General features: G+C 52.6%; 55 protein-coding genes and 2 tRNA genes (1 of these 57 cut by a window edge). 17 read left to right on the top strand and 40 right to left on the bottom strand.

Annotated features, from left to right (window positions below):
• From BJJ97_RS11985 to BJJ97_RS11970, 4 genes are all read left to right on the top strand, one after another.
• On the top strand, positions 1–439 hold the 3' portion of the coding sequence (locus BJJ97_RS11985) for an MFS transporter (RefSeq protein ID WP_095994057.1). Its footprint begins 806 nt before the window's first position; 439 of the gene's 1245 nt are visible here — the last part of the coding sequence; its start codon lies beyond the left edge, outside the window; it ends in the stop codon at positions 437–439.
• A gap of 130 nt (positions 440–569) precedes the next feature.
• Positions 570–1640: a sugar phosphate isomerase/epimerase family protein gene (locus tag BJJ97_RS11980; protein ID WP_095994056.1), complete on the top strand. Its 1071-nt coding sequence runs from the start codon at positions 570–572 to the stop codon at positions 1638–1640.
• A complete protein-coding gene (locus BJJ97_RS11975) occupies positions 1637–2788 on the top strand; it encodes a Gfo/Idh/MocA family protein (protein ID WP_095994055.1) in 1152 nt (383 codons plus the stop codon). Before BJJ97_RS11980 ends, BJJ97_RS11975 begins: the two co-directional genes overlap by 4 nt.
• A 124-nt stretch (positions 2789–2912) precedes the next feature.
• On the top strand, positions 2913–3893 hold the full coding sequence (locus BJJ97_RS11970; protein WP_095994054.1) for a LacI family DNA-binding transcriptional regulator: 981 nt from the start codon (positions 2913–2915) through the stop codon (positions 3891–3893).
• Between the two features lie 72 nt (positions 3894–3965).
• Here BJJ97_RS11970 and BJJ97_RS11965 read toward each other — a convergent pair whose 3' ends face one another.
• The 5 genes from BJJ97_RS11965 to BJJ97_RS11945 form a co-directional block, all read right to left on the bottom strand.
• Entirely contained in the window at positions 3966–4829 is an 864-nt protein-coding gene (locus BJJ97_RS11965; RefSeq protein ID WP_193438332.1) for a sugar phosphate isomerase/epimerase family protein, read from the bottom strand.
• A gap of 237 nt (positions 4830–5066) precedes the next feature.
• Positions 5067–6125 carry a molybdenum ABC transporter ATP-binding protein ModC gene (modC, locus tag BJJ97_RS11960; protein WP_095994052.1) on the bottom strand — a complete coding sequence of 353 codons (1059 nt, stop codon included), beginning with the start codon at positions 6123–6125 and terminating at the stop codon, positions 5067–5069.
• Positions 6125–6814, bottom strand: a complete 690-nt coding sequence (gene modB / locus BJJ97_RS11955) for a molybdate ABC transporter permease subunit (protein ID WP_039473842.1) — start codon at positions 6812–6814, stop codon at positions 6125–6127. The genes modC and modB overlap by 1 nt, the downstream gene beginning before the upstream one ends.
• Complete coding sequence (gene modA, locus BJJ97_RS11950) at positions 6814–7584, bottom strand: molybdate ABC transporter substrate-binding protein (protein WP_095698904.1); 771 nt, start codon at positions 7582–7584, stop codon at positions 6814–6816. Before modA ends, modB begins: the two co-directional genes overlap by 1 nt.
• A 271-nt stretch (positions 7585–7855) precedes the next feature.
• Positions 7856–8011 carry an AcrZ family multidrug efflux pump-associated protein gene (locus BJJ97_RS11945; RefSeq protein ID WP_039482693.1) on the bottom strand — a complete coding sequence of 52 codons (156 nt, stop codon included), beginning with the start codon at positions 8009–8011 and terminating at the stop codon, positions 7856–7858.
• Positions 8012–8207: 196 nt separating this feature from the next.
• On the opposite strand from BJJ97_RS11945, the gene modE reads away from it, so the two are divergent.
• From modE to gpmA, 10 genes are all read left to right on the top strand, one after another.
• Positions 8208–8999: a molybdenum-dependent transcriptional regulator gene (modE, locus tag BJJ97_RS11940; protein WP_095994051.1), complete on the top strand. Its 792-nt coding sequence runs from the start codon at positions 8208–8210 to the stop codon at positions 8997–8999.
• Positions 9000–9039: 40 nt separating this feature from the next.
• On the top strand, positions 9040–10515 hold the full coding sequence (modF, locus tag BJJ97_RS11935; RefSeq protein ID WP_095994050.1) for a molybdate ABC transporter ATP-binding protein ModF: 1476 nt from the start codon (positions 9040–9042) through the stop codon (positions 10513–10515).
• Between the two features lie 198 nt (positions 10516–10713).
• A complete protein-coding gene (gene galE, locus BJJ97_RS11930) occupies positions 10714–11733 on the top strand; it encodes a UDP-glucose 4-epimerase GalE (protein WP_095994049.1) in 1020 nt (339 codons plus the stop codon).
• A gap of 97 nt (positions 11734–11830) precedes the next feature.
• Complete coding sequence (gene galM / locus BJJ97_RS11925; protein WP_095994048.1) at positions 11831–12877, top strand: galactose-1-epimerase; 1047 nt, start codon at positions 11831–11833, stop codon at positions 12875–12877.
• Positions 12878–13015: 138 nt separating this feature from the next.
• Positions 13016–13468, top strand: coding sequence for a hypothetical protein (locus BJJ97_RS11920; RefSeq protein ID WP_095994047.1), 453 nt, complete (start codon positions 13016–13018; stop codon positions 13466–13468).
• 75 nt (positions 13469–13543) lie between these two features.
• The gene (locus BJJ97_RS11915) at positions 13544–13897 is read left to right on the top strand and encodes a copper-binding protein (RefSeq protein WP_095994046.1); all 354 of its coding nucleotides are present in this window, start codon (positions 13544–13546) and stop codon (positions 13895–13897) included.
• Positions 13898–13909: 12 nt separating this feature from the next.
• Positions 13910–15169: a TolC family protein gene (locus BJJ97_RS11910; protein ID WP_095994045.1), complete on the top strand. Its 1260-nt coding sequence runs from the start codon at positions 13910–13912 to the stop codon at positions 15167–15169.
• On the top strand, positions 15166–16659 hold the full coding sequence (locus tag BJJ97_RS11905; RefSeq protein WP_095994044.1) for an efflux RND transporter periplasmic adaptor subunit: 1494 nt from the start codon (positions 15166–15168) through the stop codon (positions 16657–16659). Before BJJ97_RS11910 ends, BJJ97_RS11905 begins: the two co-directional genes overlap by 4 nt.
• Entirely contained in the window at positions 16656–19793 is a 3138-nt protein-coding gene (locus tag BJJ97_RS11900; protein ID WP_095994043.1) for an efflux RND transporter permease subunit, read from the top strand. Before BJJ97_RS11905 ends, BJJ97_RS11900 begins: the two co-directional genes overlap by 4 nt.
• Before the next feature lie 137 nt (positions 19794–19930).
• The gene (gene gpmA, locus BJJ97_RS11895) at positions 19931–20683 is read left to right on the top strand and encodes a 2,3-diphosphoglycerate-dependent phosphoglycerate mutase (protein WP_039482713.1); all 753 of its coding nucleotides are present in this window, start codon (positions 19931–19933) and stop codon (positions 20681–20683) included.
• Positions 20684–20745: 62 nt separating this feature from the next.
• Here the strand turns inward: gpmA and aroG are convergent, their stop codons facing one another.
• Positions 20746–21801: a 3-deoxy-7-phosphoheptulonate synthase AroG gene (gene aroG, locus BJJ97_RS11890; RefSeq protein WP_039482714.1), complete on the bottom strand. Its 1056-nt coding sequence runs from the start codon at positions 21799–21801 to the stop codon at positions 20746–20748.
• Positions 21802–22097: 296 nt separating this feature from the next.
• Here aroG and zitB point away from each other — a divergent pair, with 296 nt between their 5' ends.
• Positions 22098–23048: a CDF family zinc transporter ZitB gene (zitB, locus tag BJJ97_RS11885; protein ID WP_095994042.1), complete on the top strand. Its 951-nt coding sequence runs from the start codon at positions 22098–22100 to the stop codon at positions 23046–23048.
• Between the two features lie 7 nt (positions 23049–23055).
• On the opposite strand, the gene pnuC is transcribed toward zitB, so the two are convergent.
• Both pnuC and nadA read right to left on the bottom strand, forming a co-directional pair.
• Positions 23056–23781 carry a nicotinamide riboside transporter PnuC gene (gene pnuC / locus BJJ97_RS11880; protein WP_039482716.1) on the bottom strand — a complete coding sequence of 242 codons (726 nt, stop codon included), beginning with the start codon at positions 23779–23781 and terminating at the stop codon, positions 23056–23058.
• Positions 23782–23839: 58 nt separating this feature from the next.
• Positions 23840–24901 carry a quinolinate synthase NadA gene (gene nadA, locus BJJ97_RS11875; protein ID WP_095994041.1) on the bottom strand — a complete coding sequence of 354 codons (1062 nt, stop codon included), beginning with the start codon at positions 24899–24901 and terminating at the stop codon, positions 23840–23842.
• A gap of 222 nt (positions 24902–25123) precedes the next feature.
• Between nadA and BJJ97_RS11870 the strand changes: the two genes are divergently transcribed.
• Positions 25124–25522: a YjaA family stress response protein gene (locus BJJ97_RS11870; protein WP_095994040.1), complete on the top strand. Its 399-nt coding sequence runs from the start codon at positions 25124–25126 to the stop codon at positions 25520–25522.
• 14 nt (positions 25523–25536) lie between these two features.
• On the opposite strand, the gene BJJ97_RS11865 is transcribed toward BJJ97_RS11870, so the two are convergent.
• The 23 genes from BJJ97_RS11865 to sdhC all read right to left on the bottom strand — a co-directional run bounded on the left by BJJ97_RS11865 (position 25537) and on the right by sdhC (position 47713).
• Entirely contained in the window at positions 25537–26253 is a 717-nt protein-coding gene (locus BJJ97_RS11865; protein WP_010285311.1) for a DUF554 domain-containing protein, read from the bottom strand.
• A 363-nt stretch (positions 26254–26616) separates the two neighbouring features.
• A tRNA-Lys gene (locus tag BJJ97_RS11860) sits at positions 26617–26692 on the bottom strand.
• Positions 26693–26743: 51 nt separating this feature from the next.
• Positions 26744–26819, bottom strand: a tRNA-Lys gene (locus BJJ97_RS11855).
• A 175-nt stretch (positions 26820–26994) separates the two neighbouring features.
• On the bottom strand, positions 26995–27771 hold the full coding sequence (gene cpoB, locus BJJ97_RS11850; RefSeq protein WP_095994039.1) for a cell division protein CpoB: 777 nt from the start codon (positions 27769–27771) through the stop codon (positions 26995–26997).
• A 9-nt stretch (positions 27772–27780) separates the two neighbouring features.
• Positions 27781–28293, bottom strand: a complete 513-nt coding sequence (gene pal / locus BJJ97_RS11845) for a peptidoglycan-associated lipoprotein Pal (protein ID WP_039482724.1) — start codon at positions 28291–28293, stop codon at positions 27781–27783.
• Between the two features lie 40 nt (positions 28294–28333).
• Positions 28334–29626 carry a Tol-Pal system beta propeller repeat protein TolB gene (gene tolB, locus BJJ97_RS11840; RefSeq protein ID WP_039540547.1) on the bottom strand — a complete coding sequence of 431 codons (1293 nt, stop codon included), beginning with the start codon at positions 29624–29626 and terminating at the stop codon, positions 28334–28336.
• A gap of 138 nt (positions 29627–29764) precedes the next feature.
• Positions 29765–30940, bottom strand: coding sequence for a cell envelope integrity protein TolA (gene tolA, locus BJJ97_RS11835; RefSeq protein ID WP_039482729.1), 1176 nt, complete (start codon positions 30938–30940; stop codon positions 29765–29767).
• 64 nt (positions 30941–31004) lie between these two features.
• On the bottom strand, positions 31005–31430 hold the full coding sequence (tolR, locus tag BJJ97_RS11830) for a colicin uptake protein TolR (protein WP_010285025.1): 426 nt from the start codon (positions 31428–31430) through the stop codon (positions 31005–31007).
• 12 nt (positions 31431–31442) lie between these two features.
• Complete coding sequence (gene tolQ, locus BJJ97_RS11825) at positions 31443–32129, bottom strand: Tol-Pal system protein TolQ (protein WP_039482731.1); 687 nt, start codon at positions 32127–32129, stop codon at positions 31443–31445.
• Positions 32126–32530 carry a tol-pal system-associated acyl-CoA thioesterase gene (gene ybgC, locus BJJ97_RS11820; protein ID WP_039482732.1) on the bottom strand — a complete coding sequence of 135 codons (405 nt, stop codon included), beginning with the start codon at positions 32528–32530 and terminating at the stop codon, positions 32126–32128. The genes tolQ and ybgC overlap by 4 nt, the downstream gene beginning before the upstream one ends.
• A 133-nt stretch (positions 32531–32663) precedes the next feature.
• Entirely contained in the window at positions 32664–32957 is a 294-nt protein-coding gene (gene ybgE / locus BJJ97_RS11815) for a cyd operon protein YbgE (protein ID WP_010285015.1), read from the bottom strand.
• Entirely contained in the window at positions 32954–33070 is a 117-nt protein-coding gene (gene cydX, locus BJJ97_RS11810) for a cytochrome bd-I oxidase subunit CydX (RefSeq protein WP_011092952.1), read from the bottom strand. The genes ybgE and cydX overlap by 4 nt, the downstream gene beginning before the upstream one ends.
• 16 nt (positions 33071–33086) lie before the next feature.
• Positions 33087–34226 (bottom strand): cytochrome d ubiquinol oxidase subunit II, encoded by a 1140-nt coding sequence (cydB, locus tag BJJ97_RS11805; RefSeq protein WP_095994038.1) that lies wholly within the window; start codon positions 34224–34226, stop codon positions 33087–33089.
• 13 nt (positions 34227–34239) lie between these two features.
• Positions 34240–35808 (bottom strand): cytochrome ubiquinol oxidase subunit I, encoded by a 1569-nt coding sequence (cydA, locus tag BJJ97_RS11800; RefSeq protein ID WP_095698886.1) that lies wholly within the window; start codon positions 35806–35808, stop codon positions 34240–34242.
• Between the two features lie 711 nt (positions 35809–36519).
• Positions 36520–37689, bottom strand: coding sequence for a YfaP family protein (locus BJJ97_RS11795; protein WP_095994037.1), 1170 nt, complete (start codon positions 37687–37689; stop codon positions 36520–36522).
• Positions 37690–37917: 228 nt separating this feature from the next.
• Positions 37918–38790, bottom strand: coding sequence for a succinate--CoA ligase subunit alpha (sucD, locus tag BJJ97_RS11790; protein ID WP_039482739.1), 873 nt, complete (start codon positions 38788–38790; stop codon positions 37918–37920).
• Positions 38790–39956 (bottom strand): ADP-forming succinate--CoA ligase subunit beta, encoded by a 1167-nt coding sequence (gene sucC / locus BJJ97_RS11785; RefSeq protein WP_039512418.1) that lies wholly within the window; start codon positions 39954–39956, stop codon positions 38790–38792. The genes sucD and sucC overlap by 1 nt, the downstream gene beginning before the upstream one ends.
• A 202-nt stretch (positions 39957–40158) precedes the next feature.
• Positions 40159–41385: a 2-oxoglutarate dehydrogenase complex dihydrolipoyllysine-residue succinyltransferase gene (gene odhB / locus BJJ97_RS11780; RefSeq protein ID WP_095994036.1), complete on the bottom strand. Its 1227-nt coding sequence runs from the start codon at positions 41383–41385 to the stop codon at positions 40159–40161.
• Positions 41386–41400: 15 nt separating this feature from the next.
• A complete protein-coding gene (gene sucA, locus BJJ97_RS11775; RefSeq protein ID WP_095698883.1) occupies positions 41401–44208 on the bottom strand; it encodes a 2-oxoglutarate dehydrogenase E1 component in 2808 nt (935 codons plus the stop codon).
• 275 nt (positions 44209–44483) lie between these two features.
• Positions 44484–45200, bottom strand: coding sequence for a succinate dehydrogenase iron-sulfur subunit (locus BJJ97_RS11770; protein ID WP_095698882.1), 717 nt, complete (start codon positions 45198–45200; stop codon positions 44484–44486).
• A gap of 16 nt (positions 45201–45216) precedes the next feature.
• Positions 45217–46983 carry a succinate dehydrogenase flavoprotein subunit gene (gene sdhA, locus BJJ97_RS11765; RefSeq protein WP_095698881.1) on the bottom strand — a complete coding sequence of 589 codons (1767 nt, stop codon included), beginning with the start codon at positions 46981–46983 and terminating at the stop codon, positions 45217–45219.
• Positions 46983–47330: a succinate dehydrogenase membrane anchor subunit gene (gene sdhD / locus BJJ97_RS11760; RefSeq protein WP_010284997.1), complete on the bottom strand. Its 348-nt coding sequence runs from the start codon at positions 47328–47330 to the stop codon at positions 46983–46985. Before sdhD ends, sdhA begins: the two co-directional genes overlap by 1 nt.
• The gene (gene sdhC, locus BJJ97_RS11755; protein WP_039275597.1) at positions 47324–47713 is read right to left on the bottom strand and encodes a succinate dehydrogenase cytochrome b556 subunit; all 390 of its coding nucleotides are present in this window, start codon (positions 47711–47713) and stop codon (positions 47324–47326) included. Before sdhC ends, sdhD begins: the two co-directional genes overlap by 7 nt.
• A gap of 652 nt (positions 47714–48365) precedes the next feature.
• On the opposite strand from sdhC, the gene BJJ97_RS11750 reads away from it, so the two are divergent.
• Positions 48366–49652 (top strand): citrate synthase, encoded by a 1287-nt coding sequence (locus tag BJJ97_RS11750; protein ID WP_039482753.1) that lies wholly within the window; start codon positions 48366–48368, stop codon positions 49650–49652.
• A gap of 53 nt (positions 49653–49705) precedes the next feature.
• Here BJJ97_RS11750 and BJJ97_RS11745 read toward each other — a convergent pair whose 3' ends face one another.
• From BJJ97_RS11745 to BJJ97_RS11705, 9 genes are all read right to left on the bottom strand, one after another.
• Positions 49706–50101 carry a bleomycin resistance protein gene (locus BJJ97_RS11745; protein WP_227003600.1) on the bottom strand — a complete coding sequence of 132 codons (396 nt, stop codon included), beginning with the start codon at positions 50099–50101 and terminating at the stop codon, positions 49706–49708.
• A gap of 45 nt (positions 50102–50146) precedes the next feature.
• Positions 50147–50938 carry an endonuclease VIII gene (nei, locus tag BJJ97_RS11740; RefSeq protein WP_095994034.1) on the bottom strand — a complete coding sequence of 264 codons (792 nt, stop codon included), beginning with the start codon at positions 50936–50938 and terminating at the stop codon, positions 50147–50149.
• 43 nt (positions 50939–50981) lie between these two features.
• The gene (gene pcp, locus BJJ97_RS11735) at positions 50982–51629 is read right to left on the bottom strand and encodes a pyroglutamyl-peptidase I (protein WP_095994033.1); all 648 of its coding nucleotides are present in this window, start codon (positions 51627–51629) and stop codon (positions 50982–50984) included.
• A gap of 29 nt (positions 51630–51658) precedes the next feature.
• The gene (gene pxpA / locus BJJ97_RS11730; protein WP_095994032.1) at positions 51659–52396 is read right to left on the bottom strand and encodes a 5-oxoprolinase subunit PxpA; all 738 of its coding nucleotides are present in this window, start codon (positions 52394–52396) and stop codon (positions 51659–51661) included.
• Positions 52386–53330 carry a 5-oxoprolinase subunit PxpC gene (gene pxpC / locus BJJ97_RS11725; RefSeq protein WP_095994031.1) on the bottom strand — a complete coding sequence of 315 codons (945 nt, stop codon included), beginning with the start codon at positions 53328–53330 and terminating at the stop codon, positions 52386–52388. The genes pxpA and pxpC overlap by 11 nt, the downstream gene beginning before the upstream one ends.
• The gene (gene pxpB, locus BJJ97_RS11720; RefSeq protein ID WP_095994030.1) at positions 53324–53980 is read right to left on the bottom strand and encodes a 5-oxoprolinase subunit PxpB; all 657 of its coding nucleotides are present in this window, start codon (positions 53978–53980) and stop codon (positions 53324–53326) included. The genes pxpC and pxpB overlap by 7 nt, the downstream gene beginning before the upstream one ends.
• 157 nt (positions 53981–54137) lie before the next feature.
• Positions 54138–54881: a type 2 GTP cyclohydrolase I gene (locus BJJ97_RS11715; RefSeq protein WP_010284983.1), complete on the bottom strand. Its 744-nt coding sequence runs from the start codon at positions 54879–54881 to the stop codon at positions 54138–54140.
• The gene (gene phrB, locus BJJ97_RS11710) at positions 54874–56352 is read right to left on the bottom strand and encodes a deoxyribodipyrimidine photo-lyase (protein ID WP_095994029.1); all 1479 of its coding nucleotides are present in this window, start codon (positions 56350–56352) and stop codon (positions 54874–54876) included. The genes BJJ97_RS11715 and phrB overlap by 8 nt, the downstream gene beginning before the upstream one ends.
• 21 nt (positions 56353–56373) lie before the next feature.
• The gene (locus tag BJJ97_RS11705) at positions 56374–57333 is read right to left on the bottom strand and encodes a YbgA family protein (protein ID WP_095698875.1); all 960 of its coding nucleotides are present in this window, start codon (positions 57331–57333) and stop codon (positions 56374–56376) included.
• Positions 57334–57671: the final 338 nt, after the last annotated feature.

The raw sequence follows: 57671 nt of genomic DNA, 5'->3' as shown, positions 1-57671 counted from the left end.
CATGCTGATCATTCCGCTGCTGTTTAGAAAGCTGGGCGTGAAGTACATGCTGTTCATCGGCATGCTGGCGTGGTTCGTACGCTATGCCCTCTTCGCGATGGGCGTGAATGAAGAAACGCGCTGGTTGCTCTACATCGGTATCCTGCTGCACGGCATCTGCTATGACTTCTTCTTCGTCATTGGCTTCATCTATACCGACCGCATCGCGGGAGAGAAAATCAAAGGTCAGGCACAAAGTATGGTGGTCCTGTTCACCTACGGTATCGGTATGCTGCTGGGCTCGCAGGTTTCCGGTGCACTCTATAACCGTCTCTTCAACAACGGCACGTTAAACGCGCCTGAAATCTGGGCGACCTTCTGGTGGATCCCTGCGGTTGCCGCAGCCATCATCGCCGTCATTTTCCTCTTCTCCTTCAAATATAAAGAAGAGCGGGCTTAATCATTTGAGACGGATTAGTTAACGAGAAAATGGGATGAGGTCGCCTATGGCACCTCATCCCACTGCATTCTCCGCTATCGCAATCGTGCAACGGGATTCATGACCACACCCGTTGCCAAAGGAGGTAATAATGAAGACGTTAAAAGGACCGGGTATTTTTCTCGCCCAGTATATTGGCGATCAGGCTCCCTTTAACACGCTGGAAAATCTGGCGCAATGGGCAGCCGGATTAGGCTTTAAAGCGCTACAAATCCCCTGCAATCACCCGCACATTTTCGATCTGGCCACGGCCGCCGACAGCCAAACTTACTGTGATGATGTGAAAGGTCTGTTAGCGCAGCATGGGCTGACCATCAGCGAACTGTCGACCCATTTGGAAGGCCAGCTTGTTGCCGTCCACCCTGCGTATGACGACGCCTTTGACGATTTCGCGCCACCAGCTTACCGCCGCAATCCACAGGCTCGCCAAGCGTGGGCTATTGCGGCAATCAAGCAGGCAGCAAAGGCCTCTGCACGCTTAGGACTAAACGCCCACGCGACGTTTTCCGGTGCGCTGGCCTGGCCCTATTTTTACCCTTGGCCACCGCGTAAAGAGGTCCTGATTCAGGAAGCCTTTAAAGAACTCGGTCGCCTGTGGATGCCGATCCTCGACTGTTTTGACGAGCACGGCGTGGATGTGTGCTATGAGCTGCATCCGGGAGAAGATTTACACGACGGCGTGACCTTTGAACGCTTCCTTGATGTCGTCAATCATCACCCGCGCGCCAACATTCTTTACGATCCTAGCCATATGCATTTACAGCAGATGGACTACCTCGGCTTTATCGATCGCTACCATGCACGAATCAAAGCGTTCCATGTGAAAGATGCAGAATTTAACACGTCGAGCACAAGCGGCGTCTACGGCGGCTATCAGTCATGGGCTGAACGCGCCGGGCGCTTCCGCTCACCGGGAGATGGTCAGATCGATTTCGGCGGCATCTTCAGCAAGCTGGCCCAATATGACTACGATGGCTGGGCGGTGCTGGAGTGGGAATGCTGTCTGAAAGACAGCAATTGCGGTGCAAAAGAAGGGGCGGAGTTCATCAACCGCCACATTATTCCTGTCGCTGGACGCGCTTTTGACGACTTCGCTGCGACCAGCGACGATCGTCCGTTAGTCAGAAAAATGTTGGGATTAAAAGAGGAGAACGCAAGATGATTCGCGTTGGCATTATTGGTTCCGGTTTTATTGGCCCAGCACATATTGAAGCGATTCGTCGCCTTGGCTTCGTTGAAGTGGTGGCGCTGGCGGAAAATTCACTCGATCTGGCGCAGCAAAAAGCTCGTCAGCTCAATATTCCCCATGCCTACGGCAGCGTCGCTGATTTGCTCAATCATCCCGGTATTGATGCGATCCATAACTGCACGCCGAACCATCTCCATGCGGCGATCAATAAGCAGATTATTCAGGCAGGCAAGCACGTCTTTTCGGAAAAACCGCTGTGTATGACCAGCGAAGAAGCACGTGAGCTGGTGGCGCTGGCGGAAGAAAAAGGCGTTGTTCACGGCGTCAGCTTTGTCTATCGCCAGTTTGGCATGGTGCAGCAGGCTGCCAGCATGATTAAGCGTCAGGAAATCGGGCGTGTCTTTGCCGTACACGGCGGCTACCTGCAAGACTGGATGCTGCGTGAAACCGACTATAACTGGCGTGTTGAACCGGAGTACGGCGGCGTTTCCCGCGCGGTGGCCGACATCGGTTCGCACTGGTGTGACACGGTACAGTTTATTTCCGGCCGGAAAATTGTCGAAGTCTTCGCCGATTTAGCCATCGTCCATCCGATCCGCAAATCCAATCGGAATGGCACGGCCACATTCTCATCATCTGATGCTCCACCAGAGTACGACGACAAACCGGTCAAAACCGAAGACTACGCGACCGTTTTACTGCGCTTTGAAGACGGTAGCCGTGGATCCTTTACCGTTTCTCAAGTCAGCGCTGGCCGGAAAAATCGCCTGACGTTTGAAGTGAATGGCAGTGAACAGTCGCTGGCGTGGGATCAGGAAACCCCGCAGCAGCTGTGGATCGGTCATCGCGATAAAGCGAATCAGGTGCTGTCGGACGATCCTGGACTGCTGAACCCAGAAGCCGCCGCTGCGGTCCACTTCCCCGGTGGGCATATCGAAGGCTGGCCGGATGCGTTCAAGAACATGATGGCGAACTTTTATACCTATCTGCGCGACGGCAAACAGCCGGGCGTCGATCCTTTCAACTTCGCCACCTTCTACGACGGTGCGAACATCATGTTCATCATTGACGCTATCGTACAAAGCCATCAGCAACAAACGTGGGTGAAGGTCGCCAATTAAGGCATCTGACCGTTCATTCTCTCACGGTATTCATCCCGCAGGTGCGACGCCTGCGGGATGCAGCCAGAGATATTTATGGTAATCTGCTCAGCCAAGCATAAGTAGCGTGAGTGCCTTCTGAATTATGTCGATTCAAAAAATAGCACGGATAGCTGGAGTCTCGGTTGCCACCGTTTCACGGGTGTTGAACAACATTGGTACCGTGAAGCCGCAAAACCGGGAACGTGTTCTCAATGCGATAAAAAGCAGCAACTATCAGCCGAACTTATTGGCCCGGCAGCTACGTACCGCACGCAGCCAGATGCTATTGGTCATGGTGTCCAACATTGCCAACCCCTTCTGCGCCGATGTCGTGAAAGGCATTGAGGCGGAAGCGGAAGAAAACGGCTATCGCATTCTTCTGTGCAATTCCGGTGCCGATATCGTTCGCGCCCACTCCAGCCTGCAACTGCTATCCGGTAAAATGGTCGATGGCGTGATCACCATGGATGCCATTTCAACGCTTTCTGCACTTCAGGACATTATTGGCACAGCGCCTTGGGTGCAGTGCGCCGAGCATGACGATACGTCTGCCATTTCATCCGTTGGTATTGATAACGCCGAAGCATCCCGTTTCGTGATTAATCACTTTATTGGCAAAGGCCGCCGCCGTATCGCCATGATTAACCACGACATGAATTACCTCTACGCCCAGCAGCGGGAGAAAGGGTATCGCGACGTTATCGCGGAGAATGGGTTTGATTACGGCAAAGTCGAATACGCCAGCACCCTGAGCTACGCAGGCGGAAAAGCCGCCATGAACGCGCTACTTAACGATCCAGAGCGGCCAGATGCCGTCTTTGTGGTGTCCGATACGTTGGCTGCGGGTGCACTGTCGGCAATCTGTGAGGCGGGGCTGAGTGCGCCGCAGGATATTGCGGTGATCGGCTTCGATGGCTCGGAGCTGGGTTACATCACTTCACCTCAGCTCAGCACGATTCAACAGCCGTCCGCACATATCGGCAGAGAGGCCGTGAAGTTGTTATTACAACAGATCGACCAGCCTGCCAGCGAAACAGAAAAACGCTTACTGGAATGGACGTTTGTCGAACGGGCATCCAGCTAACCCAGATAGAATAAAACCAATCCTTTTTCATCTCTGACAACCTGCGGTCCGCTGACCGCAGGTTGATAGCTATTACTTACTTTTTATCTTACTCAGTTTTTCATACAGCGATTGGTAAGCTGCGGAAACAATGGCCTGTGGATCTTTCGGCAAGTCATGTTCAGCAACAAACCACTGCACACCCGCCTTAGAGGCAGCAGGGAGAATCTCTTCCCACGCCAAAATGCCCTCACCCGGTGGGGCAAAGTTCATTTCATCATCGCGGATGCCGATTGATGTATTGTCTTTCGCATGAATTGAATAAATACGCCCTTTGTACTGGCGCAGGAGACGCACAGGATCCTGTCCTCCACGAGATACCCAGGCAACATCCATTTCCAGCATCAGGTTCTCTGGCTCTGCAGCATCCATCATGATTTCCAGCGCTGTTTTACCGCGATACTTCTTCATCTCGAAATTATGGTTGTGATAAGCCAGCTTCATGCCCTGCTTCTTCAACTCACGCCCAAGATCGTTCATTTCCACACCAAAGCGCTTCCAGCCTTCTGCGCTATCAGGTCGGTCTTCAACATTTAGCCACGGCACGATAATCATGCTGTTGCCGATGGCTTTGTTAAAGGCTACAACCTCAGCCATATTGCTTTTCAGTTCACCAAACTGGACATGCGCAGCCATGGCTTTCAACTGATACTTTCCTAATAACCCCTTCATTTCTGACGCACTAATATCATGCGTCCCTACCAGCTCAACCGCCTTAAATCCAGCGTCTCGCGCCATGGAAAATTGCTCGTCGAGCGTATTCAGGCTGCGCAGCGTATACATCTGCAACGCTATTTTTTGGTTTTCTGCTGGACGCTCGGCAAGCGCCAACCCCGATGAAACCATCAACAATAGCGGTATAGCGAACGCACGGCGCAATAACGTCATACAAGGCATGTCCTTCTCCTATTTTTATCCCGTTGCACAGGTGAAAACAAAAAGTAATCGATTACTTTTTATGATGAAAAAATAATAACGCGGGGATAATTTATCTGACTACGTTGTTCACGCGGTAGAAAAAACGAATTGAAAATCACTCTCAATACTCATTTTGTTATCTTAGTCACAGAATATCGACTGATTCACGAGATAGACCGAGCGATATGAATGGCTGTTCCATCGCTCGGTCTGTGCTTACGCCGTAATCGACACGCTTTTAATTTGCGCGTAGATCGTTTGACCGGGATGAAGCGCGAGATCGTCCCGAGCCCACGGCGTGATACGGGACCACAGCGTCTGCTGGCCGACCGCAAGCTTCACTTCAACCTGTTCGTCGACATCAATGCACTCCTCCACGCTGGCACGCAGCACATTACGGATACTGCTTTTTTCCGGTGGCTGTAGCACCAGAGAGACATCGGCAGCATTCACGCGAATGCGTAACGCGGCGTCCTGCGGGAGTTCGACTTTTCCTACCCACACCTGCTGGTCGCCTAATGCCAGTGCCGTCATCGCGTAATGCTCATGTTGAGCTAACACGCGCGCACTCAGAATACTGCTCTGTTCGTCTTTCGGTAACCACGGGCGTAGCGCGCTGCTGGCCCACACCTCTTCCAGCAGCCCCTGCGCTTTCACTTTGCCTTTATCAAGCACCACGACATGATCGGCTAACCGGACAATCTCTTCCAGACTGTGGCTGACATACAGGATCGGGATATTGACTTCTTTCGCCAGACGCTCCAAATACGGTAACAGCTCGCGCTTTCTGGGTAAATCCAGCGACGCCAGCGGTTCATCCATGAGCAGCAGTTCCGGTGCGGTCAGTAATGCCCGACCAATCGCAACACGCTGTTTTTCGCCACCGGACAGCTTCCGTGGATAGCGATTCAGCAGCGGCTCGATACCCAGTAATTGGACGATGTCATCGAACTGCGATTCCATTGTCTCAGCCATGCCGTAACGCAGATTACCGCGCACGCGATAGTGCGGAAACAGGCGAGCATCCTGAAACACATAGCCGATTCGCCGCTTTTCCGGTGGAAGAAAAACACGCTGCTGCGTATCCACCAGTACATGCTCATTGAGCACAATCCGCCCGCCATCTGGGCGCGTCAGGCCAACAACGGCGTTGATCAGCGAGGTTTTCCCTGCCCCGGATACGCCGAAAATAGCGGTAATGCCGTTCGCAGGCAGTTCAGACTGAACGCGAAGTTCGAGACTACCCAGCTGTTGATGAAAATCGAGTTGCAGCATTATCCCCCCAACCGCTTGCGGCTCCAGTTTGTTAGCCATTCCGATGCTAACAGCGCAGCCAGCGACAAGACGATGGCAATAATACACAGCCTTGCTGCATCAGCCTCCGCGCCGGGCGTTTCAATCAGGGTATACATCGCCAGTGGAATGGTTCGGGTTTCGCCAGGGATATTAGAAACAAACGTAATGGTCGCGCCAAATTCGCCAAGCGAACGGGCAAACGCCAATACGGTTCCAACAACAATCCCAGGAAAAGAGAGAGGTAATGTGATGGTGAAAAACACGCGCCACGGCGAGGCACCCAGTGTTCGAGCAGCCTGTTCCAGATGCTTATCGACAGCATCCAGCGACAGCCGGATCGCCCGAACCATTAGCGGAAATGCGACAATCGCCGACGCTAATGCGGCACCGCGCCAGCTAAAACTAAAGCTGAAGCCGAACCAGTCATAGAGCCAGGAACCGATTACGCCGCGTCTTCCCATTGCCACCAGCAGCAGATAACCAATAACCACTGGCGGCAACACCAGTGGTAAATGGATAATGCTATCCAGCAGTGATTTGCCGGGGAACCGACAGCGCACTAAAATCCACGCCATCAGTATCCCAAACGGCAAGCTGCACGCCACAGCCACAACGGAAACTTTGAGGCTCAGCTCAACCGCCTGCCATTCGTAATCACTCAGCATCATTAACGCGGCGCGAAGCCATAGCGTTTAAATACCGCTGCTGCTTCTGGCGTTTTCAGGTAGTCATAAAAACCGGTAACCGCCGCGTTTTTATGCTCTTTAACTATAGCCATCGGATATTCGACAGGCTTGTGGCTCGTCGCTGGGAATGTACCGATGACCTTAACTTTGTCGCTGGCAACCGCGTCAGAACCGTAAACGATGCCCAGTGGGGCTTCTTCACGTTCCACCAGCGCCATGGCTGCACGTACGTTGTTGGCGCGCGCCATCAGTGGAGAGAGTTCATCCCAGGCTTTCAGATTCTGTAAGGCTTCTTTGGCATAGATCCCAGCAGGCACGTGATCCGGATCGCCAACGGCCAGACGTCCGCCTTTCAGCAGGCTTTTCCAGTCGGTTTTATCGTCAATCTTAATCTCTTTCTGCGCACTCGCCTTCGGCGCAATCACCACCAGCTCATTGCCCAACAGCGTGTGACGCGTAGCGGTATCCATCAGGTTTTTATCCTGCGCGTAGTCCATCCACTGTTGGTCAGCGGAGATGAACAGATCGGCAGGCGCACCTTGCTCAATCTGGCGCGCCAGCGTTGAGGATGATGCGTAAGACGCCACGACAGCGACGTTTTTCTCTTTCTGATATTGCGTAGCGATTTCCTGCAGCGCATTCGTTAGTGATGCCGCGGCGAACACGGTAACTTTATCTTCTGCCACTGCGGGCAACGCCATTCCTGCACTGAGGGTCAGTGCGGCAAACCATTTCAACCATTGCTGCTTCATTCTTGTCTCCTGACAATTATCGTTGTGTAAATAATAATATAACGAATTATGAAGCCGTGTCATGCGCTTTAAAGAGGTAGATTACCCGTCATACTTCAAGTTACATGTGCGTTGGCCGCGTTCAGTCACCCGAATCACTTACCTGAGTAAGCTCATCGGGATTCCTTCTCTTGCCGCCTGCCTGAAACTCGAATTATTTAGGGTAGATGTGGGAGGTAGAAAAGAAATGTCCGGCCAGAAGCCGGACATCAAAATAGGAAAGGATCGTGAATCAGTGCTGATTCTTTGCGCGCTGACCGTCGGAATGACCGATGCGGGACAACACGTTAAACACTTCGCCAAGGCAATAAATCGAACCCATGATAACCACCATCATCACAGGAACCATGGCAACTGCAAACAGCAGGCTCTTCAACAACTCCAACATGCTTACCTCACTTATTGCAACGGTTACCGCTACTTTAGCCCGTCTACTGCGCTATTTCACTGTAAGCCGAGATCGTCGTAATTGCCACGTAGTCTACCGCAGTAATAGAAATTAGTGCGTCTATTTGTGCGATTTGCCCCTGATGAAGAAAATAGCGACAATACAGAGAATTAAACTCACCGACGGTGCCCTCATTATGCAGGCTGAAATTCTTCTCACCCTGAAACTCCAACAGCGTTTATTCGCCGATCCGCGGCGCATTGAATTGCTTAAGCAAATTCGCCATACCGGTTCAATCAGTCAGGGAGCCAAGCTGGCGGGGATTAGCTATAAAAGCGCATGGGATGCCATCAATGAGATGAACCAGTTGGCCGAGCAGACCATTGTTGAACGCATGACTGGCGGCAAAGGCGGCGGCGGTGCTCAGATCACCCGCTACGGCGAACGCCTTCTCCAGCTGTACGATTTGCTCGCGCAGATTCAGCAAAAAGCCTTTGATATCTTGCAGGAAGACGGTCTGCCGTTAGATAGCCTGCTGGCAGCCATCGCGCGTTTCTCACTGCAAACCAGCGCCCGTAATCAGTTTTTTGGAACCGTGCTCGCACGCGGCGAAGAACAGGTGCAACAACATCTGGATATTTTACTCGCCGATGGTAAAACAACGATCAGCGCCCTGATTACGCAACAAAGCGCCGAGCGCCTGCAATTACAGAAAGGGAAAGAGGTGTTGGCACTGATTAAAGCACCGTGGATCGATGTGTACGCTGCCACATCCAACACGCCCGCCGTCGATAACGTCTTGCCTGGGCAAATTCAGGCCATTCAGCATGGTGTAGAAAACAGCGAGCTTCTGATTACGCTGGCGGGGGGAGAAACCCTGTGTGCCATGGTGCCGAATACCTTGCTTGAGCAGCAAAAGCTGCGACATGGATCGGATGTAAAGGCCTGCTTCAATGCCGACCGGGTTATCATCGCCACGCTTTGTTAATGTTGATTTAGCGCTATCGCCGTTTGACGAAGGATAGAAAATGTCATTGTTAAAAATCACTCAGGGGTTGTTTCGTCTCAGCGACACCCGCATGCTGCGTCTGGACGAACTGACGCTCGAACACAACCAGTGCTGGGCCTTTGTCGGGGCCAACGGAAGTGGTAAATCTGCACTGGCGCGGGCGCTATCCGGCGAACTACCAATATTGCGTGGTGAACGAACAACGGGATTCCAACGCCCCGTTCGACTGTCGTTTGAACAATTACAAAAACTGGTTTCTGACGAGTGGCAGCGCAATAACACCGATCTGCTCAGTGAAGGTGAAGACGATACTGGCCGCACCACAGCAGAAGTGATTCAGGATAGCCTCAACGATCCTGCGCGTTGCCAACAGCTGGCACATCAGTTTGGTATTGCGCATTTGCTGGAGCGTCGCTTCAAGTACCTCTCTACGGGGGAAACCCATAAGGCGATGCTGTGTCAGGCGCTGATGTCTCAGCCCGACCTGCTGATTCTTGATGAACCTTTCGATGGGTTGGACGTTGCCTCCCGCCAGCAGCTTGCCGATGAGCTGAGAAAACTGGCAGGTGCCGGTTATACGCTGGTGCTTATTCTGAACCGCTTTGATGACATCCCTGACTTTATCAACCATGTCGGTGTGCTGGCAGACTGTACGCTGACCCGCGTCGGCGAACGTGAAACGATCCTCTCTGAAGCGCTGGTGGCTCAGCTCGCGTTTAGCGAAAAACTGTCGGGAAGTTCGCTGCCAGAACCGGAAGATCCGCAGCGGTATATGACGCTTCCCGCTGACGAGGCTCGCATTCGGCTGCGTAACGGCGTGGTGCAATACAACGATCGCCCTATTCTGCACGAACTAACGTGGGAAGTGTTGCCCGGTCAGCATTGGCAGATTGTTGGGCCAAATGGCGCGGGGAAATCGACGTTGCTCAGCCTGATTACGGGCGATCATCCGCAAGGCTACAGTAACGACCTCACGCTGTTTGGCCGTAAACGCGGCAGCGGTGAAACCATCTGGGACATCAAGCGCCACATCGGCTACGTCAGCAGCAGCTTCCATCTGGATTACCGCGTCAGCACCAGCGTGCGCAACGTTATCCTGTCAGGCTTTTTTGACTCTATTGGGATTTATCAGGCCGTTTCCGACCGTCAGCGCCACCTGACCGAACAATGGCTCACTCTGCTTGGGCTCAATGGCGCTATCGCCGACACCCCGTTTCAGTCGCTCTCCTGGGGCCAGCAGCGTCTAACGCTGATTGCCCGCGCGTTAGTCAAACACCCCGCCCTGCTCATTCTTGATGAACCGCTACAGGGGCTTGATCCGCTCAATCGCCAACTGGTACGCCGCTGGCTGGATATCCTGATTGGCGAGGGCGAAACGCAGCTGCTCTTTGTCTCGCATCACGCAGAAGACGCGCCCACGTGCATCACGCATCGGCTCACTTTCGTCCCGCACAACGACATCTACCGCTACCAGATTGACGCGTTATGTAAATAACGCCTAAAAACAGGGATGATAACGCTACCACAAAATAAAATGTAGGGTAGAAAGCCAAGCTCATTTACACTGTAGATTATGCTTCACTCAGTTTATTCGTTAAGAAACCATCGATAACAGAGGCAGATTCTCGCTGTAGATCACCCTTTTCTGCCCCTCACCATGTTATTTTGCTGCATTGCGATAATAGAGGTCATTATGAACGTTCTTGTCACAGGTGGTAGCGGTTACATAGGAAGTCATACTTGCGTACAATTGCTGGCTGCCGGGCACACTCCCATCATTCTCGATAACTTGTGCAACAGCAAGGCTAGCGTCGTTAAAACCATTACGCGTTTAACCGATAAGACACCTGTTTTTTATCAGGGCGATATCCGCGACAGCGCACTGCTGGACGATATTTTCGCTGAGCATTCCATTGATTCCGTCATCCACTTTGCTGGCTTAAAAGCCGTGGGCGAATCAGTGCGTGAACCGCTGAGCTACTATGACAATAACGTCTACGGTACGCTCGTGCTGGTAGAGGCGATGAAGAAAGCAGGCGTGAAAAACCTGATTTTTAGCTCATCTGCTACCGTCTATGGCGATCAACCGCGTACGCCCTATCAGGAAAGTTTCCCCACAGGCCACCCTGCCAGCCCTTATGGCCGTAGCAAGCTGATGGTCGAGCAAATCCTGCAAGACTTACAGCATGCAGAACCGGAATGGAGTATTACGCTGTTGCGGTATTTCAACCCAGTTGGCGCCCATCCATCGGGTGAGATGGGTGAAGACCCGCAAGGTGTGCCCAATAACCTGATGCCTTACATCGCTCAGGTTGCTGTTGGGCGTCGCGATTCGCTGGCGATTTTCGGTAATGACTACCCTACCGCTGACGGCACTGGCGTGCGAGATTACATCCACGTCGTCGATCTGGCTGACGGTCATATCGCCGCCATGAACACCCTGCAAAATCGTGCTGGCGTGCATATCTATAATCTGGGCGCAGGCGTAGGCTACAGTGTATTGCAGGTCGTCGAAGCCTTTAGTCAGGCCTGTGGCAAACCGCTGGCTTACCATTTTGCCCCGCGTCGTCAGGGCGATCTGCCTGCTTATTGGGCAGATGCCGAGCGTGCGGCGAAAGATCTTAACTGGCGAGTCACACGCTCACTGCAAGAAATGGCGCAGGACACTTGGCGCTGGCAGTCCAATCACCCCAATGGGTACGACGAAGAATAACGGCGTTTTTTCACGCCGAGTGACAAATTAGGGGAGGCGCAGCAGAGCTGATTTCTGCAACCCTCTCTATCTTCTCAGGCCTCTACAGGAGCAAGTCATGTTGAATGAAAGTCTTAGCACGCTGGCACCAGATGGTCAGCCGTTTCAATTAACGACCTTGCAGAATCAGGCAGGCATGCGCGTGTGCTTGATGGACTGGGGTGCAACTTGGCTTTCCTGTGAGCTCCCGCTACCAGAGGGTGAGGTGAGAGAAGTCTTATTGGGCTGTGCCTCACCCGAGCAGTATCCGCGACAAAGCGCTTATCTCGGTGCATCGATTGGCCGTTATGCTAACCGCATAGCCAAAGCCACATTCAGTCGAGAGACCGAAACGTTCCATCTGGTTCCCAACCAGAACGAGCACCAGTTGCACGGTGGCCCGGAAGGCTTTCATGCCCGCCGCTGGCGAATTGCCAGTCAGGATGCAACCCAGGTGACGTACCAGTTGCACTCACCGGATGGCGATCAAGGATATCCAGGGCATCTCAACGTACAGGTGACCTACGCACTGACCGAACATAATTCTCTGGAAATCTCGTATCAGGCGACTGTAGAAAAAGCCTGCCCCGTTTGCCTGACTAACCACGCGTATTTCAACCTTGATGGCGATCTGACTGACGTCCGTAAGCACCAGTTGCAGCTGTTTGCCGACTATTATTTGCCAGTTAATAGCTCGGGCATTCCCAACGCCGATCTGACACCGGTAAACGCTACCGGAATGGATTTCCGCCAGCCAAAAACGCTGGAAGAAGATTTCCTGCGCGACAGCGATCAAATGGCCGTCGGCGGCTACGATCACGCATATTTATTGCATCGCACCTGCGGTTCCAGCGAAAGTCCAGCTGCCAATTTATGGTCATCCGACGGCCGCGTGCTGATGAGCGTTTTCACCAGCGCCCCCGCCTTACAGCTCTATAGCGGCAACTTTCTGGCCGGAACGCCCTCGCGAGACGGTGGTCAATATGAAAACTATGCTGGTGTCGCACTGGAAAGTGAATTCCTGCCAGACAGTCCGAATCACCCCGACTGGCCGCAGCCCGACTGCTGGCTGAAACCGGGAAAAGTCTATCGCTCGGATACCACGTACCAGTTTCTCGTACAGTAACCGAACGGTAAAACATAATTAACTCATTGATAACATTGGCAGATGACTTTCTGCCAATTTACAAAACTATGCTATTCCTCGCTTGCCCCCTTCCTGCTCAGACGCATACACTGCCAAAACGTCCAAAAAGGAAACGCCATGTCCGCATCATCACGGTCTCCATTATTCATTCATCATCTGCGCCATAAAAGCAGGTGGGGATGGCTATTGGCGCTGTGCTGGTTTTTCCTGAATGCACAACTGGCTATCGCAGGTCATCAATGCGATATGACGATCAGCCAGACATCCCCCGCACTCCAGCATCAAGCACATCTGCAACAGGCTGACGTTCAGCCGTTATCGTCTCATGCTCAGCATACGGCTAAAGCGTCTTACGTTGCCGATCAGCAAACGCCGCTGTGCGAAAAACACTGCGTGCCGGATAGCGTGAAACAGGATAATGGCTCGCTGGCATTATTAGCGTTGCCGGTCAGCGGTGAGCTGGTCTTAGCGGATAATCCTGTCCCCCTTAGCCCGGCATCTGATGTCTGGCTCTCGCCTCCTGCGGTCGGCCCTCCGGCTGAAATCCGCTTCTGCCGATTCAGAGAATAACCCAAGCGATTGATAACCCCTGCGCCAGTGGGCGCAACGTCTTGTTTATCAATTATTTTTATTGGGATTATTTTTATGCGTATCACTTATATCGCTATGATCAGCGGCCTGATTTTTTCTGTTTCTTCCTTCATCTTCCCCGTGTGGGCAAACGACCACCAGCATCACGCGATGCCGCCGACCACGCCCCCAGCGGCCACGACAGCCATTTATCAGACTACCGGGATTGTTAAGCAGTGGAATGCCGATAGCGTCACGCTCTCTCACGCGCCGATTGCCGACCTCAAATGGCCTGCCATGACGATGGCCTTCACGCTACCATCCAGCAGCGAAATAGCGCCATTGCCGGCCAACACCACGGTCACATTCAGCTTTATCCAGAACGATAGCGGCTACATCCTGACCGCGATTACACCACAGCAGCCTTAACCGGAGCACAACATGAACTTATCCAAACACGACGCCGCGCGCGCGTGTCTGGCGATGTTGCTGTGGCTGCCTGCCGCCGTCTTTGCGGCAGATCTGAGTCTTGAACGAGCTTTACAGGCGGCGGAGCGTTACTCCGCTGACCTGTCAGCCAATCAGCACCAGATTAACGCGCTCCAGAACATGGCCGACTCTGCCACGCAGCTTCCCGATCCAAAGTTGAAATTTGGCGTCGAAAATTTGCCATTGGGCGGTAACAACGGTAGCCGACTCACGCGTGAAGGGATGACGATGCAGCGTATCGGCGTCATGCAAACCTATGTCAGCAGCCGTAAACGCGATAGCAAGGCGCAGGCCATTCGGGTTGAAGCCGATGCGTTGCAAAGTAACAGCGAAAGTATTCGTGCACGCCTGCAACGGGAAACAGCACAAGCATGGCTGGATCTGGCGCTCTCCCAGAAAGCATTGGCCGAAGTGACCGCGCTGGTCAACGAAAGCCAACGGCAGATCGCATCGCAAAAAGCGAGTGTGGCAGCGGGCAGTGAAGCCAGTAGCGTTCTGGATGCCCGTCTGACGCTGGCGGCCATGCAGGACAGACTGGCCGATGCCGAGCGGGATACCCGCATCGCGCACGCCCGACTGGTGCAGCTTACCGGCATGGCGGATATCAATGTGAACGGCGAACTGCCTCGCTTTGAGCGGCTGCCTGCCTCACCCGAGGTGCTGGGCAACACCATTCACCAGCATCCAGAAATGCAACAGGCGCAGCGTGAAGCCGAGCTGGCTCAGGCTCGCTCCGCACAGTCAGCTGTTGCTGCCATCCCCAATGTCGATGTTGAAGTCTATTACGCGAAGCGCGGAGATGACTACGACGACATGGCGGGCATGATGGTAACGGTCGATCTGCCACTGTTCACATCCAAACGTCAGGATAAGGACTACGCCGCAGACGTCTCACGCAGTATGGAAGCACGCGACAGAGTCTTGCTCACCGAACGAGAACATCAGGCGCAGCTCGATACGCTGATAGCCCAATATCAAGCCGCACAGTCACGCTGGCAGCGTCAGAGCAACGATGTTCTTCCGCTACAACAGCAGCGTATCAAACTGATTCAGGCTCAGTACCAGTCCGGCAGCAGTAATCTTTCTGCCGTATTGGATGCCCGAAGGGCGCTGCTCGAAAGCCGGATCGCTGTTCAGGATACCGCACGGGAGATGGCTCAATATTGGGCCGCCATCCGTTATCTGACGCCACAAGGAAGCCCTACGCGATGAGCAAAACAGTCACAAACAAATCCCTGATGCTTAGCCTGATGACGCTGGCTATTCTGAGTGCGGGCTATCTGGTGGGTAAACAGCAAACGCCGCTTTCCCTCTCTGCCGCAGAGCCAGAACGTGCCGTTCTCTATTGGTATGACCCGATGGTGCCGGATAAACGCTTCGATAAACCGGGGAAATCGCCCTTTATGGATATGGAGCTGGTGCCCCGCTACGCCGATGAAGCGCAGGATGACGGCGGCATTACGGTCAGCGCTCGCCAGCAGCAAAACCTCGGCGTTCGCACGGCACGCGCGGAAATGCGCGAACTTGCCGACCGCAGCACGAGTTATGGCACCGTCACGCTCAACGAACGCGGATTACACACGCTGGTGGCACCCAGCGGCGGCATTGTCGAGAAACTCACGGTCAGTGCGCTACAGCAGCAGGTGAAGAAAGGCGAAACGCTGGCGACGTTGTGGAACCCGACCTGGGCGGCGGCACAGCGCGAATATCTGGCGGTACGCCAGTTGGACGACGACATGCTGACTCAATCGGCTCGCCAGCGGCTGGCGCTGCTCTTCATGCCGGAAGCGATTATTCGGCAGGTCGAGCGTAGCGGAAAACCGCAGGACAGAATCGCGATTACCGCACCGGAAAACGGCTACGTGAATAAGCTGGAGGTACGGCAAGGCATGCAGTTAAGCCCTGCTCAGCCGCTATTCGAGCTTGCCAGCCTGAACCCGGTTTGGGTAGATGTGGATTATCCCGAAGCGCAGGCGGCGCAGCTAACGATCGGCAGCAACATCAGCGCCGCCAGCAGCGCCTGGCCGGGTAAAACGTTCCACGGCAAAGTCAGCGAGCTGCTGCCCGTGCTGGATAGCACTACGCGCACGCTAAAAGCGCGCGTGGTACTGGATAACCCACAACAGCAGCTTAAACCCGGTATGTACCTGACCGTGCAGCTTTCGCACACGCAGGCACAGCCGCGTCTGGCGATCCCTCAGGAAGCGTTATTGGTCAGCGGTAGCCAAAACCGGGTCTTACTGAGTGATGGCACTGGTCATTTTACCCCGCGTAACGTCACGGTGGGTGCGTCGCTGGGCGACTGGGTCGAAATCCTCGATGGGCTGAAGGCAGGTGACAACGTGGTCACTTCCGGTCAGTTCCTCATTGATTCCGAAGCCAGCCTGCGCAGCGCCTTACCGCAGTTTGATGCGGATACATCGGGAAACCCAGCAACGCCGGCTGCACCCGTTGGCTATCACACTCAGGGAGTTATCAGGGCGATAAACGGCAATCAGGCCACCATCGAACACGAAGCGGTTCCGGCACTCAACTGGTCGCCGATGACGATGGACTTCACGCTTCCCTCATCAGGGCTACCCCAGGGGGTGGGAATTGGCAGCACCGTGCGTTTCCAATTCAACATGGACGACAGCGGGATTCACGTCCTGAATTTTTCCACCACTGACGATCCGCATGCCGGGCACGGAGGCCATCTATGATTGCCTACGTGATTCGCTGGTCGCTCAAAAATCGCCTGTTGGTTTTACTGGCGGCGCTGTTCATGGCGGCATGGGGAGTGCTGTCGCTACAAAAAACGCCGCTTGATGCTCTCCCCGATCTGTCTGACGTACAAGTCATCATTCGTGTCAGCTATCCGGGGAAAGCGCCGCAGGTGGTGGAAAATCAGGTGACCTACCCGCTGACGACCACCATGCTTTCCGTGCCGGGAGCCAAGACAGTAAGGGGCTTCTCCATGTTCGGCGATGCCTACGTTTATGTGCTGTTTGAAGATGGCACAGATCCTTACTGGGCGCGTTCTCGCGTGCTGGAGTACCTCAGTCAGGTGCAATCCAGCCTGCCAGCCGACGCCAAAACCTCACTCGGCCCGGATGCCACCGGCGTCGGCTGGATTTACGAATACGCACTGGTTGATCGCAGCGGCAAATACAGTCTGGCCGACCTGCGCGGCTTTCAGGACTGGCTGCTGAAATATGAGCTAAAAACGGTTCCTGATGTAGCAGAAGTCGCCAGCGTGGGCGGCATGGTCAAACAGTATCAGATCGTCGTCGACCCGGAGCGCATGCGGACGCAAGGCATCACCCACCAGCAGATCGTCAGTGCCGTACAGGCTGCCAATCAGGAAAACGGCGGTTCCGTGCTGGAGCTGGGTGAAGCAGAGTACATGGTGCGCACCACGGGTTACCTGAAAAGCACGCAGGATTTTAACCACGTGGTGATTACCACCCGCAACGGCATTCCCGTGCTGTTGCAGGATGTGGCTACGCTCAGAGAAGGGCCGGAGATGCGGCGCGGTATCGCCGAGTTGAATGGCGAAGGCGAAGTGGCGGGCGGCATCATCGTCCTGCGCTATGGAAAGAATGCGCTAAATACGCTGCATGCCGTTAAAGCGCGGTTACAGGAAATACAGAAAAGCCTGCCCGCAGGTGTAGAAATTGTCCCAACCTACGATCGTTCGCAGTTGATTGAGCATGCTATCGATACACTCAGCTTCAAGCTGCTGGAAGAGTTTGTCGTCGTCGCGATCATCTGCGCCTTGTTTCTGTTTCACTTCCGCTCGGCGCTGGTGGCGATCATCAGCCTGCCGCTGGGGATTCTGGGCGCGTTTATCATCATGCGTTATCAGGGGGTGAACGCCAATATCATGTCGCTAGGCGGAATTGCGATTGCCATCGGCGCGATGGTGGATGCCGCGATTGTGATGATAGAAAACATGCATAAAGTCATTGAGCAATGGCGGCATGAGAATCCCGGAAAACAGCCGCAGAATAACGAGTGGTGGCAGTTAGCGGAACGGGCTGCGGTGGAGGTTGGGCCCGCGCTGTTTTGCAGCCTGCTGATCATTACACTGTCGTTTGTGCCCGTGTTCTCACTGGAAGCGCAGGAAGGCCGCATGTTTTCACCGCTGGCCTTCACCAAAACCTATGCCATGGCCGTCGCCGCCGGATTAGGGATTACGCTGGTGCCGGTATTAATGGGGTATTTCGTTCGCGGCAAGATACCGGACGAGCAGGCGAACCCGATTAACCGCTGGCTGATTGCAGCCTATCACCCGGTGCTGCAAAAGGTGTTGAGCTACCCGAAAACCACGCTGCTGATCTCCGGCCTGCTGTTGCTACTGACGCTCTTTCCACTCAGCCGTCTGGGAAGCGAATTCATGCCGCCGCTGGATGAAGGCGACCTGCTGTATATGCCTTCCACCCTGCCCGGTATCTCTGCACGTGAAGCAGGCCGTCTGCTGCAACAAACGGACCGACTGATTAAAACCGTGCCCGAAGTCGAATCGGTTTTCGGCAAAGTAGGCCGTGCAGAAACGGCGACTGACCCCGCTCCGCTCACCATGCTGGAAAGCACGATCAGGCTGAAACCGCGCGACCAATGGCGTGAGGGCATGACCATGGACAAGCTGGTGGCCGAGCTGGATCGCACCGTCAGCCTGCCGGGTATCGCCAACGTGTGGGTGCCGCCGATTCGCAACCGGCTGGACATGCTGGCCACCGGCATCAAAAGCCCAGTGGGCATCAAGGTTAACGGCAATAATCTGGCAGATATCGAACGTACCGCCGCGCAAATCGAGCAGGTGGTGAAGCAAGTTCCGGGCGTGACATCGGCACTGGCGGAACGGCTGGCGGGTGGGCGCTATATCGATATTGATATCGACCGTCAACGCGCCGCGCGCTACGGCGTGTCCGTCGAGGAACTTCAGTCGGTGGTTTCCACACTCATCGGCGGGCAAAACATCGGCGAAACCATTGAAGGTCGCCAACGTTATCCCATCAATATCCGCTACCCGCGTGAGTTACGCGATTCGCTGCAAAAATTGCGCGACTTGCCCATTGTGACAGCCAACGGCAGCAGAGTGACGCTGGCAGAGCTGGCTGATATTCGCGTCAGCGAAGGGCCACCGATGCTGAAAAGTGAAAACAGCCGCCTGTCGGACTGGATTTATGTCGATCTACGCGGTCGCGATCTGAAATCCGCCGTTGAAGACATGCAGCAGGCCGTTGCCAAACAGGTCACGCTGCCGGAAGGCGTTTCACTGAGCTGGTCCGGTCAGTTTGAGTATCTGGAACGCGCTACGGAGAAAATGAAAGTCGTCGTGCCCTTTACGCTGCTGATCATTTTTGTGCTGCTGTATGTCACTTTCAACCGCATCAAAGATGCACTGCTGATCATGGCAACCTTACCCTTTGCGCTGATTGGCGGCGTCTGGCTGCTCTATATCCTCGGCTATAATCTTTCTGTAGCCGGTGCCGTGGGCTTTATTGCACTGGCGGGCGTGTCGGCGGAATTCGGTGTCATCATGCTGCTCTACCTCAACCATGCGGTAGAGAAACACCGCGTGGCAGGTCAGGCGCTGTCACGCCAGCAGTTGATGGATGCCATCCACGAAGGAGCGGTTCTGCGCGTACGGCCAAAAATGATGACCGTCGCGACAATTATGGCAGGGCTGCTTCCCATCATGTGGGGTGGCGGCAGCGGATCAGAAATCATGCAGCGGATTGCCGCGCCGATGATCGGCGGGATGGTGAGTGCCCCTCTGCTGTCGATGCTGGTGATCCCTGCGGTCTATCTGTTATTGCACAAAGGGGATTCCGGTTTGCTGAAACGGTAAAGCCAGAGCGTGATTTTACGCAAATAACCTGCGGATAAATCACGCTTGCCATCGACTATCGATTGCCGATAACCGTTCTCCACCCCTATAATGAAATCAGTTATCACAGAAATCTTAGGATAGGAAGGAGTTTAGCTATGGCTGTAACTAAGCTGGTACTGGTAAGACACGGTGAGAGCCAGTGGAACAACGAAAACCGCTTCACAGGCTGGTACGATGTCGATCTATCCGACAAAGGCCGTTCAGAAGCCAAAGCCGCAGGTCAGCTGCTGAAAGACGAAGGTTTTGCCTTTGATTTCGCTTATACCTCCGTGCTGAAACGTGCCATTCACACACTGTGGAATATACTGGACGAGCTGGATCAAGCCTGGTTGCCAGTTGAGAAATGCTGGAAACTGAATGAGCGTCACTACGGTGCGTTGCAGGGCCTGAACAAAGCCGAAACCGCTGAGAAATACGGTGACGAGCAGGTTAAACAATGGCGTCGTGGTTTTGCAATTACGCCTCCAGAGTTAACGCGTGATGACGAACGTTTCCCGGGCAAAGATCCGCGTTACGCTTCTCTGAGCGAGAAAGAGCTGCCACTGACTGAAAGCCTGGCGCTGACCATCGACCGTGTTGTGCCTTACTGGAACGAAACTATCCTGCCACGCGTCAAAAGCGGTGAGCGTGTGATCGTTGCGGCTCACGGTAACTCACTGCGTGCGCTGGTGAAATACCTGGACAACCTGGGCGAAGACGAAATTCTGGAACTGAATATCCCAACTGGCGTGCCGTTGGTTTATGAGTTCGACGAGAACTTCAAGCCGATCAAACGTTACTACCTGGGCAACGCAGACGAAATCGCTGCAAAAGCTGCCGCAGTAGCGAATCAGGGTAAAGCGAAGTAATTTACCCCTGAATGAGAAAAACCCGGCCTGCGCCGGGTTTTTTTATAGCACGCTATTCGATATTACTTGTTACGGCGTTCACGTACAGCAGACGCTAACTGGCGCAGCAGGGATTCAGTGTCTTCCCAGCCAATGCAGGCATCGGTCACACTGCGGCCATAAACCAGCGGTTCACCACTTTCCAGATTCTGGTTGCCTTCGACCAGATGGCTTTCCACCATCACGCCCATAATGGCTTTCTCGCCCTGTACGATCTGCCCACAGACATCAGTACAGACATCCATCTGCTTTTTGAACTGCTTGCTGCTGTTCGCGTGGCTGAAATCGATCATGACCTGCGGTGTCAGACCCGCTTTTTCCAGACCGATCTTCACGTCTTTCACATGCTCAGCGCTGTAGTTCGGCGTTTTACCGCCACGCAGAATGATGTGGCAATCGTTGTTACCGCTGGTATTCACGATAGCAGAATGACCCCATTTGGTCACAGACAGGAAGCAGTGTGGCGCGCTGGCAGCATTGATCGCATCAATCGCGACCTTGATCGTACCATCGGTGCCATTTTTAAAGCCGACAGGGCATGACAGGCCGGATGCCAGTTCACGGTGTACCTGAGATTCCGTTGTACGTGCGCCGATAGCACCCCAGCTCATCAAATCCGCCATGTATTGCGGCGTGATCATGTCCAGAAACTCACCCGCAGCCGGTAAACCGATGTCGTTAATTTCCAGCAGCAGCTGGCGTGCAATGCGCAAGCCGTCATTGATCTGGAAGCTGTTATCCATGTGCGGATCGTTGATCAACCCTTTCCAGCCAATCGTGGTACGGGGTTTTTCAAAGTAAACCCGCATCACTACTTCCAGATCGTCGCTCAGCTCGTTACGCAGCGTCAGCAGACGCGCGGCATACTCTTTTGCTGCTTTCGTGTCATGGATCGAGCAAGGACCAATCACCACCAGCAGGCGATCGTCATTGCCGTTAAGAATTTTATGGATGGCAGTACGCGCGAACGATACCGTTTCCGCTGCCTTCTCCGTGGCTGGAAACTTTTCTAGCAAAGCAACCGGCGGCAAAAGTTCATTAATCTCTTTAATTCTTAAATCATCATTTTGGTAATTCATAAATAAATCCATCGGTTCCGAAACGGTATGTTAGCCCCATCCAATACGCGCCATCCCGCCTATACGGGTAGCCTGAGAAACGGGATGTTTCATATTGAAGATTGATTATTATATGTCAAGCTGGTGTTGTCAGGGCGCTGAAATCAGCGGGATTTACGCGATCAAATGCTCTCAGATGCCGCATCCGTCCTATTTTCATCAGAAAATAGCTCAACGGACAGATCGGGTGAATTACAGAATAGGTTTTCTCTGTGGGTTTCAGTAAAGTGGGATAAAACCGCAACTCAGGGTGATCTATGGCACATAACCACAGCCACACGGAATCCGGCAACAGTAAACGTCTGCTGGCCGCGTTTATCATTACCGCCACGTTTATGGTGGCAGAAGTCATTGGCGGCCTGCTGTCCGGCTCCCTCGCCCTGCTTGCGGATGCAGGCCATATGTTGACGGACGCCGCCGCGCTGTTCGTCGCGCTGGTCGCCGTACGTTTCGCACAGCGTAAACCCAATGCGCGCCATACCTTTGGCTATTTGCGGCTCACGACCCTCGCCGCCTTTGTGAACGCACTGACGCTCATGCTCATTACCGCCTTCATATTCTGGGAAGCCATCCAACGCTTCTATGATCCCCAGCCCGTTGCGGGCGTGCCTATGCTGCTTGTCGCCGTTGCCGGATTGCTAGCAAATATCGTGGCATTTTGGCTGCTACATCATGGCAGCGAAGAGAAAAATATTAACGTCCGCGCGGCGGCTCTGCATGTGCTGGGCGATCTGCTCGGATCCGTTGGCGCGATTGCCGCTGCCATTATCATTCTTTATACCAACTGGACGCCTATCGACCCGATTCTCTCTATTTTGGTGTCGTGTCTGGTGCTGCGTAGTGCGTGGGCGCTATTGAAAGAGAGTCTTCACGAGTTGCTGGAAGGTACGCCCAGCCAACTTAGCGTTGAGGTTCTACAGAAAGATCTGACGCTGAATATTCCCGAAGTCAGGAACATTCACCATGTTCATTTATGGCAGGTGGGCGAAAAACCGATGATGACGCTGCATGCGCAGGTGATTCCACCTCACGATCACGATGCGTTGTTAAGACGTATTCAGGAATATTTACTGAAGCATTACCAGATTGAACACGCGACGGTTCAGATGGAATATCAACGCTGTGATGATGACCACTGCACTTTCCACTATCAGGAAAGTCATCACCATGAAAGCCATGATGCAGACGGCCACCACCACAAGCATTAAGTTTGGATTACACGCCGTGTGAAACCGTGCTGACGCGATTTTCCTGCGCGCTCTTAATCCACAGCCAAGAGCCGTTCAGGGCAATCAGCGTCAGGATGGCGTACTCTACCGCCATCGCATACACGCCTTGATAAGCAAAAATCACCACGCTTATCACATCAATCACCACCCACAGCAGCCAGTTCTCGACATATTTACGCGTCATCAAAATCATCGCCACGATCGACAGCACCATCATGGTGGAATCCCAGAATGGGAATGCATCCGGCTGAAGGTTTGGCATCTGCACCGACAACCCTAGTCCCTGCATGCCGGAAACGGCAATGCGCGTCAGTACAGCAAACACCGCGTCAATGTAGAACGTCATCAAGCCAATCGCGACAATACTCGCCACCGACCAGCCAATCAGTTTCTGCACTGGCAGCCAGCGGATGCGTAACTCCACTTCCTGCGCATCCGTCTTGCGCGTCCAGGCATACCAGCCATAAATATTGGCGGCAAAGAAGAAAATTTGCAGCAACAGGCTGGCGTAAAGCTGAATCTGGAAAAAGATCACGGCAAACAACGTGACGTTAATCAACCCAAACAGATAGTTGATGGTTTTTTCCTGACTCGCGAACCAGATACACAGCAGGCCAAACAGCGTGCCAATCGCCTCAATCCAGGAAAGATCGTATCCCCCATCCCCCAAAGGAATATGAATTAAAATATTGCTGGTACTAAAAAAATCCATCTCACCACCCTGCCTCAATTATTGTAAAAAATACCTATCAAGATGCCCAAGATCTCCGTCAGGCATTCCCTTTCACACGCAATTTTAGCGAAGCTGCAAAATCCAGCATGCGATTCAGCGGGATTAACGCGCCTTCTCGCAGGGCTGCATCAACATGAATCTCATGGGCGTCACCACCTTGTTCCAGACCGTTAGCAATCGCCTCCAGCCCATTCATCGCCATCCATGGGCAGTGGGCGCAGCTACGGCAGGTCGCGCCTTCACCCGCGGTCGGCGCTTCCAGCAATGTCTTCTCTGGGCAAGCCTGCTGCATCTTGTAGAAAATGCCGCGATCGGTCGCCACAATCAGTTCGCGCTGTGGCAGCGTTTTAGCCGCCTGAATCAGCTGGCTGGTTGACCCAACGGCGTCAGCCATCTCTACCACACTCTGTGGCGATTCTGGATGGACCAAAATTGCCGCGTCGGGGTACAGAATCTTCATGCGCTGCAGCGCCTGCGTTTTAAATTCGTCGTGCACAATGCACGCGCCCTGCCAACACAGTACATCCGCCCCTGTCTGCTTTTGTACATAGCTGCCCAGGTGACGGTCCGGTGCCCAGATAATCTTTTCTCCCAGGCTATCCAGATGCTCGATCAACTCCACCGCAATGCTGGATGTCACCACCCAATCCGCACGTGCTTTCACTGCCGCGGAGGTATTGGCATACACCACCACCGTTCGGTCCGGATGCGCATCGCAAAAACGGCTGAACTCATCGACGGGACAACCGAGATCGAGCGAGCATTCTGCTTCCAGCGTGGGCATCAGAATCGTCTTCTCCGGGTTGAGTATCTTGGCGGTCTCTCCCATAAAGCGGACACCCGCCACCAGCAGCGTTGATGCCGAATGGGTGCTGCCGAAGCGCGCCATTTCCAGCGAGTCTGCCACGCAGCCGCCAGTTTCTTCCGCCAGCGCCTGAATTTCAGGATCGGTATAATAGTGCGCGACCATGACAGCATTTCTTTCCCGCAGCAGCGTTTTTATCCTGCTACGATAGTGCTGTTTTGCATCAGCCGATAAGGGTTTGGGCTTCGGCGGAAAGGGATAGATGGTCTCATTGCTATCAAAAAGGATACTCATTATAAATTTCCACGATGACAACTCGGGTTGTAACACCTGATACTAATTCATCACTAGCACCGACGTTTTTTATCCTAAACAAAATACCGAAAACCCGCCCTAAAGTCGCGGTGTATTTTCCATAGTACCGGCCATTTTGTTTAATATGCTTAAAATCGTGAGATGGAATGCGTAAGTGGGATGACTCGTAGAAAGTAGAAAAGAGACAAGGAGAGAAACGGCATGGCCAGCCTCTATATCAGAATCTATCGCAATACCCTGATCGTCAGAAACGTGAACACGAAACAAGAGGTGACAGAGCAATCAGACGCGCCTTTTACCACCACGCGTTTACTACTCGGGCAGATGATCCCGGCGATGAAGTTATTGGCTCGACTCACACGTAAAGTGGCGTCCAAACGATTAATCGATCTGTTCGCCTCGCACAAGGTCATCATCCATGCCATGGAGATGAATGAAGGCGGGCACAGCCAGGTCGAGTTTGCCAGCTACATAGAGCTAGCCAAGAGCATCAGCCCGCAAGGAAAGCAGATTTATGTTTGTAGCAAAAGCGTGCCGCTTACCGTTCAGGAAGTGACACAAATCTTTAGCGGCGACATGCCTTCGATCGTCAGCCGCTAATTAGACGCTGAGCGTTAGGCGAAGAAGCGATGCCAGTACAGAGAGATAGGAATAACCAGAACCAATGCAGGCAGGAAATTAACCACCGCAAATGATTTGATCTGCGCGATCCTCAGCCCTACTGCAATCATGATAATCCCGCCACAGGCAGAAAAATCGCCCATCGTGATGTCTGTCATAAAGGGCATAATCAATTTGGCGGAGAAGAACAACAGTGTCTGGACAATAATCTGCGGTATCGCAATCGACATCACGGCAAGGCCAAGCGTGATGGAAAAAATCAGCGCGGTGAAAATATCCAAAGCAGATTTGATGATCAGCAGTTGATAATCGCCGGTTAGCCCTTCCGTTAACGCCCCAACCACACCGGTCCCGCTGGCACAAAACAGGACGATTAACGCGGTAAAGTTCTGAGTGTAGACATCCTGCGGCAAGCGGTGCTCCTGTGCAGGCAGCACGCGGTTTAATCCTTTCTGAATCATCATGCCAGCCCACTGCACGCCGGACTCCATGCGTAGCAGCTCGCCTAACGCCACGCCAATCACAATAGCCAGCGCCACCGCAGGCAACTGCTGGACTTTAACAACCAGTGTGATCCCCATTGCAATCGACACCATCGCAAATGCCGGCGGAAGGCCATCTTGCAAACGCTGAGGGATAAAACGACGTAAAGCAATGCCCAGACCACTACCAATCAAGATAGCGGCACCATTAATCAACGGACCAATCATATATCTTCCTAAACAGGGCTACACGCGCTTCCCTGTGGCAATGACTCCATCCCTGCTCGATAGGATTAGAAAACAGTTCCTGACGGGTTATATAGTCCATAGAGAGGGGTAAAAACCTAATATACCGCAAAGCCTTAACGAGTAGGGAGTGATGATGGGTTTTATCTCATTGATACGGTGTACACGATCGTTGTCTTAACGTCGATTTATGCAAGGAAGGAATGCTACTGCTGAAGTGGTGGATAGTGCAGGATGAATCGGCCTTTTGGGTCAACGCTAACGCGTTGCTGTCTCGCTTCGTTCGGCTCGTGCGATATGTAATTTAATATGAATTTATTCGAGGAAGGAAATTTACTACCGAAGTGGTGGGTCGTGCAGGATTCGAACCTGCGACCAATTGATTAAAAGTCAACTGCTCTACCGACTGAGCTAACGACCCGCAATGCGGAACTGCTTTGATACTTACCAAAACTACAACTGCATTTGAAATTGGTGGGTCGTGCAGGATTCGAACCTGCGACCAATTGATTAAAAGTCAACTGCTCTACCGACTGAGCTAACGACCCAATTTCATGCTGCTTTAGCGTTTTGCTATTTGCCTTGGCAACGGCGGCACATATTACTGATTTAAATTTTCGGCGCAACCTATTTTCTTAAAAAACTGTTTGATTGCTTACTCTTAAGACGTTTAGGCACAAAAACCGCTCATGATGCGCAATTTTTGTGCCAATTAAGACGGGGTTACGATGCAGATAAACGTTTTTGAGCCTGCTTTGCACTTTCCGTATTGGGGTACATTTTTACAACTTGCTGGTAAACGGCCTTGGCTTTATCAGCCTGACCTTTTTCCTGCATGATCACCCCAACCTTCAGCAACGCCTCGGCACTTTTTGGTGACTTGGGATAATTTTTGACTACATTGGCGAAATAGTACGCCGCATCGTCCTTTTTCCCCTTGTTATAATTCAACTGACCAAGCCAATAGTTAGCATTAGGTTGATACGTTGAATCTGGGTACTTCTTGACGAATGCCTGAAATGCGCTGATAGCCTGATCGTACTGTTTTTTCTCCAGCACGAGCGCGACTGCGGCATTGTAATCACTATTCGCATCACCCGTACTGGCTGGTGCCGCCGTATTGGCAGCACCAGTATCAGTCCCCGCCGCAGCGGCAGGCGTGCCCTCTGTCGTCGGTGTTGAAGATGATTGCGAACTTAATCCATCAATCTGCTGATAGATCTGTTTCTGTCGTTCAACAACCTGATTCAACTGATACTGACTTTCCTGAATCTGCCCACGGAGGCTGTCAATATCGCGCTGATTATCAGAGAGCTGCTGTTGAAGTTGAGTTAAAAGCTGACTGTGAGCGTTAGAAATACGCTCCAATTGAGTGACACGGTCTTCGACCGAGCCTGAGCCGACATTACTGATTGGCGCTTGGGCGGTAGCGGCCCAAGGGACCGCTACGCCAACCAGTAACGACAGACCCAACAGGTGACGTCTGAAGTTACTGCTCATGCGATTCTCTTAATATACCAGAACGGCACGACGGTTTTTGGCATAAGCCGCTTCGTCATGGCCGAGAACAGCTGGTTTCTCTTTACCGTAAGAAACGATAGAGATCTGATCGGAAGAAACGCCTTTACCTTGCAGGTACATTTGTACCGCGTTGGCACGACGCTCACCCAGAGCGATGTTGTATTCTGGCGTACCGCGTTCGTCCGCGTGACCTTCGATAGTCACTTTGTAAGACGGGTTGCTACGCAGGAATGCAGCGTGTGCGTCCAGCATCTGAGCGAATTCAGAGCTCACATCGTACTTGTCCAGACCGAAGTAAACGATGTTGTTGCGCTGTAATTCTTGCATCTGCAAACGAGCTTGCTCAGAAGAAGACATGTTGCCGCCGTCCATCATGCCGTTGTTACCAGCAGCACCCATGGAAGATTGGTCATTGTCTGCGTTCTTGTTGGAGCTACAAGCGGCCACTGCCAGTACCGGCAGAGCCAACATCAGGCCTTTCAGCACTTTATTGAATTGCATTTCTTATGTCCTTTGACGAGTTTATTGTACATATCTGTACTTATAGATACGGCGACCAGGCAGGGAATTTAACCTGTCCATCAGTAGCCGGAAGACGCGCTTTGAAACGCCCATCTGTCGAAACCAACTGTAGCACTGAACCCAGCCCTTGTTTGGAACTGTAGATCACCATCGTGCCATTCGGTGCGATACTTGGCGTTTCGTCCAGGAACGTGTCCGTCAATACTTGTACGGCACCCGTTACCAGATCCAGTTTGGAAATATGCTGAGCTCCACCATTCGAGCTCACCGTTACCAAAAATTTCCCGTCGGCGCTCACATCTGAGTCCTGATTCTGAGAACCTTCCCAGGTCAGACGCTGTGGCGCGCCGCCGTTAGCATTCACTTTATAAACCTGCGGACGACCAGCCTGGTCTGAAGTATAGGCCAAGGTCTGGCTGTCTGGGAACCAAGTTGGTTCCGTGTTATTGCTGCGACCATCAGTCACCTGGCTGATTTGCCCGGATCCCAGATTCATCACATACAGATTCAGGCTACCGCTCTTAGACAGTGCGAACGCCAACTTGCTGCCATCAGGAGAGAAAGAAGGCGCACCGTTGTGACGTGGGAAGGAAGCAACCTGACGGATTGCACCATTTGCCAGCGTCTGAATAACCAACGCAGAACGGCCGCTTTCAAACGTTACATAGGCGAGTTTGCTGCCGTCTGCGGACCAGGCCGGAGACATCAGCGGCTGTGGTGAGCGGTGAACCACAAATTGGTTGTAACCGTCGTAGTCTGCAACGCGCAGTTCATAAGGGAACTGACCACCGTTGGTCTGAACAACGTAAGCGATACGGGTACGGAACGCACCTTTAATACCACTCAGTTTTTCAAACACTTCGTCACTGGCGGTGTGTGCAGCATAGCGCAACCACTGTTTTGTGACTTTAAACTGGTTCTGCGCCAATACGCTGCCTGGGTTACCGGAGGTATCGACGAGCTGGTAAGAAACCAGATAGCTGCCATCGGCACTCGGCTGAACCTGACCAACAACAACCGCATCGATGCCCAACGCCGTCCATGCAGCAGGCGTCACTTCAGATGCCGTTGCAGGTTGCTGAGGCATACGGTTTGCGTCGATCGGGTTGAATTTGCCACTGTTACGCAAGTCAGCACCGACGATGCCGCCGACGTCTTCAGGCGCAGCGCCCGGACCTGCCCATTTGAACGGAACCACGCCGATAGGACGTGCAGAGTCTACCCCTTGGGTAATCTCTATACGTACTTCCGCGTGAACAACCGCAGTCCACAGCATTAAAAAGCTTAATGCAACTTTCAGTACTTGCTTCATCTCATCTCCCTTATCCAGACGCGAAGTCTGCGATAAATTAGCAGAATTTTAACAAAAACAAACCAATGTCAACAAAACAACATAACCTGGTTTATTTACCATCGTAATAATCTTAAATCTATTGGGTAAACAGCCCGGTTACTGCGGTTTAAAGTCTATCGGCGCATTTTTGAAAGCCTCATAAACTTCTGAACTTGGTGGCTTCGGCATTCTTGCCTGTTTGGCAGCCGCAATGGCCGCCTGGCATAACGCGGGATCGCCGCCTTCAGCAGTGACGTCAATCAACAGACCATCTGGCGCCAGCTTAATTCGTAACGTACAGGTACGCCCTTTATAGAGCTGCCAGTCATAAAACTTGCTCTGAATGGCTGAGCGCACCTGACTACCATAGCTATCAAGCGCCGCACCTGATGCACCGCTCTTTTTATTGTTACCCGTACCCGCAGGCGCGCCACCGCCAGACTTCGGCGCATTTTTCGATGAGGCCAACCCGCCCAGTAAGTCATCGACGGCGTTTTCCTGCTTAGCGGCCTCTGCTGCTGCTTTCTTTTTATCATCAGCGGCTTTCTTAGCCGCTGCAGCTGCTTCTGCTTTCTTCGTTGCTTCAGCTTCAGCCTTTTGTTTCGCTGCCTCAGCTGCTGCTTTTTGTTTAGCTTGCTCAGCGTCTGCGGCTGCCTTTGCAGCTTCTGCTTTAGCCGTTTCTGCTGCCTTCTGCTTAGCGGCTTCAGCGGCCTTTTCTTTAGCCTCTTCTTCCGCCTGCTTCTTAGCAGCAGCGGCCGCAGCAGCTTGTTTCTTCGCTTCGTCTTCTGCTTTCTTCTTAGCGTCTGCCGCAGCTTTCGCCTGTTGTTCAGCTTCAGCTTTCGCTTTTGCCGCTGCAGCTTCGGCTTGCTTCTGCTGTTCTTTTGCCTGCTGAGCCGCCGCTTCAGACTGCTTACGCTGTTCAGCCTGTTCCTGAGCCTGCTTTTTCGCCTCTTCCTGCGCTTGCAGACGCTCTTTTTCCAGCTCTTTCAGCCGCTGCTGTTCAGCCGCTTGCTTCTGCTGAAGCTCTTCGGCCTGCTGTTCAGCCTGCTTTTGACGCAATTGTTCAGAACGTTTCGCATCGGTCTGCTGCTGCTGTTGGCGGTTATACTGCTCCACCACCGCGCTCGGATCGACCATTACGGCATCAATTGACGAGCCTCCGCCGCCCCCGCTGGCATCCATCGTTTGCGTCGACGAACTCCAAAGCAGCAAAGCAATCAGTATGATGTGCAAAACAGCCGAAATAATAACGGCGCGTTTTAGCTTATCGTTTTGTTCGTTTGCCTTTAGCACAAGCGATTCCCAAAAACAGTGTTGCCAGAAATAGGCTTAACGATCATTACCGTGATGCGCTCATTTAAATCGGTTGTGTCATCAAACCAACGGATTTTACGCCAGCCTGATGCAACAAATTCAACGCTTTAATGATCTCATCATAAGGAACATCCTTCGCGCCACCAATCAAAAAGACCGTCTTGGGATTGGTTGACAGCCGTGATTGCGCTTCAGCAACCACCTGCTCTGCCGGAAGCTGCTCCATACGGTTTTGTTCAACAACCAGGCTATATTGCCCTATGCCTGAAACCTCGACGATCACAGGCGGATTGTCATTGCTGGAGACCGTTTTTGAATCGGTCGCATCCGGCAAGTCCACCTCAACGCTCTGCGTAATAATCGGGGCTGTCGCCATAAAAATCAGCAACAGCACCAGCAACACGTCCAGTAACGGGACAATGTTGATCTCGGATTTCAGCTCACGACGGCCTCTGCGTACTCGTGCCATGATGCCCCCTGATTACTTGCTGTTGTCGCTGGAGAACGCCTGACGGTGCAGGATAGCGATGAACTCTTCCGTAAAGTTGTCGTAGTTCTGCTCCAGTTTGCCGACCCGCTGGCTAAGACGGTTATACGCCATGACCGCAGGGATCGCCGCAAACAGGCCGATTGCCGTTGCAATCAAGGCTTCGGCAATACCAGGGGCAACCATTTGTAAGGTCGCCTGCTTCACTGCGCCCAGCGCGATGAAGGCATGCATAATTCCCCAAACGGTACCGAACAGGCCGATATACGGGCTGATAGAACCCACGGTTCCCAAAAAGGGAATGTGCGTTTCCAGCGTTTCCAACTCACGATTCATTGAAATACGCATTGCACGGGACGCCCCTTCCACTACGGCTTCCGGCGCATGGCTGTTGACACGATGCAACCGTGCAAATTCTTTGAAACCTGAATGGAAGATTTGTTCAGTGCCCGTCAGGCTATCGCGACGGGTCTGACTTTCCTGATAGAGGCGCGACAGTTCGATGCCTGACCAAAATTTGTCCTCGAACGCCTCAGCCTCACGCGTCGCCGAGTTCAGAATTCGGGTACGTTGAATAATGATCGCCCAGGAAGCGATAGAAAAACAGATTAAAATCAGCATGATTAGTTTGACCAGAAGGCTTGCCTTCAGGAACAAATCAAAAACGTTCATGTCAGTCACTGCTTGAACTCCGCGACAATAGACTTAGGAAGCGCAATTGGCTTCATTTGATGTGGATCGATGCATGCGATCAAAACTTCAGCATGGCTTAGCAGGGTGCCATGAGCATTGAGAATACGCTGTGCGAAAGTCATAGAAGCGCCACGCAGCGAGATAACCTCACTTTGCACTTCCAGCATGTCGTCGAGGCGCGCAGGAGCAAGATACTCCACCGTCATCCGACGAACAGCAAACGCGACATGCTCACTTAGCAAGGCTTGCTGATGAAAGTTGCGCTCACGTAACGCCTCGGTTCTTGCCCTTTCATAAAAGGCAATATAGCGAGCGTGATAGACAACGCCACCTGCATCAGTGTCTTCAAAGTAGACTCGAACTGGCCAGCGAAACAACGAATTACTCACTCTACATCCCAGTAATGCATTAAACCTCGCTACTATACGCAAGAGAAATGAGGTTTGGAATGGATTGTGACAACGGAAAGAAAATAATTATGGGCTGCAAGCAACCCATAACTAAATGGAATAGGAGGCTATTTTAGCCGAAGAAATAGTACAATCCTGCGCACAGGATCACAAAGGCGGGAAGTGGTGCGAAAAACGCGCGCCAGAGCAGGCGATGTGGACGAAAACCAACGCCATGAACAACGCCAGCGCAAACGGCCCAAATCAACAGCAGCCCCTGCCAAACCGCGAGTTCACTGGTCCGCGCCGCAAAGCGCGTCGGATCCCAGAACACACAGCCAGCCAGCAGCAACGCCATGATAAGGGAAAGAGCCCTTAACGGGCTCTTATCCATCAGGCGATAGAGTTTATCGACCAGATCACTCATTGCTTATCTTCTTCAGCCGCTTTGCTTGCCTCACTCTGCTCAATAGCCAGGGCCGTGATGATCCCCAGTGAGCAAGCAAGAAGCGTTCCGAGTATCCAGGCAAAATACCACATAAATTAAGCTCCTTACTTAGTACATAGAGTGAGTGTTTTGCTCAATCTGCTCTTTGGTAATGCGACCGAACATCTTGTAGTAACACCATGCGGTATAAGACAGCACGATAGGAACGAAAATCATCGCAACCACTGTCATGACTTTCAGCGTCAGCAGGCTTGATGTCGCATCCCATACCGTCAAGCTGACGTTAGGCACAGTCACTGACGGCATGATGAACGGGAACATCGCGATCCCTGCGGTCAGAATCACACAAGCGATAGTCAAAGAGGAGAACAGGAATGCCCATGCTCCTTTCTCTGCGCGCGCCATAAGGGTAGTCAGCACTGGCAGCACTACGCCCAGAGCAGGGATAGCCCACAATACCGGATGGTTATTGAAGTTGATCAGCCAGGCACCTGCCTGTTGAACGACTTCTTTACGCAGCGGGTTAGACTCAGCCGCGGTGTTAATCGCAGACGTCACCACGTAGCCATCAATACCGTAAATGACCCATACGCCAGCCAGAGCAAACGTCACCATCATCACCAGCGCGGCAATCTGCGCGGCGGATTTGGAACGCACGTGCAGGTCGCCCGTGGTACGCATCATCAGGTAAGTTGCACCCTGAGTCAGGATCATCGTCAGACTAACCACACCAGCCAACAAGCCAAACGGGTTCAGCAGTTGGAAGAAGTTTCCGGTGTAGTACAGACGCAGATATTCATCGACGTGGAACGGTACACCCTGCAACAGGTTACCAAACGCCACACCAATCACTACCGGTGGAACAAAGCTACCGATGAAGATGCCCCAGTCCCACATGCCACGCCAGCGCGGATCTTCGATTTTTGAACGGTAATCGAAGCCGACAGGACGGAAGAACAATGAGGCCAGCACCAGAATCATGGCAATGTAGAAACCAGAGAATGCGGCGGCATAAACCATCGGCCAGGCAGCAAACAGCGCACCACCGGCAGTGATCAGCCAGACCTGGTTACCGTCCCAGTGCGGCGCAATACTGTTAATCATGACGCGACGCTCGGTATCGCCACGCCCCATCAGACGCACCAGAATGCCCACGCCCATGTCAAAACCATCAGTGATAGCGAAGCCAATCAGCAAAATACCGATCAACAGCCACCAGATAAAACGTAAGACTTCATATTCAAACATAGTGGACTCCTGTTTACCGTGCTTCCTGCGCAGCCGCTATAGGTTGTTCAAAATGGTAGCGCCCTGTTCTCAGGCTACTTGGCCCCAGACGTGCGAATTTGAACATCAGATACATTTCTGCAACCAGGAAGAGCGTATACAGACCACAGATCAGCCCCATGGAGAACAGAATATCCCCTGCAGTCAGTGATGACGTCGCAACGGCTGTCGGCAGAATCTCACCGATAGCCCAAGGCTGACGGCCATATTCAGCAACAAACCAGCCGGCTTCGATAGCAATCCACGGCAGCGGAATACCGTACAACGCCGTACGGAGCAGCCAACGTTTTTGACCAATTTTGTTGCGCAGAACGGTCCAGAAAGACAGGCCGATGATCAACAGCATCAGAATGCCGCAGCCCACCATGATACGGAAAGAGAAGTATAGCGGCGCAACACGTGGGATAGAATCTTTAACCGCCTGTTGAATCTGCGTTTCTGTCGCATCAGAGACTTTCGGCGTATAGCGTTTCAGCAACATGCCATAGCCTAGATCTTGCTTAGACTTTTCGAACGCTTCTTTTACCGCCGGGTCAGTATTGCCCGCGCGTAACTCTTCCAGCAACTGGTAAGCCTTCATACCATTGCGAATACGCACTTCATGCATTACCAGCAGTTCTTTCAGACCGGTAACTTCTTTGTCTGTAGAACGCGTGGCAATTAACCCCAGAGCATAAGGAATCTTGATGGCGTAGTTGTTTTCCATCGTATCCTGGTTCGGGATGCCGATCAGCGTAAAGGATGCCGGAGCAGGCTGTGTTTCCCATTCGGCTTCAATCGCTGCCAGTTTGGTTTTCTGTACGTCACCCATTTCATAACCGGATTCATCACCCAGTACAATAACGGACAGGACAGCAGCCATACCGAAACTTGCTGCGATAGCGAATGAACGCTTGGCAAACGCAATGTCACGGCCTTTCAGCAGATAGTAAGAACTGACACCCAGAATGAACATCGCGCCAGTACAGTAACCTGCCGCTACCGTGTGAACGAATTTCACCTGAGCAACTGGATTCAGAACCAGATCGGCGAAGCTCACCATTTCCATACGCATGGTTTCGAAGTTGAAATCCGATGCGATGGGGTTCTGCATCCAGCCATTGGCAACCAGAATCCACAGTGCGGAGAAGTTAGAGCCCAGCGCGACCAGCCAGGTCACGGCCATATGCTGCACTTTTCCTAAACGGTCCCAGCCGAAGAAGAACAAGCCAACAAAGGTCGATTCCAGGAAGAATGCCATCAGGCCTTCAATCGCTAGCGGCGCGCCGAAAATATCCCCGACGTAGTGAGAGAAGTATGACCAGTTAGTCCCGAATTGAAACTCCATGGTCAATCCGGTCGCGACCCCAAGAGCGAAGTTAATTGCAAATAACTTGCCCCAGAACTTGGTCATATCTTTATAGATTTGTTTGCCAGACAGCACATATACCGTTTCCATAATCGCCAGCAAAAACGCCATCCCCAGCGTTAATGGTACGAATAGAAAATGGTACATTGCGGTTAAGGCAAACTGTAAACGTGACAGTTCGACTACATCAAACATTTTGACTCCTTGCTCCTCGCAGGAAGGGATTAGCTTGCAAACGCTGACAAGCTGCCAAAAATCCGGCCATTACACCCAAAAGAACACAACAAGAATTGCTTTAATACACGCTGTAATGAACGCTAGAAATACCGTTCATCAGGGCAGTCACACCGCAATACCCCGACAGCAAGCTCAAGATAAATCACAAGTATTACAAATTGCGTACCCCATAGGGAGGTAGCCGTATATTACGCCTGTAATCCCCTACAATAAATAGGTTTTTACGTGACCCAGACTAGGTTTTTGGCTTCAAATCAACTTTTCTACTAAACGGCGTGAAAGACGATAATTGACCTCGCGCAATTTAAGCCTATTTCAGAAATTATATCCAGAGGCGTTTTTTGATCTAAAACAATTTAACGCTTTTCTCGTGATTATCGCGTTGCATTAATTTCCTCATTACACTCATTGTTAATGCAATGTGACTTTTAGGTTTAATTAAAATTAATTCAGCAATATAATTTTTACTTTCCGTTATCGATTATTCACATGCATTTTTTATCTTCTATTTTATGTCAAATTTCTATTTTTTCTTGCTGACAACCGCACTGTATTTTCGCCGTGAATTTCCCGGCCCTTCCCCATATGCAGCCTGCTTGTGACGATCCATGCCACAGCGGAGACCAAAAGGCCTCCGCTGTGGTTACACACGTAGCAAGATGCTGCGATTTACTTCTTCGCTTTCATCCGTTCAATAGCTTTATCGTAAACCGTGTTACTTTTCTCGCTTCTTGCCAGCTCATAATGCTGGAGTGCATCGCTGAACTGACCCGCGTTCTCGTAGATTTTTGCAATATTGTAGTACGAGCTGGCACGTGTGGTTGCCGCGTTGCTACCATTTGCCAACGCAATCGCTTTACGGTTAGCCCAAATGGCTTCGGCAATGTTGCCCCGCTTTTGATAAGTCAGGCCCAGGTTGCTATATGCCTGACCAAACGCACTGTCCTGATCGATCGCAGCCAGGAACAGTGTCGTGGCCTGCTCTAACTCACCGCGTCCGTAGGCGGCTTCACCGTCACGATTGAGGTTTTTGGCCAGCGCAGCATTTCCAGTAACGGAAACTATCGTCTGCGCAGGGTTAAGCACCATTGGCAGCACATCGCTGTCCTTCACTTTTGAGAAATCGGCCTCACCAACGGCATTGATATCTTCAAAATCACCGTTAGGGTTAAGACGGAAAACCGTCCAGATATTCCCTGTCTTATTCAGTGGGACAGAATATGACCGTACCTGCGAGCTTCCAACATAGACAAATACTTTTGCACTACTTGCGGAAAGCGCTAATGAATTAGCCTTATCACCGTTTGAATAATCATGGACGGCATAAATATAACTTTCACCCAAATGCTTTTTATCAATCGTGATCGTTTCTGGGCCGAAGCTATCGGTATCATCGACATCAAGATTAGCATCGCGTCCCTTTTTGTGGCTAAAATAAATATGATTACCCGGATAAATAAGGTGGGAATCTAAATCAGCAGGTTTTTCGCCCCAGGTTAATACAATTCGCATGCCATCCAGGCTTTTCATTACCGGACTCACTGCATAGGTCATACCGTCACACGGACATTTAACCACCAAATCTGAATAGCCCGCTTTTTTAATGATCAGCAGACTGTCTTGATCGACGTCGAATGGCGCGTTGAGCGCAGCACGGCCTGCGACATCAGAGCGTGCGGTCACTGACTGCGCACCATTCTTCTGTAGAATGACCGTTGCATCATCAATTTTTTTATCTTTAATCGTCGCACTTAGCACTTCAATATTAATAGACTGTGCGTTGGCCACACAGGTAAATGCGGATAATGCCAAAATCAGTGCTTTTATATTTCCTTTCACACAACATCCCCTTAAGGAAAATTAATTAACCATTCCCTGCTTATACGGAACCAATGAAATCATCATCATTTCTGTTCATCGCTAACCATGCCTTTTCAGGCGCGCGAATTATCCAATAAAACCTCGAAGAAGTCATGCGTAATTCAATTACGTCAATTAACCTCGGAAGCCAAATTGGAATAAAAAAAGCCACCCGAAGGTGGCTAGAATATTTAATCGAATAATCGATTAACGCGATAAGATCGCTTTTACTGCATCGCCGATATCCGCCAGGCTGCGAACGGTTTTAACACCCGCCGCTTCTAACGCTGCGAATTTATCGTCAGCGGTACCTTTACCACCCGCGATAATGGCGCCAGCGTGGCCCATGCGTTTACCTTTCGGTGCCGTCACACCCGCGATGTAGCCAACAACTGGCTTCGTCACGTGTTCTTTAATGTACGCCGCCGCTTCTTCTTCTGCCGTACCGCCGATTTCACCGATCATCACGATGGCTTCCGTCTGCGGATCCTGCTCAAACAGCTTCAGGATATCGATGAAGTTAGAACCTGGGATCGGGTCGCCGCCGATACCTACACAGCTGGATTGACCCAGACCAGCATCGGTCGTTTGCTTCACGGCTTCATACGTCAGGGTACCAGAACGAGAAACGATACCCACTTTACCCGGCAGGTGAATATGGCCCGGCATAATACCGATCTTACATTCACCCGGCGTGATCACACCTGGACAGTTCGGACCGATCATCCGCGCGCCGCTCTGGTCGAGTTTCACTTTCACTGTCAGCATATCCAGCGTCGGGATACCTTCGGTGATACAGATGATCAGCTCGATACCTGCGTCAATCGCTTCCAGAATGGAGTCTTTACAGAACGGAGCGGGAACGTAGATAACGGATGCCGTTGCGCCCGTCGCGTCTACCGCTTCGCGTACTGTATTAAATACGGGCAGACCCAGATGTTCCGTGCCGCCTTTACCCGGCGTCACACCGCCAACCATTTGCGTACCGTAAGCAAGTGCTTGCTCAGAGTGGAATGTCCCCTGACTACCGGTAAAACCCTGACAGATAACTTTGGTATTTTTATTAATCAGAATGGACATTATTTATCCCCCACTGCTGCAACAACCTGCTGAGCTGCACCCGTCAGGCTGGTCGCGGCAATAATATTCAGGCCGCTATCCGCCAGTTTCTTGGCACCCAGTTCCGCATTGTTTCCTTCAAGACGTACAACAACCGGTACGTTAACGCCCACTTCGGCTACAGCGCCGATGATGCCGTCAGCGATCAAATCGCAACGTACGATGCCGCCAAAGATGTTAACAAAGACAGCTTTTACCTTGTCGTCAGACAGGATGATTTTGAACGCTTCAGTCACACGTTCTTTCGTCGCGCCACCGCCTACATCGAGGAAGTTAGCAGGAGCACCGCCGTGCAGCTTCACGATGTCCATCGTGCCCATTGCCAGACCAGCACCGTTGACCATACAGCCAATGTTGCCGTCCAGTGCGACGTAGTTCAGTTCCCACTGCGCCGCATGTGCTTCACGGGAATCTTCCTGGCTTGGATCGCGCATTTCACGCAGTTCAGGCTGACGGAACAGAGCATTGCCGTCCGCACCCAGCTTGCCATCCAGACAGATCAGATCGCCCTGCTTGGTGATAACCAGCGGGTTGATTTCTACCAGCGCCAGATCGCGCTCCAGGAACAGCGTCGCCAGCCCCATGAAGATTTTGGTGAACTGAGCAACTTGCTTACCGCTTAAGCCCAGTTTGAAGGCCAATTCACGGCCCTGATAAGGCTGTGGGCCTACCAGTGGATCGATCGCCGCTTTATGAATCAGCTCTGGCGTTTCTTCCGCCACTTTTTCAATTTCTACGCCACCTTCGGTGGACGCCATGAACACCACGCGACGCGTGCCACGGTCAACCACCGCGCCCAGATAAAGCTCTTTGTCGATATCTGTTGCAGCTTCAACCAGGATCTGATGAACCGGCTGACCCTGTGCGTCAGTTTGATACGTAACGAGTTTTTTACCCAGCCAGTTTTCAGCAAAGGCGCGGATATCTTCTTTATTGCTGACGACTTTAACGCCGCCCGCTTTACCGCGACCGCCTGCGTGAACCTGACATTTTACGACCCACGGACCCGCACCAATTTTAGACGCGGCTTCTTCCGCTTCACGCGGTGTGGTACAGGCATAGCCGGTCGGTGCCGGTAAACCATATCGAGCAAAGAGTTGTTTTGCCTGATACTCGTGTAAATTCATGATGTTCTATCCATTTAGGTTTGGAGATAAGTCGGCAGACGGTTTTTCATCACCGAATCTTTCGGTAGAGAAAAGCGCCATTAACTCTCTGATATATTTGGATAACGCCGTTGAGAAAAAACGGCCTGCATAGCACATAATCTGGTATATCGTTTCGGGCGGAAACCGTCAGGGTTATCCGCCCGAGAGCCTATCTGTCGGACTAAACGTCTAACAGCAGACGAGCTGGATCTTCCAGCATCTCTTTCACTGTCACCAGGAAGCCAACGGACTCACGGCCGTCGACCAAACGGTGATCGTAAGACAGCGCCAGATACATCATCGGCAGAATAACGACCTGGCCATCAACCGCCATCGGGCGATCTTTAATGGCGTGCATGCCCAGAATCGCACTCTGCGGTGGGTTGATGATCGGGGTAGACATCAGAGAACCAAAGACGCCGCCGTTGGTAATCGTGAAGTTACCACCCAGCAGTTCTTCAACCGTCAGTTTGCCGTCACGGCCTTTCACAGCCAGTTCTTTGATACGCTTCTCGATGTCGGCCATGCCCAGCGCATCCACATCACGCAGCACTGGCGTAACCAGACCACGCGGGGTAGACACCGCGATGCTGACATCGAAATAGTTGTGGTAAACCACATCTTCGCCATCAATAGACGCATTCACTTCTGGATAACGCTTCAGCGCTTCGACCACGGCTTTGATGTAGAAGGACATGAAGCCCAGACGCACACCGTGACGCTTCTCAAATGCATCGCCGTACTGCTTGCGCAGATCCATGATTGGCTGCATGTTGATTTCGTTGAACGTCGTCAGCATTGCCGTACTATTTTTCGCTTCCAGCAGACGTTCTGCAACACGCTTACGCAGACGCGTCATCGGTACGCGTTTTTCGCTGCGCGCGCCCAGAGCGGGTGCCGGAGAAGCAGCTGGCGCTTCGGACTTAGGCGCTTTACCCGACTCTTTCTTCTGGGCAGCCAAATGTTTATCCACGTCTTCACGGGTAATTCGACCGCCTACGCCGCTGCCTTTGATAGCAGAGGCATCGAGATCGTGCTCTGCAATCAGACGGCGAATCGCCGGGCTGAGCGCATCGCTGTTCTCTTCTTCCAGACCAGCCGTATGGCGCTGTGACGGTGTTGATTCTTTGCTCTGTGACTTCTCGCTGGTTTCTTTACCAGAGCTGTCGCCACGACGAATGCGGCCCAGCAGTTGGCGAGACGTTACCGTAGCACCTTCCTCTTCCAGTATGGCATCAAGGATGCCCGCTTCAGTGGCAGGAACTTCCAGCACAACTTTGTCAGTTTCAATTTCAACCAGTACTTCATCGCGCTGAACGCTATCGCCTGGTTTTTTATGCCAGGTAGCAACAGTGGCATCAGCGACGGATTCAGGCAGGTCGGGTACATGAATATCTACGCTACTCATTATCTATCCTTTTATTTAATTAACGTTCAGCGCGTCATCGACCAGATCTTGCTGTTGTTTCTGGTGTACGGACATATAGCCAACGGCGGGTGATGCAGACGCCGGGCGTCCTGCGTAACGTAAAGAAGCCCCAAACGGAATCACTTCACGGAAATGGTGCTGACTGCAATACCAGGCTCCCTGATTCAGCGGCTCTTCCTGACACCACACGAAATCGTGAACATGGGCAAACGATTCCAGCGCAGCTTGAACGGCCTGATGCGGGAACGGATAAAGCTGTTCGATACGGACGATCGCGACATCTTTTTGCTCGTTCTTGCGACGCTTTTCCAGCAAATCATAGTAGACCTTACCGGAACAAAGCACGACACGCTTCACGGCTGCCGGATCTAATTCTTCTACTTCACCAATCGCCGGCTGGAAGGAACCATTTGCCAGTTCATCCAGTGAAGATATCGCCAGCGGATGGCGCAGCAGAGATTTTGGTGACATGACCACCAGCGGACGGCGCATACCGCGCAGCGCCTGACGGCGAAGCATGTGATAAACCTGTGCTGGCGTTGACGGGATACAAACCTGCATATTTTGCTCAGCGCACAATTGCAGATAACGCTCCAGTCTAGCAGACGAGTGCTCTGGGCCCTGACCTTCGTAACCGTGCGGCAGCAGCATGACCAGACCACACATACGGCCCCACTTCTGCTCACCGGAGCTGATGAACTGGTCGATAACGACCTGCGCACCGTTGGCGAAGTCACCAAACTGCGCTTCCCAGATGGTCAGGGTGCGTGGTTCTGCGGTCGCATAGCCGTATTCAAACGCCAGAATCGCCTCTTCAGACAATACGGAGTCCCAAACATTGAACTCGCCCTGCCCGTTATGCACATGGTTCAGCGGCGTGTAGCTGGAACCATTTATCTGGTTATGCACCACAGCATGGCGATGGAAGAACGTACCGCGACCGCTGTCCTCACCAGACAGGCGAATCGGAATACCTTCATCGACCAACGTGGCGTAGGCCAACGTTTCTGCCCCGCCCCAGTCAAATGGTTTGTTGCCCGCAGCCATTTCGGCACGGTCGGTATAGACTTTGGCAACACGAGGATGGATTTCAATCCCTTCTGGCACTTCACTGATACGCTTCGCCAGTTCCTGTAAACGTTTCATTTCCGTTGCATGCGGATAAGGCTCATCCCACTCATGGTTCAGATACGGCGTCCAGGTAAAGGACTGCATATCCATCTGACGCCATTCTTCCACCACGCATTCACCGGCATCCAGCGCATCGCGGTACAGGTTGACCATTTCGGTGGCATCTTCCAGCGTAATGGATTTTTCCTGCTCCAGACGATCGGCGTATACCTTACGCGGCGTCGGGTGTTTCTTGATCTTCTGGTACATCATCGGCTGCGTTGCACTTGGCTCGTCAGCTTCGTTATGACCATGACGGCGATAACAAATCAGATCGATGAACACATCGCGTTTGAAGGTATTACGGAAATCCAGCGCCAGACGCGTAACAAACGCCACCGCTTCCGGGTCGTCTGCGTTAACGTGGAAAATCGGTGCCTGCACCATTTTACCGATATCGGTACAGTACTCGGTGGAACGGATATCCAGCGGGTTAGACGTGGTGAAACCGATACGGTTATTGATAACAATACGCAGCGTGCCGCCAACTTCGTAGCCACGCACCGTCGACATATTCAACAGTTCCTGAACCACACCCTGACCACTGACTGCCGCATCGCCGTGAATGGTGATTGGCAGAACACGTGGACCACTCTGGCTATTCAGACGATCGAGACGCGCACGTACCGAGCCCGTCACCACCGGACTGACAATCTCCAGGTGCGATGGGTTGAACGCCAGCGCCAAATGCACCAGACCGCCAGCAGTCTCGAATTCAGACGAGAAGCCCTGGTGATATTTAACGTCACCGGTGCCCAAGTGTTCTTTATGCTTACCAGCAAATTCGTCGAACAGATCCTGAGATTTTTTGCCCAATACGTTGATCAGCACGTTGAGGCGGCCACGGTGTGCCATCCCCAATACCACTTCGCGAGTATCGTTTGCACCCGCATGGCGAATCAGCTCTTTCAGCATCGGAACCAGTGCATCACCGCCTTCCAGCGAGAAACGCTTGGCACCAGGATATTTGGCACCCAGATACCGCTCCAGCCCTTCAGCTGCGGTTAACTCTTTCAGGAAACGGCGTTTCTCTTCCAGAGAGAATGACGGCTGCCCCATGACCGATTCGATACGCTGCTGGATCCAACGTTTCTCTTCCGTACTGGTCATATGCATATATTCCGCACCGATAGAACCGCAATAGGTGCGTTTCAGCGCGTCATACAGATCTTCCAGCTTCATGGTGTCTTTGCCGATGGCAAAAGACCCCACGTTGAAGGATTCCTGTAGGTCATCCTGCGTCAGATTGTGGTAATCCAGATCCAATTCTGCAACGGGTTCCTGCGGACGCAGGAAGATCGGGTCCAGATTAGCTTGCTGATGTCCACGGAAGCGGAACGCATTGATCAGCTGCAACACCTTGACCTGCTTAGCATCAATATCGGGATCGGTGACTGACGAGGTAAAGCGCGAAGAGTCTTTCGCCAGACGGCGGAAATATTCACGCGTTTTGGAATGGAGTTGATCCGGTTTGACCCCACTCGTAGGCAATTGCTGGAAGATCGAGCGCCAGCTATGTTCGATCGAGTCAGGATCGGTTAAAAAATCTTCATAGAGTTGCTCTATGTAGGACTGATTCGCACCCGCCAAATAGGAGGAATCCAGCCAGGCCTTCATCGCGCCGTTCTGCATCATGATCCCTTAAGCTAATAAGCTTCAGTTTTCGCCGTGGTTAACATGTAATTAGTGTCCGTATATCGTTCGCCGTACAAACGGTTCACTTGTCGTACTTCGGTACGCGCTTAGGGTATCCATCCCCCCTAAGGAACCTTTAAAAACCGGTTCGGGCGCGTAAGCCGGTTTTTAAAGGTTTCCTGCGCTCCCTCTGAAGAATAGCAACTTCAGAGGGAGATACATGTTTTACTACTTAATCTTTATGCAATAACACGTTACGTACTGATTATCCGTTACGCGCTGCGGTGCAACAGCATCGACTTAATATGACCAATAGCCTTGGTCGGGTTCAGCCCTTTCGGACACACGTTGACGCAGTTCATGATGCCGTGGCAGCGGAAGACGCTGAATGCATCGTCTAGATCGTCCAGTCGTGGCTGACTTTCCGTATCACGACTGTCAATCAGGAAACGATACGCCGCCAGCAGCCCCGCAGGCCCAACAAACTTGTCTGGGTTCCACCAGAAAGATGGGCAAGACGTTGAACAGCAGGCACACATGATGCATTCATACAACCCATCCAGTTTGGCACGTTGTTCTGGCGATTGCAGATGTTCGCGCGCCGGCGGATTTTTCCCATTATTCAACAGGTAAGGCTTTATTTTCTCATATTGAGCATAGAACTGCCCCATGTCCACTACCAAATCACGCACAACCGGTAATCCCGGTAAAGGACGGATAACAATTTTGCTTTTTCCACGCTGTAACGCGGAAACAGGCGTAATACAGGCCAGCCCGTTTTTACCGTTCATGTTAACGCCGTCAGAACCACAGACGCCTTCACGGCAGGAACGACGAAATGAGAGCGTCGGATCCTGCTCTTTCAGCAGCATCAGCGCATCCAGCAGCATCATGTCGCGGCCTTCTTCTGCCTCTAACTGATAATCCTGCATCCGCGGAGCATCATCAACATCCGGGTTGTAACGATAAATAGAAAATTCGAGTTTCATCGTTTGATCTCCGCAATTAATAAGTACGTATTTTCGGCGGGAACGCCGGACGCAGTTTAGGCTGCATGTTCACCTCACGGCGCGTCATGCTGTCGGTTTGCGGCAGATACAACGAATGGCACAGCCAATTTTCATCATCGCGCTCTGGGTAGTCGAAGCGACTGTGCGCGCCACGGCTTTCGGTACGGAAGTTAGCCGATACCGCTGTCGCGTACGCAGTTTCCATCAGGTTATCCAGCTCCAGGCACTCGATACGCTGGGTGTTGAACTCGCTTGATGTGTCATCCAAACGCGCATTTTTCAGGCGTTCACGAATCACTTTCAGCTCTTCCAACCCTTTCGCCATCGCATCGCCTTCGCGGAAGACCGAAAAGTTATTCTGCATACAGGATTGCAGCGCCTTGCGGATTTCCACCGGATCTTCCCCTGAACGGGTATTGTTCCAGCGGTTCATACGGTCAAGCGAGGCTTCAATATCGGATTCGCTGGCATCACGGCTTTCGCCCTGCTCTTCCAACGATTCTTGCAAATGAATACCCGCTGAGCGACCGAATACCACCAGATCGAGCAGCGAGTTACCGCCCAGACGGTTAGCACCATGGACCGAGACGCAGGCAATTTCACCCACGGCAAACAGCCCTGGAATCACCACATCTTCGCCTTTCTCATTCACCGTCAACGCCTGACCGCTCACTTTGGTCGGAATACCGCCCATCATGTAGTGGCAGGTTGGGATAACAGGAATCGGCTCTTTCACCGGATCGACGTGAGCAAATGTGCGAGACAGCTCCAGAATGCCCGGCAGACGGGATTCCAGAACATCTTTACCCAAATGGTCCAGTTTCAGCTTGGCGTGTGGTCCCCACGGGCCTTCACAGCCACGGCCTTCACGAATTTCGATCATGATGGAACGGGCAACAACGTCACGGCCAGCCAGATCTTTCGCGTTTGGCGCATAGCGTTCCATGAAGCGTTCACCATGCTTGTTCAGCAGGTAACCACCTTCACCACGGCAACCTTCGGTCACCAGCACACCCGCGCCTGCAATACCAGTTGGGTGGAACTGCCACATTTCCATGTCCTGCAACGGAACGCCCGCACGCAGTGCCATGCCCACGCCGTCACCCGTATTAATGTGTGCGTTGGTCGTGGACTGGTAAATACGGCCTGCGCCGCCAGTTGCCAGCACGGTCGCTTTCGCTTTGAAATAGACGACTTCACCGGTTTCGATACAGATCGCCGTACAGCCGACAACCGCGCCATCCTGATTCTTCACCAGATCGAGGGCGTACCATTCGGAGAAGATAGTGGTGTGATTTTTCAGGTTCTGCTGATACAGCGTATGCAACAGGGCATGACCGGTACGGTCAGCCGCAGCTGCGGTACGCGCAGCCTGCTCGCCGCCAAAATTCTTGGATTGACCACCGAACGGACGCTGATAAATGCTTCCATCATCCAGACGGGAGAACGGTAATCCCATGTGTTCCAGTTCCAGAATCGCTTCCGGGCCGGTTTTACACATATATTCAATCGCGTCCTGATCGCCAATGTAGTCCGACCCTTTTACGGTGTCGTACATGTGCCATTCCCAGTTGTCCTCATGGGTGTTGCCCAGCGCAACGGTAATACCGCCCTGCGCGGACACAGTATGGGAACGGGTTGGGAATACTTTCGATAACAGGGCACAGGACAGGCCCATTTGGGAAATTTGCAGTGCGGCGCGCATACCTGCGCCACCCGCACCCACAACAACTGCATCAAATTCTCTGACTGGCAAATTCATCACGCACCCCACACCACAATAGTTCCATAAATGACGTACACCAACAGCGCTACGACAATCGCCAACTGTAAAGTCAGGCGTAAGGCCAGCGGTTTAATGTAGTCGGTCAGCACTTGCCACATCCCTATCCAGGCATGAACCAGAATGGAAAATAACGTTAGCAGTGTGAATACTTTGGTGAGAGCCATCGCGAAGAAACCACGCCAGATTTCATACGTGATGTCGCCAGCCGTAGCAATAAAACCAATAATATAAATTACATACAGAACAATGACGATGGCGGAAGCGCGAATCAGTAACCAATCGTGTACGCCATTGCGTCCTAACGCAGAAGCATTGCTTACCATACGAGGACTCCAGCCAGAATTGAAAGCACGACAGTAATAATAAAGGAGATATTTGCAGAACGCTTACCTGCGGCAAGGTCTTCTTCTATATAACCAAAATCCATCAACAGGTGACGTATACCACCAACAATGTGATAAGCCAACGCGACGAGGATGCCCCAAACGATAAACTTGACGATGAAGCTATCCATAATTTCCGCAGCGCGCAGGAACCCTTCCTCTGAAGAAAGAGAAGTGCCTAACAGCCACAGTAAAATACCGACAGCGACAAAGGTGATAACGCCGGAGACGCGGTGAAGAATAGATGCTATCGCAGTAACGGGAAACTGGATCGTCTGCAATTCCAGATTGACAGGTCTTTGTTTTTTCACGGATTTGCCCACACAGCTTTTATTATTGTTTCTTCCTCCGGGCCTGATGTGAGGTCAGACAGCATGAAAGTTACAGCCCTGGAAAGTGGGTTTATGATACGCGCTCAAACATCGACATTCCGGTGTCTAAACAGCGCATGATCCTTTCATACTGGGTGCTCCTACTGCAGGGTGATTCCGGAGACCTGTCGGCAGTATAGGTACTTCACATTCCCATTACAATTCCCATACAAACTGTTTGGTGACATTTGCCCCGAACAGTGATTTAGATCACGAATTTCACAATTTATATAAAATTAATTATCTGATTTGACAAAACTTCAACATTTCAATTACAACTAGGGGATTGAATTCCTTATGATGTGTTAAAGCACGACGGCGACACTTCCACACTGGCGTAACTTATGTAACAGTGAAGAGAGTCCACGTAAAAGTCATAGGTAATGACTACAATCTATTCAGAGCACCACTCATTTATCTGAATATCGTTAATTACCTGGAGAACGAATTTTTCATCCTGAATGCGGCTATCCGCCTTACTCTGTATCCTATTTGACGACTGTGTCACGACAGAGTTTCACCGGTCATTATCTGCCCGGTGCACAGGCATGACGGTATTTCTTCAGTGAAAATATTTAAAATTAAAGCGCTAAGGAGACTGTAAATGGCTGATAAGAAAGCAACTCTTACTCTAGAGGGTAAAGATCCAATTGAGCTAAATGTCCTATCAGGTACATTGGGGTATGATGAGATTGATATTCGTCCCCTCGGTTCTAAAGGTTACTTCACATTTGACCCCGGCTTTACCTCTACCGCATCTTGCGAATCCAAGATTACCTATATCGACGGCGACGAAGGCATCTTGCTACACCGTGGCTTCCCGATTGCCCAACTGGCTGAAAAATCGAATTATCTTGAAGTTTGTTACATCCTGCTGTTCGGTGAAGTCCCGACGGTAGAACAGTATGAAACCTTCAAGACCACCGTGACACGTCACACCATGATCCATGAGCAGATTACTCGTCTGTTCCACGGCTTCCGTCGCGATTCACATCCAATGGCCGTATTGTGCGGCGTCACCGGTGCACTGGCGGCGTTCTATCACGATTCACTGGACATTAACATTGAGCGCCACCGCGAAATCGCGGCCTACCGCCTGCTGTCCAAAATGCCGACCGTTGCAGCGATGTGCTACAAATATTCACTGGGCCAGCCGTTTGTTTATCCGAAAAACAACCTGTCCTACGCGGGTAACTTCCTGCACATGATGTTCTCCACCCCTTGTGAAGAATATGTTGTGAATCCAGTGCTGGAACGTGCCATGGACCGTATTCTGATCCTGCATGCCGATCACGAACAAAACGCCTCGACGTCTACCGTGCGTACTGCTGGTTCGTCTGGTGCGAACCCATTTGCCTGTATCGCCGCGGGGATCGCCTCGCTGTGGGGACCGGCACACGGCGGCGCGAACGAAGCCTGCCTGCGTATGCTGGAAGAAATCAGCAGCGTGGAGCACATCCCTGCGTTTATCGAACGTGCAAAAGACAAGAACGACTCCTTCCGCCTGATGGGCTTCGGCCACCGTGTGTACAAAAACCACGACCCGCGCGCTACCGTCATGCGTGAAACCTGCCATGAAGTGCTGAAAGAGCTGGGCAGAAAAGACGACCTGCTGGAAGTGGCGATGGAGCTGGAACATATCGCGCTGAACGACCCGTACTTCATTGAGAAGAAACTGTACCCGAACGTGGACTTCTACTCAGGCATCATCCTGAAAGCGATGGGTATTCCGTCTTCCATGTTTACCGTTATCTTTGCGATGGCGCGTACTGTGGGCTGGATTGCGCATTGGAGCGAAATGCACGCCGACGGCATCAAGATTGCCCGTCCACGTCAGCTGTATACCGGCTACGACAAACGTGACTTTGCATCCAATCTGAAACACGATTAATCCATTCAGTACGTATCAAAAAGGCCGGGATTCCGGCCTTTGTTATAACTGCACTAAAGGGATGACTTACAGCCTAAACTTTGCGTGAATCGCAATAAATAGCCATCCGGATCCTGTACCAGAAAATTACTTTCCCCGTGATACACCTCATGATCGCGATACCAGCACGTTTCAACCGGTCTGCGTAGCGTATAGCCCGCACGCTCAATTGCCGCCGCCAGCGTCTGAGCATCCGGGCACTCAATCGATAAATTCATACCGCGACCAAACGGCAGTTCTAATGGTTCCACACGCCAGGGCGACTCGGTTAAATAATCCTGTTCCAGCATCAGTTGGCTCCCATGAAATGAAAGGAATGCGAACTTATCTTCAGGCCTGTCGTACTCAATCTGAAATCCCAAAACGTGACAATAAAATTCCAGACTCTTTTGTAAGTCAGAGACAATCATTTCTGGAATTAACGTATTCATCTTGCGCATAGATCACTCACATTATTAACTCTGACAACTCGGGCACCAATAGAATGGGCGTGATGACAGCATCGTTCTTTCGATGATCCCGCCGCAGCGCTCGCAGCGTTCCCCTTCTCGATGGAAAACCTTGAACGAAAAAATCGCCCCGTGATGCCGATTTTCATCAACGCTGCCGCGCGTGTTGTAGGACAAACGGGGAATCTCCAGCAGCGCTCGACTTAACGTCTGCAACTGTTCCTCATTCAACTGTGCTGCCGTGTGTTGTGCTGCAAGCTGTGCCTGCCAGAGAATTTCGACGCGCAGATAATTCCCCAGCCCGGCGAGAAAAGCCTGATCCAACAGCAGCCCACTGAACTGGCGACGGCGAAAGCGCGGTAATAACAGACGCTCACATACCTGTTCCGGCGTCAGTGAGAGATCCAAGACATCAGGGCCAATACGTTGCAGGAAAGGGTGCGTCGAGAGCGTCTCCGGCGTCAGCATTTCAATATCGGACGCACTGTAAAGCAGAATGGCGCGACCCTGCGTTTCCAGCCGGACGCGCAAATCTCGCTTCGTTTCCGGCGACTCACCGGCATTCACGACGCGCCACACGCCATATAGCTGATTGTGGCTATACAGCACCCGATCGTTGCTAAAATAGGTCAGTAGCGCCTTTCCGCGCGTTTCGATCTGCCTGACCTGCTGCCCGACCAATTCTGCTTCGTATGGCTTCAGTTCTGGAAACGCAAACCAAACACGCGTCAGCGTTTTTCCCACGACGGCCTCAACCAGCTTATCGGCCGCCCGGCGAATTTCCGGTCCTTCCGGCATACCTTACTCCCTGAAAATCAGACGTATTACGCGATTAACTGAACTAGTGCAGAGCACCGCCAGTAATCGCCACATCAACCTGCTGCACCAGCGACTGCTTGATCATCACTTCCAGCGCCGCCGTGACTAACGGCGTGGGCATGCTCGGTTCACCGGGGTGTCGCGCGGCCTGCTCCGGCGAATAGGGAATGTGAACGAATCCGCCGCGAACCACATCGCCCTGTTGATGCAACTGGTGTAAAAGCCCGTACATCACATGGTTGCAGACAAACGTCCCTGCGGTTTGCGACACTGACGCTGGAATGCCCGCTGCACGCAATGCCTGCACCAGCGCTTTCACCGGCAGCGTCGAGAAATACGCAACCGGCCCCTTTTCCACCACCGGTGTATCAATCGGCTGGTTGCCTCGGTTATCCGCAATGCGGGCGTCATTAATATTAATCGCCACGCGTTCGACAGAAATATCAGCACGGCCGCCCGCCTGCCCTACCGCGATCACCACTTCCGGCTGCCATTCGGCTATCGCGCGGTAAAGCTGTTCCAGTGACAGATCGAAGACGCAAGATAAGCGGCAGGCCACCACGCGCGCACCGCCAATTTCTCGCTGATGAAGTCCTTTTACCGCTTCCCATGAGGGATTAATCGCTTCACCCTCAAAAGGTTCAAACGCCGTGATCAAAACGGTTTTCATCGGTTATCTCCGTCATACAAAAATAATGATTATGCCGCAGCAACAGCGATCTGATGCTGGCTAAAGCAGTTACGCAATTTGCGGGCAAACAACAGCGCGTGTTGTCCATCGCCGTGAATACACACGGTATCCGCCTGCACGTTCACCCAGGAACCGTCAATCGCTCTGACCCGCTGGCGTTGAATCATCTCCAGCGTCTGCGCCAGCGCCAGTTCATCGCTGTTAATCAAGGCCCCCGCCTGAGTACGCGGCACCAGCGATCCGTCAGGCAGATAGCAGCGGTCGGCGAACACTTCCTGACGCGTCTCCAGTCCCAGCCGCTGCCCGGCGCGAATTAACTCGCTTCCCGCCAGACCGACTAAGCGCAACGCCGGATTCACCACCTTCACCGCCTTGGCTATCGCATCGGCCAGCGCCGGTTCGCATGCCGCCTGATTGTAAAGCATGCCGTGGGGCTTAACGTGCGACAGCGTGCCCCCTTCGGCAGCAACAATCGCGCTAAGCGCGCCAAGCTGATACACCATCTGGGCAAAGACAATTTCCGCAGGCACATTCATTGCCTTGCGGCCAAAATTTTCACGATCGGGAAAGCTCGGATGTGCGCCAAGCGCGACCTTATAACCGATTCCCCAACGCACTGACTGACGCATGGTTTGCGCATCACCGGCATGAAACCCGCAGGCAATATTGGCTGACGTCACCAGCTTCAGCAGCGCTTCGTCATGCTCGCCCCCCTCACCCAGATCGGCATTCAGATCAATAATCATGCAGCCTCCACGCTAGTTGTTCGAGGTAGCGCCGCTGTTCTTCGGCCGCTTTTTGCGCCTGTGCCTGCGTACAGTGAATAAAATGTATCGGTTCGCCGAGCCGGATTTGCGCTAAATGGAATAAATCGGCTTCGATCACCGTCGCAATACGCGGGTAACCGCCGGTTGTCTGCGCATCTGCCAGCAGTACGATAGGGTGACCATTGTGCGGAACCTGCACGACGCCCGGCAGCAGCCCATGCGATGGCAGCTCGCGCGGTTTGCTACCCGGCAATGCGGCGCGCTGTAGCTCAGCCCCCAGCAAACGGTAACCCATACGGTTACTTTGCGGGCTCAGTTGCCAGGAAGTTCGCCAGAACAATTCCTGCATCTCTTCGCTGAATTCCTGATACTCCGGCCCCGGTAATGCCCGCACGCGGTTGCCGAACAACAGCTGCTTGATACCGACTTCTCGCGTCAGTTCACGAGTCGGCGTTCCCAGCGGGAGCTCATCGCCATCCATCAGCAAGCGTCCGTCAAAACCACCAAAACCGGCTTTCAAATCGGTACTGCGCGACCCGAGAACTTCCGGCACATCCACACCGCCGGACAGGGCCAGATAGCTGCGCATGCCATTACGCGGCATGCGCATTTTCAACGTTTGCCCCGGCTTCACGGCGAAACGCCAGCCTGTCCAGAGCGGTTTGCCATCCAGGTCGGCATGGCAGTCCGCACCGGTCAGCGCCACCCAGCAGGCGGTGGTGAATGTTGCGGTAAACTTGCCCAGCGTAATTTCCAGCGCAGCAGCATTCTCCGCGTTGCCCACCAGCAGGTTGGCCATTGTCAGAGCAGGCAGATCGAGCGCGCCTGACTGGCTGATACCCAAACGACGAAAGCCGACGCGACCGCCGTCCTGCACCGAAGTATGCAATCCAGCATGGATAACCTTCAGCATACGCCCTCCTTCTGTGGCAGAAACCGAACGTTATCGCCAGGACGCAATAGCGTTGGCGGCATCGTTTTTGGATTAAACAGCTTCAGCGAGGTGTGACCAATCAGCTGCCAGCCACCCGGCGTCGCCAGCGGATAAATCCCTGTCTGCGCGCCACCAATCCCGACCGATCCCGCCGGCACGCGCAGGCGTGGTTCGGCGCGACGCGGCATATGCAGCTTCTCGTTTAAACCGCCAAGGTAGGCAAAGCCCGGCTGGAAGCCCAAAAAGTAGACCACATACTGTGCGGCCGCATGTGCTTCCACAACCTGACTCACTGTCAGGCCACTGTGAGCGGCCACTTCCGCCAGATCTGGTCCCGCCTCACCGCCATACACAACGGGAATATCGATATCGCGCGGGTCAAACACCAGCGATTCACTCTCTTCCCACCAGCGCTGCAAGCGTTCAATCGCATCCAGCGCCACCTGCTGCGGATGCGCCAACAGCACCGTTAGATTGTTCATGCCCGGAATCGCTTCCAGCACCTCTTCATGATGATTCAGGCGCTCAGCAAGCCCCCATATCCGCTGCTGACTCTCCAGCGACATTGGCGGTTCCAGTTCCAGAACGACAGCCCTCTCGCCCAGAAGATAACACCGTGCTCGTTGCAATCTTTCCTCCTGAATCGCGTTTTATCCGTTATGGTGAACATGGCTAAATGATTAGCGTTACTTACCGATATATTTTCTTCTCAACAACGAAGCAACAACGATGCCAATATCCAAAATGTGACATCATTCCTGTGCGATACCGGGACTTTCAGCCCCCTCACGCAGGGTTAGGAATATCAATAAATGTCACATCAAAACCATGCTGTGCCGCCAGCCATTCGCCCAACGCTTTGATGCCACCGCGTTCGGTGGCATGGTGTCCGGCAGCAAAGAAGTGCAGCCCCATTTCGCGTGCGATATGAATCGTTTGCTCAGACACTTCACCGGTAATAAACGCATCGACCCCGAAGCGGGCCGCTTGTTCAATAAAGCCCTGACCGCCGCCGGTACACCAAGCCACGCGCTGTATCTGTTGCGGTGCATTATCCCCACAATGCAGCACGCTACGCCCCAATCGTTTTTCTACACGGCGGCAAAAAGCGTCTGCCGTCATAGGCTGCGCCAGTTCGCCATACGGCACCAGCGGCTCGATCGCGCCCTGCACCTGAATCTCCAGCAGCGCCGCCAGCTGTGCGTTATTCCCCAGTTCTGGGTGTGCATCCAACGGCAAGTGATAGCCGTACAGGTTGATATCATTGAGCAACAGCGTTTTCAGTCGGTTACGCTTCATACCACAGACAATCTGCGGTTCGTTTTTCCAGAAGTAGCCGTGATGAACCAGAATCGCATCGGCCTGCTTTTCTACCGCCGCATCCAGCAGCGCCTGTGAGGCCGTTACGCCCGTCACAATGCGTTTTACGTCCGCACGCCCCTCAACCTGTAAACCGTTCGGTGCGTAGTCCTGAAACGTCGCCGTGCTCAGTTTCTCGTTAATGATTCTTTCCAATTCCACATTACGCATACTTACTGTTCTCTTCTCGATCGTTATCCGCCATACCGATATTTTTGGCCGCCTCAAACGCCGCCAACGTATTCTGACGCGCGGTTTTATGGTCGACGATGGGCAGCGGATAGTTCAGCTGATGGTGGTGTTTGTCAGCCCAACGGTGAGGCTGATGAATATCTTTATCCGGTACGGCAGCCAGTTCGGGCAGCCAGTGACGAATAAACCGACCTTCAGGGTCGAAGCGCTCGCCCTGCGTTGTCGGATTGAAAATACGAAAATAAGGTGCCGCATCGGTGCCTGTCGATGCCGCCCACTGCCAGCCGCCGTTATTCGCCGCCAGATCGCCATCCAGCAGTTGCGACATAAAGTAGCGTTCGCCTTCGCGCCAATCGATCAGTAAATCTTTGACGAGAAAACTGGCACAAATCATACGCAGGCGATTGTGCATCCATCCCGTTTCATTCAGTTGACGCATCGCTGCATCCACGATCGGGTAGCCCGTTTTCCCCTGCTGCCAGGCGGCTAAATCCTCCGGTGATTCCCGCCATTTCACCCACTGCGTCCACGCGGTGAACGGTCGGTGTTTACACAGCTGCGGCCAGGACACGATCAGGTGGCGGTAAAATTCACGCCAGACCAGCTCGTTAAACCAGGTAAACGCCCCGCCTTCACGACGTTCCAACATCTCCGGGCATTCGGCACGCAGACGGTTAAAGCATTGGCGCGGCGATACGATCCCAAGCGCCAGATACGGAGACAGTTTGCTGGTGCCGGGCAGCGACGGAAAATCCCGCTGCTTGTCATAATCCTGCACCTGCTCGCGGCAAAAACGGCGCAGTTGCTGTAATGCCGCGCGTTCGCCGCTGGGGAAATCATCGCTATCCACCTCGCGCTGCGGGTAGCTAAACGGTGCCAGTTCCACTGTGTTATTGATCGGTTCACCGCGCGCGTCTGGTGCCGGTACGCAGGTCGTATCCGACTCCAGCAGGCGTTTGATAAAGGCCTGACGAAAGGGCGTAAATACTTTATACATCTCACCATTACCCGTCAGCACGCTACCCGGCGGTAACAACAGGCTGTCATGATAACCGTGACAAACCACGCTATCGGCCAGCCGATCTTTAACCTGCTTATCACGCAGGCGCTCGTTGATTTCATACTGATAATGGTAGAAAAGATCGGTAGCCTGCTGCTGCGCACAAAACTGTACCAGCCAGTCAACCGACGCCGCAAAGTCAGCACATTCGTGGTAATGCAGCGGGATGCCTTTCTCGGCCAGCGCCTGCTGCACCAGCGTCAGGTTCTCCAGCAGAAAGGTAGCCTGACGTGGTGCCATATCGTGCTTTTCCCACTGCGCAGGCGTGGCGATAAAAACCGCCAGCACGGTGGCGTTCGGATCCTGACAGGCCGCGTACAGCGCCAGATTATCGGTAACGCGCAGGTCGTTGCGTAGCCAGACTACATGTGTAACTGCATGCGTGGTCATGACATTCCTCGGGCGGTCAAACTAGTGTCCGTAACGCAGGCGTAATGCCTCGGGGTACGGCTCAAAGTAACGCTGCTGAGCCAGATACGCATCGGGGTATTCCGCCATGTAATGTTTTAGCAACGTGATAGGTGCCAGTAGCGGCTGTAAGCCCTGTCGATAGCGATCGATGAGCTGCGCCAGTTCCTGTCGCTGCTGAGAATTGAGCTGGCGTCGGAAGTAGCCCTGTACGTGCATCAGCACATTGGTGTGATTGCGACGCGTCGCAGGCTTCGACAACAGTTTCATTAGCCGCTTCCGGTATTCAACGATGTAGTCTTCCAGCGATTCCCACTTATCGATCCCCGCAACAAACGGCCCCAGCTCGCGGTATTCCGGCTGGGAATGCGCCAGCAGCAGGAGTTTATAGCGGCTATGAAAGGCAATCAGCGCGCCACGGCTCAGCCCGTTTTGCCATAGCTGATTCAGCTCGTGTAACGCATAAACGCGCTCAATGAAATTTTCCCGCAGGCCGGGATCTTGCAGGCGTCCGTCTTCCTCAACCGGTAGCCAGGGCATTTGCCGCATCAGTTCCTGCGTAAACAGGCCGATACCACTTTTACGCGCATCCTTTTGCGCTTCATCGTAAACCTTCACACGCTCCATACCGCAGCTCGGCGATTTGGCACAAACGATATAACCGCATAAGTGCTGAAGCTGGCTGACTTTGTCAGCGGAAAACACCGTCATCTGCTGGGTAACATCCAGCGGCGAACCATTGCTGGCACGCATCGTGATATGGCTTTCCCCTTCTCGCACCAGCCTGAGTGCCGGACGCGGCACCGGTAAACCAATCGCCATTTCCGGGCAGACCGGTTCAAAACGAAAATAGGGTGCCAGTTGTTCAGCGGCAAACGTCAAACGCTTGTGTCCGCCATCAAATCGCACGGGATTACCGAGCAGACAGGCGCTGATACCAACAGGAATGAGTTCGAGCGTCATGATTTATCCTTACGCTTGTCATATATGGTTTGCCTTGATGGCATTCTGCAAACCCTCTGACCAGCATAGCGGATTTCACCACGATTCTGTGCAGTCGCAGCGAAGAATAAAGTAATAAATCATGAGATTGATGGATTATGTCGATCAAATAAGACGGTTTTCTCTGCGAGCGATATTGATATCCAAAACGTGCATCGCGGATATCGTTTCGTCTGTCATCAAATAGCCTTATTCCCCCACTACAATCCCCATTCCGATATAGAGTCCCAAAGAGGATACCCCATGTTTTTTCCCCTGCTTTACTGGCGGGACGCTTTGCTATGGCCTTTAACCAGGCA

The sequence above is a fragment of the Pectobacterium polaris genome, assembly GCF_002307355.1.
In the GTDB taxonomy this organism is placed as follows: domain Bacteria; phylum Pseudomonadota; class Gammaproteobacteria; order Enterobacterales; family Enterobacteriaceae; genus Pectobacterium; species Pectobacterium polare.
The sequence above is the reverse complement of the archived record's forward strand: the minus strand, read 5'-3'. Positions and strand labels throughout refer to the sequence as shown.

Excerpts from the sequence above, each read along its gene's own strand:
- BJJ97_RS11980 (WP_095994056.1), top strand. The coding sequence starts at position 570 with ATGAAGACGTTAAAAGGACCGGGTATTTTTCTCGCCCAGTATATTGGC.
- BJJ97_RS11975 (WP_095994055.1), top strand. The coding sequence starts at position 1,637 with ATGATTCGCGTTGGCATTATTGGTTCCGGTTTTATTGGCCCAGCACAT.
- BJJ97_RS11970 (WP_095994054.1), top strand. The coding sequence starts at position 2,913 with ATGTCGATTCAAAAAATAGCACGGATAGCTGGAGTCTCGGTTGCCACC.
- BJJ97_RS11965 (WP_193438332.1), bottom strand. The coding sequence starts at position 4,829 with ATGCCTTGTATGACGTTATTGCGCCGTGCGTTCGCTATACCGCTATTG.
- modC (WP_095994052.1), bottom strand. The coding sequence starts at position 6,125 with ATGCTGCAACTCGATTTTCATCAACAGCTGGGTAGTCTCGAACTTCGC.
- modB (WP_039473842.1), bottom strand. The coding sequence starts at position 6,814 with ATGATGCTGAGTGATTACGAATGGCAGGCGGTTGAGCTGAGCCTCAAA.
- modA (WP_095698904.1), bottom strand. The coding sequence starts at position 7,584 with ATGAAGCAGCAATGGTTGAAATGGTTTGCCGCACTGACCCTCAGTGCA.
- BJJ97_RS11945 (WP_039482693.1), bottom strand. The coding sequence starts at position 8,011 with ATGTTGGAGTTGTTGAAGAGCCTGCTGTTTGCAGTTGCCATGGTTCCT.
- modE (WP_095994051.1), top strand. The coding sequence starts at position 8,208 with ATGCAGGCTGAAATTCTTCTCACCCTGAAACTCCAACAGCGTTTATTC.
- modF (WP_095994050.1), top strand. The coding sequence starts at position 9,040 with ATGTCATTGTTAAAAATCACTCAGGGGTTGTTTCGTCTCAGCGACACC.
- galE (WP_095994049.1), top strand. The coding sequence starts at position 10,714 with ATGAACGTTCTTGTCACAGGTGGTAGCGGTTACATAGGAAGTCATACT.
- galM (WP_095994048.1), top strand. The coding sequence starts at position 11,831 with ATGTTGAATGAAAGTCTTAGCACGCTGGCACCAGATGGTCAGCCGTTT.
- BJJ97_RS11920 (WP_095994047.1), top strand. The coding sequence starts at position 13,016 with ATGTCCGCATCATCACGGTCTCCATTATTCATTCATCATCTGCGCCAT.
- BJJ97_RS11915 (WP_095994046.1), top strand. The coding sequence starts at position 13,544 with ATGCGTATCACTTATATCGCTATGATCAGCGGCCTGATTTTTTCTGTT.
- BJJ97_RS11910 (WP_095994045.1), top strand. The coding sequence starts at position 13,910 with ATGAACTTATCCAAACACGACGCCGCGCGCGCGTGTCTGGCGATGTTG.
- BJJ97_RS11905 (WP_095994044.1), top strand. The coding sequence starts at position 15,166 with ATGAGCAAAACAGTCACAAACAAATCCCTGATGCTTAGCCTGATGACG.
- BJJ97_RS11900 (WP_095994043.1), top strand. The coding sequence starts at position 16,656 with ATGATTGCCTACGTGATTCGCTGGTCGCTCAAAAATCGCCTGTTGGTT.
- gpmA (WP_039482713.1), top strand. The coding sequence starts at position 19,931 with ATGGCTGTAACTAAGCTGGTACTGGTAAGACACGGTGAGAGCCAGTGG.
- aroG (WP_039482714.1), bottom strand. The coding sequence starts at position 21,801 with ATGAATTACCAAAATGATGATTTAAGAATTAAAGAGATTAATGAACTT.
- zitB (WP_095994042.1), top strand. The coding sequence starts at position 22,098 with ATGGCACATAACCACAGCCACACGGAATCCGGCAACAGTAAACGTCTG.
- pnuC (WP_039482716.1), bottom strand. The coding sequence starts at position 23,781 with ATGGATTTTTTTAGTACCAGCAATATTTTAATTCATATTCCTTTGGGG.
- nadA (WP_095994041.1), bottom strand. The coding sequence starts at position 24,901 with ATGAGTATCCTTTTTGATAGCAATGAGACCATCTATCCCTTTCCGCCG.
- BJJ97_RS11870 (WP_095994040.1), top strand. The coding sequence starts at position 25,124 with ATGGCCAGCCTCTATATCAGAATCTATCGCAATACCCTGATCGTCAGA.
- BJJ97_RS11865 (WP_010285311.1), bottom strand. The coding sequence starts at position 26,253 with ATGATTGGTCCGTTGATTAATGGTGCCGCTATCTTGATTGGTAGTGGT.
- cpoB (WP_095994039.1), bottom strand. The coding sequence starts at position 27,771 with ATGAGCAGTAACTTCAGACGTCACCTGTTGGGTCTGTCGTTACTGGTT.
- pal (WP_039482724.1), bottom strand. The coding sequence starts at position 28,293 with ATGCAATTCAATAAAGTGCTGAAAGGCCTGATGTTGGCTCTGCCGGTA.
- tolB (WP_039540547.1), bottom strand. The coding sequence starts at position 29,626 with ATGAAGCAAGTACTGAAAGTTGCATTAAGCTTTTTAATGCTGTGGACT.
- tolR (WP_010285025.1), bottom strand. The coding sequence starts at position 31,430 with ATGGCACGAGTACGCAGAGGCCGTCGTGAGCTGAAATCCGAGATCAAC.
- ybgE (WP_010285015.1), bottom strand. The coding sequence starts at position 32,957 with ATGAGTGATCTGGTCGATAAACTCTATCGCCTGATGGATAAGAGCCCG.
- cydX (WP_011092952.1), bottom strand. The coding sequence starts at position 33,070 with ATGTGGTATTTTGCCTGGATACTCGGAACGCTTCTTGCTTGCTCACTG.
- cydB (WP_095994038.1), bottom strand. The coding sequence starts at position 34,226 with ATGTTTGAATATGAAGTCTTACGTTTTATCTGGTGGCTGTTGATCGGT.
- cydA (WP_095698886.1), bottom strand. The coding sequence starts at position 35,808 with ATGTTTGATGTAGTCGAACTGTCACGTTTACAGTTTGCCTTAACCGCA.
- sucD (WP_039482739.1), bottom strand. The coding sequence starts at position 38,790 with ATGTCCATTCTGATTAATAAAAATACCAAAGTTATCTGTCAGGGTTTT.
- sucC (WP_039512418.1), bottom strand. The coding sequence starts at position 39,956 with ATGAATTTACACGAGTATCAGGCAAAACAACTCTTTGCTCGATATGGT.
- odhB (WP_095994036.1), bottom strand. The coding sequence starts at position 41,385 with ATGAGTAGCGTAGATATTCATGTACCCGACCTGCCTGAATCCGTCGCT.
- sucA (WP_095698883.1), bottom strand. The coding sequence starts at position 44,208 with ATGCAGAACGGCGCGATGAAGGCCTGGCTGGATTCCTCCTATTTGGCG.
- BJJ97_RS11770 (WP_095698882.1), bottom strand. The coding sequence starts at position 45,200 with ATGAAACTCGAATTTTCTATTTATCGTTACAACCCGGATGTTGATGAT.
- sdhA (WP_095698881.1), bottom strand. The coding sequence starts at position 46,983 with ATGAATTTGCCAGTCAGAGAATTTGATGCAGTTGTTGTGGGTGCGGGT.
- sdhD (WP_010284997.1), bottom strand. The coding sequence starts at position 47,330 with ATGGTAAGCAATGCTTCTGCGTTAGGACGCAATGGCGTACACGATTGG.
- BJJ97_RS11750 (WP_039482753.1), top strand. The coding sequence starts at position 48,366 with ATGGCTGATAAGAAAGCAACTCTTACTCTAGAGGGTAAAGATCCAATT.
- BJJ97_RS11745 (WP_227003600.1), bottom strand. The coding sequence starts at position 50,101 with ATGATTGTCTCTGACTTACAAAAGAGTCTGGAATTTTATTGTCACGTT.
- nei (WP_095994034.1), bottom strand. The coding sequence starts at position 50,938 with ATGCCGGAAGGACCGGAAATTCGCCGGGCGGCCGATAAGCTGGTTGAG.
- pcp (WP_095994033.1), bottom strand. The coding sequence starts at position 51,629 with ATGAAAACCGTTTTGATCACGGCGTTTGAACCTTTTGAGGGTGAAGCG.
- pxpA (WP_095994032.1), bottom strand. The coding sequence starts at position 52,396 with ATGATTATTGATCTGAATGCCGATCTGGGTGAGGGGGGCGAGCATGAC.
- pxpC (WP_095994031.1), bottom strand. The coding sequence starts at position 53,330 with ATGCTGAAGGTTATCCATGCTGGATTGCATACTTCGGTGCAGGACGGC.
- BJJ97_RS11715 (WP_010284983.1), bottom strand. The coding sequence starts at position 54,881 with ATGCGTAATGTGGAATTGGAAAGAATCATTAACGAGAAACTGAGCACG.
- phrB (WP_095994029.1), bottom strand. The coding sequence starts at position 56,352 with ATGACCACGCATGCAGTTACACATGTAGTCTGGCTACGCAACGACCTG.
- BJJ97_RS11705 (WP_095698875.1), bottom strand. The coding sequence starts at position 57,333 with ATGACGCTCGAACTCATTCCTGTTGGTATCAGCGCCTGTCTGCTCGGT.